This window comes from Kitasatospora sp. NPDC032150 (assembly GCF_055579945.1).
In genome coordinates this window covers 1-53,721 of the sequence record NZ_JBVIMH010000023.1, presented here as the reverse complement: position 1 = coordinate 53,721, position 53,721 = coordinate 1, and the positions used below count along the sequence as shown (strand labels likewise).

The 53,721-nt window shown below is 71.0% G+C and carries 61 protein-coding genes, 1 tRNA gene and 2 pseudogenes (1 of these 64 only partly in view); 43 read left to right on the top strand and 21 right to left on the bottom strand.

Annotation, left to right across the window (positions count from 1 at the left end):
- From ACZ5ON_RS24890 to ACZ5ON_RS24875, 4 genes are all read left to right on the top strand, one after another.
- Nucleotides 1-296: the final stretch of a sensor histidine kinase gene (locus ACZ5ON_RS24890; protein WP_465596736.1), read on the top strand. Its footprint begins 610 nt before the window's first position; the window shows 296 of its 906 coding nt (coding positions 611-906); the start codon falls outside the window, past its left edge; it ends in the stop codon at nt 294-296.
- Between the two features lie 120 nt (nt 297-416).
- The gene (locus ACZ5ON_RS24885; RefSeq protein ID WP_465596733.1) at nt 417-1,070 is read left to right on the top strand and encodes a response regulator transcription factor; all 654 of its coding nucleotides are present in this window, start codon (nt 417-419) and stop codon (nt 1,068-1,070) included.
- A 421-nt stretch (nt 1,071-1,491) separates the two neighbouring features.
- A complete protein-coding gene (locus ACZ5ON_RS24880) occupies nt 1,492-2,142 on the top strand; it encodes an IclR family transcriptional regulator (RefSeq protein WP_465596730.1) in 651 nt (216 codons plus the stop codon).
- A 168-nt stretch (nt 2,143-2,310) separates the two neighbouring features.
- Entirely contained in the window at nt 2,311-3,117 is an 807-nt protein-coding gene (locus ACZ5ON_RS24875) for a hypothetical protein (protein WP_465596727.1), read from the top strand.
- 14 nt (nt 3,118-3,131) lie between these two features.
- Here the strand turns inward: ACZ5ON_RS24875 and ACZ5ON_RS24870 are convergent, their stop codons facing one another.
- Together ACZ5ON_RS24870 and ACZ5ON_RS24865 are read right to left on the bottom strand one after the other, a co-directional pair.
- Nucleotides 3,132-3,614 carry an Lrp/AsnC family transcriptional regulator gene (locus ACZ5ON_RS24870; protein WP_344636315.1) on the bottom strand — a complete coding sequence of 161 codons (483 nt, stop codon included), beginning with the start codon at nt 3,612-3,614 and terminating at the stop codon, nt 3,132-3,134.
- Nucleotides 3,615-3,993: 379 nt separating this feature from the next.
- Nucleotides 3,994-4,521: a hypothetical protein gene (locus ACZ5ON_RS24865; protein WP_465596723.1), complete on the bottom strand. Its 528-nt coding sequence runs from the start codon at nt 4,519-4,521 to the stop codon at nt 3,994-3,996.
- A gap of 157 nt (nt 4,522-4,678) precedes the next feature.
- Here ACZ5ON_RS24865 and ACZ5ON_RS24860 point away from each other — a divergent pair, with 157 nt between their 5' ends.
- From ACZ5ON_RS24860 to ACZ5ON_RS24845, 4 genes are all read left to right on the top strand, one after another.
- Nucleotides 4,679-5,374: a response regulator transcription factor gene (locus ACZ5ON_RS24860; protein WP_465596720.1), complete on the top strand. Its 696-nt coding sequence runs from the start codon at nt 4,679-4,681 to the stop codon at nt 5,372-5,374.
- A 38-nt stretch (nt 5,375-5,412) separates the two neighbouring features.
- Nucleotides 5,413-6,819: a sensor histidine kinase gene (locus ACZ5ON_RS24855; RefSeq protein ID WP_465596872.1), complete on the top strand. Its 1,407-nt coding sequence runs from the start codon at nt 5,413-5,415 to the stop codon at nt 6,817-6,819.
- A gap of 221 nt (nt 6,820-7,040) precedes the next feature.
- The gene (locus ACZ5ON_RS24850; RefSeq protein ID WP_465596717.1) at nt 7,041-8,573 is read left to right on the top strand and encodes a glycoside hydrolase family 18 protein; all 1,533 of its coding nucleotides are present in this window, start codon (nt 7,041-7,043) and stop codon (nt 8,571-8,573) included.
- Nucleotides 8,574-8,692: 119 nt separating this feature from the next.
- The gene (locus ACZ5ON_RS24845) at nt 8,693-10,099 is read left to right on the top strand and encodes a glycosyltransferase 87 family protein (protein ID WP_465596714.1); all 1,407 of its coding nucleotides are present in this window, start codon (nt 8,693-8,695) and stop codon (nt 10,097-10,099) included.
- 228 nt (nt 10,100-10,327) lie between these two features.
- On the opposite strand, the gene ACZ5ON_RS24840 is transcribed toward ACZ5ON_RS24845, so the two are convergent.
- Nucleotides 10,328-10,744 (bottom strand): SsgA family sporulation/cell division regulator, encoded by a 417-nt coding sequence (locus tag ACZ5ON_RS24840; protein WP_465596711.1) that lies wholly within the window; start codon nt 10,742-10,744, stop codon nt 10,328-10,330.
- 337 nt (nt 10,745-11,081) lie between these two features.
- Here ACZ5ON_RS24840 and ACZ5ON_RS24835 point away from each other — a divergent pair, with 337 nt between their 5' ends.
- Both ACZ5ON_RS24835 and ACZ5ON_RS24830 read left to right on the top strand, forming a co-directional pair.
- Complete coding sequence (locus ACZ5ON_RS24835; RefSeq protein ID WP_465596708.1) at nt 11,082-12,470, top strand: RDD family protein; 1,389 nt, start codon at nt 11,082-11,084, stop codon at nt 12,468-12,470.
- An 83-nt stretch (nt 12,471-12,553) separates the two neighbouring features.
- Complete coding sequence (locus ACZ5ON_RS24830) at nt 12,554-13,264, top strand: RDD family protein (protein ID WP_465596705.1); 711 nt, start codon at nt 12,554-12,556, stop codon at nt 13,262-13,264.
- Between the two features lie 134 nt (nt 13,265-13,398).
- Here ACZ5ON_RS24830 and ACZ5ON_RS24825 read toward each other — a convergent pair whose 3' ends face one another.
- From ACZ5ON_RS24825 to ACZ5ON_RS24810, 4 genes are all read right to left on the bottom strand, one after another.
- A complete protein-coding gene (locus ACZ5ON_RS24825) occupies nt 13,399-13,671 on the bottom strand; it encodes a hypothetical protein (protein ID WP_465596702.1) in 273 nt (90 codons plus the stop codon).
- Nucleotides 13,672-13,829: 158 nt separating this feature from the next.
- Nucleotides 13,830-14,579 carry a hypothetical protein gene (locus tag ACZ5ON_RS24820; RefSeq protein WP_465596699.1) on the bottom strand — a complete coding sequence of 250 codons (750 nt, stop codon included), beginning with the start codon at nt 14,577-14,579 and terminating at the stop codon, nt 13,830-13,832.
- On the bottom strand, nt 14,576-16,303 hold the full coding sequence (locus ACZ5ON_RS24815) for an alpha/beta hydrolase (protein WP_465596696.1): 1,728 nt from the start codon (nt 16,301-16,303) through the stop codon (nt 14,576-14,578). The genes ACZ5ON_RS24820 and ACZ5ON_RS24815 overlap by 4 nt, the downstream gene beginning before the upstream one ends.
- Entirely contained in the window at nt 16,303-16,623 is a 321-nt protein-coding gene (locus ACZ5ON_RS24810) for a hypothetical protein (RefSeq protein ID WP_465596693.1), read from the bottom strand. Before ACZ5ON_RS24810 ends, ACZ5ON_RS24815 begins: the two co-directional genes overlap by 1 nt.
- Nucleotides 16,624-16,791: 168 nt before the next feature.
- Here ACZ5ON_RS24810 and ACZ5ON_RS24805 point away from each other — a divergent pair, with 168 nt between their 5' ends.
- The 4 genes from ACZ5ON_RS24805 (at nt 16,792) to ACZ5ON_RS24790 (ending at nt 21,231) form a co-directional block, all read left to right on the top strand.
- On the top strand, nt 16,792-17,499 hold the full coding sequence (locus ACZ5ON_RS24805; RefSeq protein ID WP_465596690.1) for an endonuclease V: 708 nt from the start codon (nt 16,792-16,794) through the stop codon (nt 17,497-17,499).
- Nucleotides 17,500-17,785: 286 nt separating this feature from the next.
- Entirely contained in the window at nt 17,786-18,271 is a 486-nt protein-coding gene (locus tag ACZ5ON_RS24800; protein ID WP_465596688.1) for a hypothetical protein, read from the top strand.
- A 73-nt stretch (nt 18,272-18,344) separates the two neighbouring features.
- Nucleotides 18,345-19,736: a WXG100 family type VII secretion target gene (locus ACZ5ON_RS24795; protein WP_465596685.1), complete on the top strand. Its 1,392-nt coding sequence runs from the start codon at nt 18,345-18,347 to the stop codon at nt 19,734-19,736.
- Nucleotides 19,737-19,824: 88 nt separating this feature from the next.
- On the top strand, nt 19,825-21,231 hold the full coding sequence (locus ACZ5ON_RS24790; protein WP_465596683.1) for a S8 family serine peptidase: 1,407 nt from the start codon (nt 19,825-19,827) through the stop codon (nt 21,229-21,231).
- 216 nt (nt 21,232-21,447) lie between these two features.
- Here the strand turns inward: ACZ5ON_RS24790 and ACZ5ON_RS24785 are convergent, their stop codons facing one another.
- Together ACZ5ON_RS24785 and ACZ5ON_RS24780 are read right to left on the bottom strand one after the other, a co-directional pair.
- Complete coding sequence (locus ACZ5ON_RS24785) at nt 21,448-21,645, bottom strand: DUF397 domain-containing protein (RefSeq protein WP_465596869.1); 198 nt, start codon at nt 21,643-21,645, stop codon at nt 21,448-21,450.
- A gap of 8 nt (nt 21,646-21,653) precedes the next feature.
- Nucleotides 21,654-22,505 (bottom strand): helix-turn-helix domain-containing protein, encoded by an 852-nt coding sequence (locus ACZ5ON_RS24780; RefSeq protein ID WP_465596680.1) that lies wholly within the window; start codon nt 22,503-22,505, stop codon nt 21,654-21,656.
- A gap of 269 nt (nt 22,506-22,774) precedes the next feature.
- Here ACZ5ON_RS24780 and ACZ5ON_RS24775 point away from each other — a divergent pair, with 269 nt between their 5' ends.
- The 6 genes from ACZ5ON_RS24775 (at nt 22,775) to ACZ5ON_RS24750 (ending at nt 26,553) form a co-directional block, all read left to right on the top strand.
- Nucleotides 22,775-23,215: an ATP-binding protein gene (locus tag ACZ5ON_RS24775; RefSeq protein ID WP_465596677.1), complete on the top strand. Its 441-nt coding sequence runs from the start codon at nt 22,775-22,777 to the stop codon at nt 23,213-23,215.
- On the top strand, nt 23,212-23,496 hold the full coding sequence (locus ACZ5ON_RS24770; protein WP_465596674.1) for a hypothetical protein: 285 nt from the start codon (nt 23,212-23,214) through the stop codon (nt 23,494-23,496). Before ACZ5ON_RS24775 ends, ACZ5ON_RS24770 begins: the two co-directional genes overlap by 4 nt.
- Before the next feature lie 241 nt (nt 23,497-23,737).
- A complete protein-coding gene (locus ACZ5ON_RS24765; protein WP_465596671.1) occupies nt 23,738-24,061 on the top strand; it encodes a WXG100 family type VII secretion target in 324 nt (107 codons plus the stop codon).
- 2 nt (nt 24,062-24,063) lie between these two features.
- Nucleotides 24,064-25,311: an amidase domain-containing protein gene (locus ACZ5ON_RS24760; RefSeq protein WP_465596668.1), complete on the top strand. Its 1,248-nt coding sequence runs from the start codon at nt 24,064-24,066 to the stop codon at nt 25,309-25,311.
- A 428-nt stretch (nt 25,312-25,739) separates the two neighbouring features.
- Nucleotides 25,740-26,159 (top strand): hypothetical protein, encoded by a 420-nt coding sequence (locus tag ACZ5ON_RS24755; RefSeq protein ID WP_465596665.1) that lies wholly within the window; start codon nt 25,740-25,742, stop codon nt 26,157-26,159.
- Nucleotides 26,160-26,295: 136 nt separating this feature from the next.
- The gene (locus ACZ5ON_RS24750; RefSeq protein WP_465596662.1) at nt 26,296-26,553 is read left to right on the top strand and encodes a hypothetical protein; all 258 of its coding nucleotides are present in this window, start codon (nt 26,296-26,298) and stop codon (nt 26,551-26,553) included.
- 25 nt (nt 26,554-26,578) lie between these two features.
- Here ACZ5ON_RS24750 and ACZ5ON_RS24745 read toward each other — a convergent pair whose 3' ends face one another.
- On the bottom strand, nt 26,579-27,142 hold the full coding sequence (locus ACZ5ON_RS24745) for a GNAT family N-acetyltransferase (protein WP_465596659.1): 564 nt from the start codon (nt 27,140-27,142) through the stop codon (nt 26,579-26,581).
- A gap of 362 nt (nt 27,143-27,504) precedes the next feature.
- On the opposite strand from ACZ5ON_RS24745, the gene ACZ5ON_RS24740 reads away from it, so the two are divergent.
- The 3 genes from ACZ5ON_RS24740 (at nt 27,505) to ACZ5ON_RS24730 (ending at nt 29,031) form a co-directional block, all read left to right on the top strand.
- On the top strand, nt 27,505-28,200 hold the full coding sequence (locus ACZ5ON_RS24740; RefSeq protein WP_465596656.1) for a hypothetical protein: 696 nt from the start codon (nt 27,505-27,507) through the stop codon (nt 28,198-28,200).
- A 61-nt stretch (nt 28,201-28,261) separates the two neighbouring features.
- On the top strand, nt 28,262-28,411 hold the full coding sequence (locus ACZ5ON_RS24735) for a hypothetical protein (RefSeq protein ID WP_465596653.1): 150 nt from the start codon (nt 28,262-28,264) through the stop codon (nt 28,409-28,411).
- Between the two features lie 86 nt (nt 28,412-28,497).
- Nucleotides 28,498-29,031, top strand: coding sequence for a DinB family protein (locus ACZ5ON_RS24730; protein WP_465596650.1), 534 nt, complete (start codon nt 28,498-28,500; stop codon nt 29,029-29,031).
- 100 nt (nt 29,032-29,131) lie between these two features.
- Here ACZ5ON_RS24730 and ACZ5ON_RS24725 read toward each other — a convergent pair whose 3' ends face one another.
- Both ACZ5ON_RS24725 and ACZ5ON_RS24720 read right to left on the bottom strand, forming a co-directional pair.
- The gene (locus ACZ5ON_RS24725) at nt 29,132-30,199 is read right to left on the bottom strand and encodes a DUF2332 domain-containing protein (protein ID WP_465596647.1); all 1,068 of its coding nucleotides are present in this window, start codon (nt 30,197-30,199) and stop codon (nt 29,132-29,134) included.
- A gap of 112 nt (nt 30,200-30,311) precedes the next feature.
- Nucleotides 30,312-30,824 (bottom strand): RNA polymerase sigma factor, encoded by a 513-nt coding sequence (locus ACZ5ON_RS24720; protein ID WP_465596643.1) that lies wholly within the window; start codon nt 30,822-30,824, stop codon nt 30,312-30,314.
- Between the two features lie 238 nt (nt 30,825-31,062).
- Between ACZ5ON_RS24720 and ACZ5ON_RS24715 the strand changes: the two genes are divergently transcribed.
- Complete coding sequence (locus tag ACZ5ON_RS24715; RefSeq protein WP_465596640.1) at nt 31,063-32,265, top strand: cation diffusion facilitator family transporter; 1,203 nt, start codon at nt 31,063-31,065, stop codon at nt 32,263-32,265.
- An 82-nt stretch (nt 32,266-32,347) separates the two neighbouring features.
- Nucleotides 32,348-32,527: a hypothetical protein gene (locus ACZ5ON_RS24710; protein WP_465596637.1), complete on the top strand. Its 180-nt coding sequence runs from the start codon at nt 32,348-32,350 to the stop codon at nt 32,525-32,527.
- Nucleotides 32,528-32,574: 47 nt separating this feature from the next.
- On the opposite strand, the gene ACZ5ON_RS24705 is transcribed toward ACZ5ON_RS24710, so the two are convergent.
- On the bottom strand, nt 32,575-33,150 hold the full coding sequence (locus ACZ5ON_RS24705; protein WP_465596634.1) for a hypothetical protein: 576 nt from the start codon (nt 33,148-33,150) through the stop codon (nt 32,575-32,577).
- Nucleotides 33,151-33,466: 316 nt separating this feature from the next.
- On the opposite strand from ACZ5ON_RS24705, the gene ACZ5ON_RS24700 reads away from it, so the two are divergent.
- Nucleotides 33,467-34,522 carry a hypothetical protein gene (locus ACZ5ON_RS24700; protein ID WP_465596631.1) on the top strand — a complete coding sequence of 352 codons (1,056 nt, stop codon included), beginning with the start codon at nt 33,467-33,469 and terminating at the stop codon, nt 34,520-34,522.
- 272 nt (nt 34,523-34,794) lie between these two features.
- Here the strand turns inward: ACZ5ON_RS24700 and ACZ5ON_RS24695 are convergent, their stop codons facing one another.
- Nucleotides 34,795-35,385, bottom strand: coding sequence for an isochorismatase family protein (locus tag ACZ5ON_RS24695; RefSeq protein ID WP_465596628.1), 591 nt, complete (start codon nt 35,383-35,385; stop codon nt 34,795-34,797).
- 205 nt (nt 35,386-35,590) lie between these two features.
- Nucleotides 35,591-36,904 (bottom strand): nicotinate phosphoribosyltransferase, encoded by a 1,314-nt coding sequence (locus tag ACZ5ON_RS24690; RefSeq protein WP_465596625.1) that lies wholly within the window; start codon nt 36,902-36,904, stop codon nt 35,591-35,593.
- Between the two features lie 146 nt (nt 36,905-37,050).
- On the opposite strand from ACZ5ON_RS24690, the gene clpS reads away from it, so the two are divergent.
- The 9 genes from clpS to ACZ5ON_RS24645 all read left to right on the top strand — a co-directional run bounded on the left by clpS (nt 37,051) and on the right by ACZ5ON_RS24645 (nt 43,248).
- Nucleotides 37,051-37,344 carry an ATP-dependent Clp protease adapter ClpS gene (gene clpS / locus ACZ5ON_RS24685; RefSeq protein ID WP_344636277.1) on the top strand — a complete coding sequence of 98 codons (294 nt, stop codon included), beginning with the start codon at nt 37,051-37,053 and terminating at the stop codon, nt 37,342-37,344.
- A 215-nt stretch (nt 37,345-37,559) separates the two neighbouring features.
- Nucleotides 37,560-38,132, top strand: coding sequence for a DUF2017 domain-containing protein (locus tag ACZ5ON_RS24680; protein ID WP_465596622.1), 573 nt, complete (start codon nt 37,560-37,562; stop codon nt 38,130-38,132).
- A gap of 172 nt (nt 38,133-38,304) precedes the next feature.
- The gene (locus tag ACZ5ON_RS24675; protein WP_465596619.1) at nt 38,305-39,747 is read left to right on the top strand and encodes an amino acid permease; all 1,443 of its coding nucleotides are present in this window, start codon (nt 38,305-38,307) and stop codon (nt 39,745-39,747) included.
- A 44-nt stretch (nt 39,748-39,791) separates the two neighbouring features.
- The gene (locus ACZ5ON_RS24670) at nt 39,792-40,214 is read left to right on the top strand and encodes a M67 family metallopeptidase (RefSeq protein ID WP_465596616.1); all 423 of its coding nucleotides are present in this window, start codon (nt 39,792-39,794) and stop codon (nt 40,212-40,214) included.
- A gap of 149 nt (nt 40,215-40,363) precedes the next feature.
- Nucleotides 40,364-40,504, top strand: a complete 141-nt coding sequence (locus tag ACZ5ON_RS24665) for a putative leader peptide (protein ID WP_465596613.1) — start codon at nt 40,364-40,366, stop codon at nt 40,502-40,504.
- 88 nt (nt 40,505-40,592) lie between these two features.
- Entirely contained in the window at nt 40,593-40,874 is a 282-nt protein-coding gene (locus tag ACZ5ON_RS24660) for a MoaD/ThiS family protein (protein ID WP_465596610.1), read from the top strand.
- Nucleotides 40,875-40,913: 39 nt separating this feature from the next.
- A complete protein-coding gene (locus tag ACZ5ON_RS24655; RefSeq protein WP_465596607.1) occupies nt 40,914-41,882 on the top strand; it encodes a PLP-dependent cysteine synthase family protein in 969 nt (322 codons plus the stop codon).
- A gap of 221 nt (nt 41,883-42,103) precedes the next feature.
- Nucleotides 42,104-42,298: a MarR family transcriptional regulator gene (locus ACZ5ON_RS24650; RefSeq protein WP_465596604.1), complete on the top strand. Its 195-nt coding sequence runs from the start codon at nt 42,104-42,106 to the stop codon at nt 42,296-42,298.
- 203 nt (nt 42,299-42,501) lie between these two features.
- On the top strand, nt 42,502-43,248 hold the full coding sequence (locus ACZ5ON_RS24645) for an MBL fold metallo-hydrolase (protein ID WP_465596601.1): 747 nt from the start codon (nt 42,502-42,504) through the stop codon (nt 43,246-43,248).
- Nucleotides 43,249-43,450: 202 nt separating this feature from the next.
- Here the strand turns inward: ACZ5ON_RS24645 and ACZ5ON_RS24640 are convergent, their stop codons facing one another.
- On the bottom strand, nt 43,451-44,725 hold the full coding sequence (locus ACZ5ON_RS24640) for a PTS transporter subunit EIIC (RefSeq protein ID WP_465596598.1): 1,275 nt from the start codon (nt 44,723-44,725) through the stop codon (nt 43,451-43,453).
- Between the two features lie 311 nt (nt 44,726-45,036).
- Nucleotides 45,037-45,177 (bottom strand): annotated as a pseudogene (locus tag ACZ5ON_RS24635) (PTS transporter subunit EIIC); the annotation flags it as partial.
- Between the two features lie 430 nt (nt 45,178-45,607).
- Between ACZ5ON_RS24635 and ACZ5ON_RS24630 the strand changes: the two are divergent.
- From ACZ5ON_RS24630 to rdgB, 4 genes are all read left to right on the top strand, one after another.
- Nucleotides 45,608-45,841, top strand: a complete 234-nt coding sequence (locus tag ACZ5ON_RS24630) for a PTS sugar transporter subunit IIB (protein ID WP_465596595.1) — start codon at nt 45,608-45,610, stop codon at nt 45,839-45,841.
- A gap of 95 nt (nt 45,842-45,936) precedes the next feature.
- Nucleotides 45,937-46,671, top strand: coding sequence for a ribonuclease PH (rph, locus tag ACZ5ON_RS24625; protein WP_465596593.1), 735 nt, complete (start codon nt 45,937-45,939; stop codon nt 46,669-46,671).
- 176 nt (nt 46,672-46,847) lie between these two features.
- Nucleotides 46,848-47,237, top strand: a complete 390-nt coding sequence (locus tag ACZ5ON_RS24620; RefSeq protein ID WP_427394314.1) for a hypothetical protein — start codon at nt 46,848-46,850, stop codon at nt 47,235-47,237.
- A gap of 75 nt (nt 47,238-47,312) precedes the next feature.
- A complete protein-coding gene (rdgB, locus tag ACZ5ON_RS24615) occupies nt 47,313-47,921 on the top strand; it encodes an RdgB/HAM1 family non-canonical purine NTP pyrophosphatase (RefSeq protein WP_465596591.1) in 609 nt (202 codons plus the stop codon).
- A 69-nt stretch (nt 47,922-47,990) separates the two neighbouring features.
- Here the strand turns inward: rdgB and ACZ5ON_RS24610 are convergent.
- The 3 genes from ACZ5ON_RS24610 to bcp form a co-directional block, all read right to left on the bottom strand.
- Nucleotides 47,991-48,075, bottom strand: a tRNA-Leu gene (locus ACZ5ON_RS24610).
- 15 nt (nt 48,076-48,090) lie between these two features.
- Nucleotides 48,091-49,137, bottom strand: a complete 1,047-nt coding sequence (locus ACZ5ON_RS24605) for an HNH endonuclease signature motif containing protein (RefSeq protein WP_465596588.1) — start codon at nt 49,135-49,137, stop codon at nt 48,091-48,093.
- A gap of 298 nt (nt 49,138-49,435) precedes the next feature.
- Nucleotides 49,436-49,912 carry a thioredoxin-dependent thiol peroxidase gene (bcp, locus tag ACZ5ON_RS24600; protein WP_465596585.1) on the bottom strand — a complete coding sequence of 159 codons (477 nt, stop codon included), beginning with the start codon at nt 49,910-49,912 and terminating at the stop codon, nt 49,436-49,438.
- Nucleotides 49,913-50,056: 144 nt separating this feature from the next.
- On the opposite strand from bcp, the gene ACZ5ON_RS24595 reads away from it, so the two are divergent.
- The 4 genes from ACZ5ON_RS24595 to ACZ5ON_RS24580 all read left to right on the top strand — a co-directional run bounded on the left by ACZ5ON_RS24595 (nt 50,057) and on the right by ACZ5ON_RS24580 (nt 53,332).
- Nucleotides 50,057-50,401 carry a DUF3618 domain-containing protein gene (locus tag ACZ5ON_RS24595; RefSeq protein ID WP_465596582.1) on the top strand — a complete coding sequence of 115 codons (345 nt, stop codon included), beginning with the start codon at nt 50,057-50,059 and terminating at the stop codon, nt 50,399-50,401.
- Between the two features lie 196 nt (nt 50,402-50,597).
- A complete protein-coding gene (locus ACZ5ON_RS24590; RefSeq protein ID WP_145797298.1) occupies nt 50,598-50,900 on the top strand; it encodes a GroES family chaperonin in 303 nt (100 codons plus the stop codon).
- 420 nt (nt 50,901-51,320) lie between these two features.
- Entirely contained in the window at nt 51,321-52,640 is a 1,320-nt protein-coding gene (locus ACZ5ON_RS24585; protein ID WP_465596579.1) for a hypothetical protein, read from the top strand.
- A gap of 395 nt (nt 52,641-53,035) precedes the next feature.
- Nucleotides 53,036-53,332, top strand: coding sequence for an MTH1187 family thiamine-binding protein (locus ACZ5ON_RS24580; RefSeq protein ID WP_465596576.1), 297 nt, complete (start codon nt 53,036-53,038; stop codon nt 53,330-53,332).
- Nucleotides 53,333-53,505: 173 nt separating this feature from the next.
- On the opposite strand, the pseudogene ACZ5ON_RS24575 reads toward ACZ5ON_RS24580, so the two are convergent.
- Nucleotides 53,506-53,721: pseudogene (locus ACZ5ON_RS24575) on the bottom strand (IS1380 family transposase); the annotation flags it as partial.

The window sequence follows — 53,721 nt, the reverse complement described above, 5'->3', positions numbered from 1 at the left end:
GGCACGCCGGCGCGGACACCGTCACCGTCGAACTCCACCACCTGCCCGACCGGGTGCGGCTCCTGGTGCGGGACGACGGGGTCGGGCTGTCGGCGGAGCGGAGGCCGGGGCCGGGCCTGGGGCTCGCCGGGCTCGAGGAGCGGATCGGGCGGCTCGGCGGGCGGCTGGCCCTGGACTCGGTGCCCGGCGGCGGAACCACCGTGGCGGTGGAGTTCCCCGACCGGGAGGCGGGCGATGCCGCCCGGGGGCGCCGGCTCCGGGCGGTCCGGCCGTGGTGGCGGCGTACTGCCGGGTAGTCAACTCCCCCTGTCATACTGGGGCTCCGGCGAGGTGGTTCGTCTGATCGCGCCCCGTTAAGACCGGTCGGTCTAAGCCGAGCAGTGCGGCGCGGCGGCGTCAGGACGGGGGGCGGACTGGTGTCCGGAGGGGTGGTCCGCGTACTGGTGGTAGACGACCACCCGGCGCTGCGGCTCGGGGTCCGGGTGATGCTGGAGGACCAGCCCGACCTGCGGGTGGTCGGCGAGGCCGACGGGGTCGACCGGGCGCTGCGGCTGCTGGCCCAGTCGCCCGCCGAGGACGCCCCCGACGTGGTGCTGCTCGACCTCAACCTCGGAGCGGGGCAGCCGCAGGGCGTGGACTTGGTGCAGCGGCTGGCCGGGCGGGCGGACGCGCCGGCCGTCCTGGTGTTCAGCGCGTACGGCGCCGCCCAGGAGGCCTTCGCGGCGCTGGACGCCGGGGCGATGGGCGTCATCGGCAAGGAGGCCGGGGCCGAGGCCCTGGTGTCCGCGGTCCGCGCGGCCGCGCGCGGCGAGTCCGTGCTCGGGCCGGCGGCGGTCGGCCGGCTGCTGCAGCGGATGCGCGGTGCGGTCCCGGTGCTCTCCCGACGGGAGACCGAGGTGCTCCGGCTGCTGGTGGACGGGCTCTCCAACCGGCAGATCTCGGCCCGGCTGTTCATCAGCGAGGCGACCGCGAAGAGCCATCTCACCAACATCTACGCCAAGTTGGGCGTCGAGAGCCGGGGCGCCGCGGTCGCGGTGGCGCTGCGGGAAGGGCTGTTGCGGGTCGGCTGAACGCACCCGGAGGGGCTGTCGCGGGTCGGTCGGGGGCTGTCGCGGGTCGGTCGGGGGCTGTCACGGGTCCGGGAGCGTCCGGAGTGCGGTGAGGTCTCGAACTGGTGATCGATATGGCTGGGGAAAATGCCTGGATATGTCCCGATCTGAAGTGGGGGATACCCAGAAAACCTCCCGGATTTTGGACAAACTCTTCCGCACCGGGCCCGCCTTCACTACGTTCTGCCCATCGCTCGCCGACGGTCCACCCAACCGAGGCGGGCGCCGCACGGTCGTGCGCTCGTCGATGATGCCGGCGCACCGCTCAAGCGCGGACACCCATTCCTGCGCGCTACACCTCCCACCTCCCTCCCGGCGCTCCGTCCGGTGCACCCCTCCCGCCGGGGCACCGTCGGTCACCGTCGCAGAAAGGAATGTGCGCGTGACCACCGAGACCTCCCAGACACTGGACCGCGGCGTGCGGGTCCTCAAGCTCCTGGCAGACGCGGAACGCGGGCTGACCGTCACCGAACTGTCCACCCGGCTCGCGGTCAACCGGACCGTGGTCTACCGGCTGCTGGCCACCCTGGAACAGCACGGCCTGGTCCGCCGGGACATCGGTGGTCGGGCCAGGGTCGGCCTCGGCGTGCTCAGGCTCGCCCACCGGGTCCACCCGCTGCTGCGCGAGGCCGCCCTGCCCGCGCTGCGCGGCCTCGCCGAGGACCTGGGCGCCACCGCCCACCTCACGCTGGTGGACGGGAACGAGGCGCTGGCCGTCGCGGTCGTCGAACCGAGCTGGACGGACTTCCACGTCGCGTACCGGACCGGCCTGCGGGTCCCGCTGACCGAGAACGCGGCCGGTCGGGCGATCCTGGAGGCGCGTGCCTTCCCGGGGCAGCGCCGCCTTGAGCAGGGCCTCGCCGTCACCCAGGCGGACGAGCAGTCCGGTGCGAGCGGGGTGGCCGCCGCACTGCTCGGACTGAGCGGGATCGAGGGCAGCGTCGGGGTGGTGATGCTCAGCGGGCTGGTGCCCGAACGGGTCGGACCCCGGGTGGTGGAGGCGGCGACGGAAGTCGCGGACGCGCTCCGGTAGACGCTCCGGACGGGCCGTCCGGGGGCCATCGGCCCCGGCACCCGGTGCGGTGGCGCGGCCGATCCCGCGCCGGCCCCGGCGGCGAAGGGGCACTCCGTCGGCCAAGTCCGAAGGCCCCGGCGGCCCACCCGTCTGCGGGGAGGGGAGCGGGTGTGTTTGGATGCCTGTGTGCCTGATGTGAAGCTGCCTGCGGCGCTGACCGCTCCGAGGACCCGCGCCCTCACCCTCTGCGGTGTGCTGGTCGGCGCGCTGCTGGGGACGGCCGCGTTCGCGCCGCTGCCGTTCACCCGGACCATGCCCGGCTCCACCGCGGACGTCCTCGGCGACTTCCAGGACCAGCCGGTCCTGAGCATCACCGGCGCACCGGTCCGCCCGACCCAGGGCCAGCTGCGGATGGTGACCATCACGGCGACCAGCCCGGGTGAGCGGATCAGCCTCCGGGAGGCGCTCAGCTCCTGGGTGAGCCCCAAGGAGGCGGTGCTGCCGTCCGAGGCGGTCTACCCGCAGCAGAACCCGGCCAAGGCCAACCAGGCGACCCAGCAGGAAATGGCCCAGTCCCAGGACAGCGCGACCGTCGCGGCGCTCGGCTACCTGCACCTGTCACCGGAGAAGGTCAAGGTCAAGGTGGACCTCGGCGACATCGGCGGCCCGAGCGCCGGTCAGCTGCTCGCACTCGGGATCATCGACAAGCTGGCCGGTGACGGCGGCGGCGGCGACCTGTCCGGCGGCAAGGTGATCGCGGGCACCGGCACCATCGACGACCAGGGCAACGTCGGCGCGGTCGGCGGCGTGCCGCTGAAGACCCAGGCCGCGGCCAGGGACGGCGCCACGGTGTTCCTGCTGCCGACGGCCGAGTGCTCGGACGCCAAGGTGAACACCCCGTCCGGTCTGCGGCTGGTCCCGGTCAAGACGCTCTCCGGCGCGGTGGACGCCCTGAAGGCGCTGAAGACCGGCGGGTCCGTCCCCAGCTGCTGAGACGGAGGGCCCGGCTACTCCCGGGCGGCCTGCTCGACCAGCGGCAGGATCCGGTACGGCACCGGGTTCTCCAGCGCGATCGCCGTGGACGCCCGGACGATCCCCTCGAAGTCGACCACCCGGTCGATCACCCGCTGCAGATCGCCGTTGGACCGCGCCACGATCCGGACCAGCATGTCCCCCTGGCCGGTGATGGTGTGCAGTTCCAGCACCTCGGGCACCGAGGCCAGGTGCGCCCGGACGTCCACCCCCTGGCCCTGCGAGATCTCCAGTGTGGCGAAGGCCGTCACCGGATAGCCCAGCGCCGCGGGGTCGACCTGCGGGCCGAAACCGCCGATCACCCCGCGTGCCTGCAGCCGGTCGAGCCGGGCCTGGACCGTCCCCCGGGCCACCTGCAGGCGGCGTGAGCACTCCAGCACCCCGATTCTGGGTTCCTCGCTGAGGAGTCTGATCAACTTTCCGTCGAGCGCGTCGATGGCGTCGTGGGGGGTGTGCACGGCGGGCTCCGTCCGGTGGGCAACCTGTCCAGCTGGGGCTGTCATTCTCCGGCGCGGCCGCGCAGCTTGCCCAGGATCAATCGGAACAGTTGCGCGTCGGTGTGATGGGCGCCACGCTCCCTGCACAGCCCCGTGGCGCGGGCCCCCCACACCGCGCCACGGGGCCGGGGATGCCGGCGGCCCGGGGACGAGGGGGAGGCGCTCTTGACCGACGTCTCCGTCCCGGCCCGGCGGACCGACGCCGTCGGACTCGCCGTCGGACTCGCCGTCGGCGACGCCCGCAGGACCGCCCACCACCACCGCGTCGCGCCGGCCACGCGGTGCACCGCCCGCTCCGGGCCGCTCGGCGTACGCCCGACGACCCGGCCCCCGGGGCGTCCTAGCGCACCACGGTCTGGACGTTCGGCGGGTGCCCGTTCCAGGTGGCGAAGACCGAGTTGACCCTGCCGCCCTGGGCGAAGTCCACCCGCAGCCAGCCCTCCTGGCGCCAGACCTGCATCTGCCAGCCCGGTTCCGGAGCGGCCGAGACCAGGTCCGCCCGGTCCTGCCGCATGTCCAGCGCCACCCGCCCGCCCGGGACCAGGTAGCTGCGCACCGAGGTGTCCGCCGGCTGCGAGCTGCGCGCGACACCCGGAGCGGGGGAGGACGGCGGCGGGGACGCGGACGGCGTCGGCGAAGCGGAGTCCGGGCCGGCGGAGCCGGACGCGGCGGCCGTGGGCTCGCCGATGACCGGCGAGGGAGTCGACGGATCGTCAACAGGCCGTCCGCTGGGCGACGGCAGCGGTACGGCCCGGGGCTCCTCGAAGGCGGCGTCCGCCAGAACGGCGTGCACACCGAGCCAGGACAGCGCCACCGCCGCCGACGTGGCCGCCACCCAGGCGGTGAGTTGCACCAGTCCGTTCCGCATCGCGAGCACATCCTGCCGCATTCCGCCGCCCGGTGGCCCGCCGGCCCGCGAACTCGCCCGGCGCTCCCCGGAAGTGGGCCGGTGAACCGGCCCCAAGGGCCCCGCCCGGCCGCCGAGGTACAGACCACCACACCCGAATGGCGTACCGTGCAGGCCCATGGCAACAGTGCTCGTGGTCGAGGACGACCCCTTCGTACGCTCCGCCCTGATCCGGCACCTGGCCGACTCCGGCCACGCCGTCCGCAGCGTCGGCACCGCGCTGGAGGCACTCCGCGAGGTCGCCCAGGTCGGTTGCGACCTGGTCATCCTCGATCTCGGCCTGCCCGACCTGGACGGCAGCGAGGCCCTGAAGATGATCCGCGGGCTCACCGACGTCCCGGTGATCATCTCCACCGCCCGCGACGACGAGGCCGAGATCGTCCGGCTGCTCAACGACGGCGCCGACGACTACCTCGTCAAGCCGTTCTCCGTCGAACACCTGACGGCCCGGATGGCCGCCGTGCTGCGCCGGTTCGGCAGCGGCAGCGCACCGGTGGCGCAAGTCCTGCGGGTCGGTGGCCTGGTGGTGGACGTCCAGCGCCGCGAGGCCGCACTCGACGGGCGGCTGCTCGACCTCACCCGCCGCGAGTTCGACCTGCTCGCCTTCCTCGCCGCCAAGCCCGGCGTGGTCGTCCCGCGCAAGGAGATCCTGGCCGAGGTCTGGCGCCAGACGTACGGCGGCGACCAGACCATCGACGTCCACCTCTCCTGGCTGCGCCGCAAGCTCGGCGAGACCGCCTCCCAGCCGCGCTACCTGCACACCGTGCGCGGGGTCGGGGTCCGCCTCGAAGCACCGTCAGGTGACCCCACGTGACACGGAGCGCCGGCCGGCCGGAGCGCCGCGGGCACTCGCTGCGCTGGGCACTGGTCAAGGCGGCCGTCGCCGGGACCACCATGGTCGCCCTCGCCTTCCTGATCCCGCTCGGCCTGATGGTCCAACAGACCGCCAGGGAACGGGCGTTCACCTCCGCCGAGCGCCAGGCCGCCGCCCTCGCCCCCGCGCTGGCCATCACCACCGGCCAGGACGCCATCGCCCGCGCGCTCGCCAGCACCGACGCCGGAGCCCGCGGCCGGGTCGCGGTCCACCTGCCCACCGAGAGCGGCACCGAAGCCGTGGTCGGCACCGCCCGGGCCGACGCCCTCGACGTCTCCACCGCCGCCGGCCGGGCCGACCCCGCGGGCCGGACCTCCGCCGGCGGGCCGGCCCGCTCCTTCACCGTCCACGTCACCGGCGGCTTCGCACTGCTGCAGGCCGTCGCCGTGGAGGGCGGCCGGATCGCGGTGGTCGAGGTGTACGTCGCCGACGGCGACCTCACCCGGGGCGTCGGCACCGCCTGGCTGGTGCTCTCCCTGGTCGCCCTCGCCCTGGTCGCCCTCTCGGTCCTGGTCGCCGACCGGATGGGCGCCCGGATCGTCGCCTCCGCCCGCCGGCTGGCCGCCGCGGCCCGCTCGCTCGGCGGCGGGAACCTCGCGGTGCGCGTCCCCGTCGAGGGCGACCGGGTCGAGGGCACGCCCGAGGAACTCCGCGAGGCCGCCCACGCCTTCAACGCCATGGCCGACCGGGTCGTCCACCTGCTCGTCGCCGAACGCGAGCTCGCCGCCGACCTCTCGCACCGGCTGCGCACCCCGCTCACCGTGCTCCGGCTGAACGCCGCCGGGCTGGGCGAGGGCGACGCCGCCGACGCCACCCGGCACGCGGTGGCCCAACTGGAGCGCGAGGTCGACCAGATCATCCGCTCGGCGCGGCGGGCGCCCGACGACGCACCCGCGGTCGCGGTGGGCTGCGACGCCGCCGAGGTGATCCGCGAGCGGGTCGGGTTCTGGTCCGCGCTCGCCGAGGACGAGGGACGCCGCTGGCAGCTGGCCGGGGCCGAGGGGGCGGCGCCGGTACCCGTCCAACGCGGCGACCTCGCCGCAGCCGTGGACGCGATGCTCGGCAACGTGTTCCGGCACACCGCGGTCGGCACCGCCTTCTCGGTGGACGTCCTGGTGACCGAGGCCTCCGTCATCGTCCTGGTCGGGGACGCCGGAGGGGGCTTCGCCGACCCGGTCGCCGCCCTCCGCAGGGGCGAGGGCCAGGGCGGTGAGGGCTCCACCGGCCTCGGCCTCGACATCGTCCGCAAGCTCGCCGAGGGCACCGGCGGCGATCTCGCCCTCGGCCGCTCGGCGGTCCTCGGGGGTGCCGAACTCCGCCTCCGCCTCCGCACCCGCCCGGGCGGTGACCCGCCGCGGGCCTCCCGCCGCCGCAGACGCGCCTGACGCCGCTTCAGGATCGCCGGGTCGTACCGCTCCCGAGCGCCCCCGCGGCCCTGACGAACCGTCGATTGGCCGGATGGCGGGGCGGGTTCCTTAAAGGCGTCCTAACGGAGGCGTTGGAGCGGCTGAGGTGGGCCGATCCGGTGGGAACGCGCCGTTAGCGTCGGCGGGGCCGGGGCCGGGGAGCTCCGGCCGATCTGTCGTCAAGCGGAGGTAAACGGGTCATGACGTCCCAGCGGAACCGGCGTTCAGGCAGCCACCGGAGAAGTCGGAAGGGAACGGTCATCGGGGCGTCGGCGCTCGCCGCCGTGGTCGTCGCGGGCGGTGCGATGGCCCTCGCCTCCTCCGCGAGCGCGGCCTCGGTCGGCGCCGCCTACAGCCGGACCAGCACCTGGGAGAGCGGCTACACCGGCCGGTACCTGGTGACCAACCCCGGCGACAAGGCGCTGGAGGACTGGACGCTCAGCTTCGACCTGCCGTCCGGAGCGAAGATCGACTCGCTCTGGAACGCCACCTTCACGGCGTCCGGGCAGCACATCACCGTGAAGCCCCAGTCCTGGAGCAGGCGGATCGACCCCGGCAGGACGGTCGAGGTGGGCTTCGTCGTCCAGGGCTCCGGTGCGGCGCAGGTCGAGCCGGCCAACTGCCTGATCGACGACACCTCGTGCACGGCGGGCACCGGCCCGACCCCGGTGCCCTCCGGCCGCCCGACCACCACCACGCCGACGCCCAGCGCCACCCCGAGCACGGCCGGGCCCACCCCGACGACCCCGACGCCCACGTCCACACCGACGTCCACACCGACGTCCACGCCCACCGCCACGCCCGCGCCGGCCGGCGGTGCCCGCTTCGCCCCGTACGTGGACACCTCGCTATACCCGCCCTACGACCTGGTCGCCGCGGCCAAGGCCGGCGGGGTGAAGAACTTCAACCTCGCCTTCCTGGTATCCGGCGGCGGCTGCACCCCCAAGTGGGGAGGGGTCAGCGACCTGTCGGCCGACGCCGTCGCGGCGCAGATCGGCGCGCTGCGCGGGATCGGCGGCGACGTCAGGGCCTCCTTCGGCGGTGCCAACGGCAGTGAACTCGCCACCGTCTGCTCCTCCCCGGCCGAGCTGGCCGCCGCGTACCAGCGGGCGGTGGACGCGTACGGTCTCACCAAGGTGGACTTCGACATCGAGGGCGGCGCGCTCGCCGACACCGCCGCCAACACCCGACGCGCCCAGGCCGTCGCCCAGCTGCAGCGGACCGCCGCCGCCAAGGGCCGCACCCTGGACGTGTCCTTCACACTGCCCGCGCTGCCCACCGGCCTGACCCAGGACGGCATCAACCTGGTGGCCGACGCGAAGCGCAACGGGGTCGCGATCGGCGCCGTCAACATCATGGCGATGGACTTCGGCGACGGGGTCGCCCCCAACCCGACCGGGAAGATGGGCACGTACGCGATCGCCGCCGCCACCGCCACCCAGGCACAGGTCAAGGGCGTGCTCGGCCTCGACGACGGCGCCGCCTGGGCGAAGGTCGCCGTCACCCCGATGATCGGCGTCAACGACGTCGCCACCGAGGTGTTCACCGTCGCCGACGCCAAGCAGCTCGCCGACTTCGCCGCGGGCAAGCACCTGGCCTGGCTCTCGATGTGGTCCGGCACCCGCGACAAGGCGTGCCCGGGCGGCGCGAAGCCGTACGCCGACGCGACCTGCAGCAGCATCGCCCAGCAGCCGCTGGACTTCGCCCGGACCCTCGGCGGCCACACCGGCTGAGCCCGCCGCCCGCTCGCCCGTCCGCCGGCCGTCCGGACCGGGGTGTTCCCGCAGCCCGGGGCACCCCGGGCTCGGTCAGGTAGTGTCGCTAGCTGGTCAACCGGCGGACGGAGCGGAACGTGACAACGGTGCAGGAGCAGCAGCGGGCGCCCCAGCGGCAGCTCGGCCAGAACGGCGCTGCCCCGACGGGACGGCCGCGCGCCCGTACGGTCGGCGCCGTCCTCTCCGCGCCCGTCGACGCCCTGCGCGCGGCCCCGCGGCAGGCGCTGGTCCGGGCGGGCGGTGTGGCGCTGTTCTCACTGCTCGCTTACGCGATCGTCCGGCACTTCGTCGGCACCTCGATGGTGGACATGATCGTCTACCGGGCCGAGGGCTCCGCCGTCGCCCACGGCCAGGACCTGTACGCGCTGCGGGTCACGAAGTGGAACCTGCCCGCGACCTACCCGCCGTTCGCCGCGATGCTCTTCGTGCCGACCGCCTACCTCGGCGTCGGCCTGCTGCGGGTCGCGGTCACCGGCGGCAACCTGGTCCTGCTCGCGCTGCTGGCGCACCTGTCCTTCAAGCTGGCCGGCTGGCCGCGCCGTGAGCTGCGGCCGGTCGGGATCGTCCTGGTCACCGGCCTCGGAGTCTGGCTGGAGCCGGTCTTCACCAACCTGCGCTACGGCCAGATCAACCTGGCCCTCGCCTGCCTGATCCTCTGGGACCTGACCCGGCCCGACGAGCGCCGCAGCAAGGGCGTCGCCATCGGCATCGCCGCCGGGATCAAGCTCACCCCCGGCCTGTTCGCCGTCTACCTGCTGATCACCGGCCGGATCCGGGCCGCCTTCGTGGCCGGCCTCACCTTCCTCGGCACCTTCGCGATCGGCGCGGCCGTCCTGCCCGACGCCACCCACGGGTTCTGGACCAAGTACCTCTACGACTCCTCCCGGGTCGGCAAGACCGAGATCGTCGACAACCAGTCGCTCCGCGGCGCCGTGGCCCGGCTGATGCACACCGCCGACCCCGGCACCACCGCCACCGTGATCGCCGGCCTGGCAGGACTGGCCGGACTCGCCATCGCCACCTGGGCGTACCGCAGCGACCGCTGGCTGCCCCGCTCCGAGGCCTGGGGCGTGTGCACCGCCGCCGTCACCGCGGTCCTGGTCTCGCCGATCAGCTGGACCCACCACTGGGTCTGGTGCGTCCCGATGCTGGTGCTGCTCGCCGCGGAGGCGGCGCACGAGCGGTCCCGGCCGGCCGCGATCCGGCGCGCCCGCTGGCGGTGGATCTTCGGTGCGACGCTGTTCGGCTTCCTCTCCTTCGCGATGTGGATCATCCCGCACAAGGGCGACCGGGACCGGCTCATGCCGTACGTCTTCCAGATCCCGGCCGACGTCTACCCGCTGATCGGGCTCGGGTTCCTGGCGCTGTCCGCGCTGCGGGTGCGCTCCCGCCGCAGGGCCGCGGGGGCACCGCTGGTGCCGCTGCAGCGGGCCGACAGCGCGCCGGCGCACCGGCCGGTGAAGGTCGGCGCGGAAGGCCGCTAGGCGCAGCCCCGCGGCGGCACGGGGCAGCGCACGGCGGACCCGCCCTGCCCGGGAGCGCGGGAACCGTGCGAGCGGGCCACCACCGACCCGGGGCGGACGACTGCGTCCGGCTCGCTCCGCCGGAGGCCGAGTACGGCCGGCCGTGCGTCCCGTACTGCCCTGACGGCTCTCAGCGGGCCCCCGCGGCCCGCTGAGGCCCCCGGGGGCGCGCGTACCAGCCACGGCTGATCACGCGAGCAGCTCGGCGAGCGAGTTGTCAAGGTCGAGGGCCGCGAGTTCGGCGCCCGGCGGGACAAGCCGGTGCGCCCGCTCCAGCCACCCCGCCACTATCGGGAGGGGGGCCTCCAGCAGGGCGTCGCCGGCCGGGGAGCTGAGCGCCAGGCACAGCACGCTCTGCCGGCCCGACCGCGTGGGCCACACCCGGACGTCCCCCTGCCCGCACGCCCTGAAGGTCCCCTCCACCAGCAGCTCGCGGGCGAACACCCAGGTCACGGGCGCGCCGCTGTCCAGGTGGAAGGTGATGTGCACGGCGAACGGGTCGTGACTGCTGTACGACAGCCGGGTCGGGACGGGGATGCTGTGTTCCGCGGAGAGCACCAGGCTGAGCTCGAGCTCCTGCTCGACGACGGTGGCGGATCTGTCCATGACCGGCTTCCTCTCGGGTACGTGGAGCCGCTTCCGGGCCCCTTCACCTGGAGAGAGCACGCCGGGCGTCAGGTCTTACACACTTTTCGCGGATCTCCCGGGATTTTCCAACTGCCCGCCGTCACGGCGCGAAGGTACTACCCTTTGTGACTGCCTGACGACTGTCCGCCGCAAGCGCGGCGGCTCGTCCGCGCCCGCCTGCGCTGCTGCGCCGGTGCCCCAGCGGCACCACCCTGCTCCGCTGTGCTCCCGCCCGCGGCCTGCTCGCCCCGTAACGCTCCTGCCCGCAGTCCTCTGCTTTGCCGTCCCCCCGGCGCTGCAACGAAAGAAGAACCACATGACGGACCGGCCCTTCGACGGCGGCGCGGACACCGCCGTCGACCCGACGCCGGGCTACTACCCCGACCCCTCCGTTCCGGGATTCGTCCGCTACTGGGGTGGAACGGCCTGGGTACCCGGCACCAGCAGACCCGCACCCGAACCGGGCGAGGTCCTGGAGCCCCCGCGCTTCACCGTCCGCCAGACCGCGCCGTCCGCGGCCCGCTACGCACCGCCGCCGGCGCCCGCCCGGGCACCCGCCCCGGCTCCGGCGGCGCCCGCCGCTCCGGCCTCGCCCGCTGCCGGCTCGGCGGGTGCCGTCTCGTCCGCTGCCGCTCCGTCCGCTGCCGCTCCGTCCGCTGCCGCTTCGGTGAGTGAGACGGGGCCGCTGTTCTTCGACCAGACCTCCGGCGGGGCCTCGTTCGTGCTGGCGCCCGAGGCGGAGCGGGAGCTCGAGTCGTGGACGCGGTCGACGGCCGGACCCGTGCCGCCCGCGCCCACCGCGGCCGCCGCCCCGGAGCCGGTGGCGCCGCCAGAGCCAGAGCGAGAGCCGGAGCCGGTCGGTGCGCCGGTCGTGCGGCCCGAGCCGGTCCCACGGAGCGAGAGCACCGGGGCCGAGGACCGCCAGGCGGATTCCGAGGCCCGGCGTGACGCGGCGGAACCCGGTGCGGCGCCGCGTCGGGTGTCCTGGGACGCCCTCCCCGCGTGGTCGAAGCCGAGCGAGATTCGCGTCCCCGTGGCCGCTCCGGCCGTGGCACCCAAATCCGCCGCGGCACCCAAATCCGCCGCGGCACCGAAGTCGGCATCGGCAGCGAGGGTGACAGCCCCCGTCCCCGCCCCGGCCCGGAAACCGAAGCCGACGCTCGCCGCGTCGCGCGGTGCCGGCGCCCGCAGGCCGGCCGAGCGGCAGGCACGCCCGCCCGCTCCGGCGGGCCTGGGCCGCAGGCTCGCCGCCCGGCTGTTCGACAGCGCGGTGATCGCGCTGGTCGCGGTGGCCGCCGGGGTGCCGCTGGTCTCCTCGGCCGTCGCCCACGTCCAGGACCGGTTGCAGCACGCCCAGATCGTCGCCACGATGACGCACCGCGCGGTGGACGTCTGGCTGCTCGATGCGGTGGTGCTCGGCAAGGCCGGGGTGCTGCTGGGCCTGCTGGCGCTGGCGGGCCTGCTGTACGAGGTGGTCCCGACGGCCCGGAACGGGCAGACCCTGGGCAAGCGGCTGCTGGGGATCAGGGTGGTCCGCGCGGCGGGGCCGTCCGGTCCGCCCGCGCTCGGGCGGTCGCTGCTCCGATGGGCCGTCAGGCAGCTCTCGGTGGTCACGGTGGTCGGCATGCTGTCGCCGCTCCTCGACCCGGCCGCGCGGCGCGGCTGGCAGGACCGTGCCGCCCGGACCAGGGTGGTGCGCTCCTGAGGGGTGGTCACCGCTCGAGCCGATGCCGCAAAACGGTCTAAATATCCCAACATCATAGGAATGCTGATGTTCTACTCGAATCCATGAGCAGCCACGACCCCGCAGGCCAGGAGCCGGAGGGCGGCGGCAAGCCCTCCTTCGACAAGCAGCAGCCCCCGGCGGAGGGTACGCCGGGAGCCCCGTCAGAACCGCCGTACGGCGCGCCCCCGCAGCCGCCGACCGGTGCGGGGCCGACCGGCGCGCCCCCGCCGTCGGGCAGCCCGTACGACACCCCGCCGGGCTACGGCGCGCACTACGGCGCCCCGCCGCCAGGGTACGGAGCGCCGTACCCGCCGGGCGGCCCCGGCGCCGCTCCGGGCCCGGTGCCCGGGATGCCGCCGCTCGGCAGCTGGCCCAACCGGATCGCCGCCAAGCTGATCGACTACATCGGGATCCAGATCATCGCCGCGCTGATCGTGTTGCCGTTCGCCAGCCTGGGCAGGCAGGACGGCTATGTCGGCGCGACCTGGCTCGGGTACGCGCTGTACCTGGTCTACGAGGGCGTCATGCTGAGCCGTGACGGTCAGACGGTCGGCAAGAAGCTGATGAAGCTGCGGGTCGCGATGCTCATCGACGGGAGCGGCCCGACCGGCGCGGCCGCGTGGACCCGGGCGGCGGTCTTCGTGGTGCCGGCGCTGGTCTGCTGCGGGCTGCTCTGGTGGCCGATCAATGGTCTGTTCGGGGTGTTCGACAAGCCCTACCGGCAGTGCATCCACGACAAGGCGGCCAAGACGGTGGTCGTCTCGACCGCCTGACGCCTGACGCCTGACGCCTGACGCCTGACGCGTGACGCCTGACGCCTGACGCCGGGACGCCGGGACGTCGGACGGACGGGCCGTGGCCACCGGGACCGGGTTCCGCTGGCCCCGGCCCGTCCGTCCAGGGGGCGTCAGCGCTGGCGGGCGTACTCCGGGGCGGCGGGCCGGGCGGCGGGCCGGGGCTCGGGGCGGGGCTGGTCGGACGCCGGGCGGACGGGCGGGCGCCGCCGTCGGTCGGCGGTCATCAGCAGGGCCGTGACCAGTACGCCGAGCGCCACGGCGACGGCGACCAGAGCCACGATGCCCGCCACCCCCGTCGCCCCCGACACCGCGAGCAGCCCCACGGTGGTGGTGACGATGATCAGGGTGCCGAGGCAGAACTGGGCGAGTGTGGGGCGCGGCATGGCGTCAGTCCTTCGCGCGGATTCGGCTTCCGACGGTCGTGCAGAAGGTCTACCCCGGGTCTCGGCCCGGTAAGTAGAGCCTAATAAGGCATGTGCGGGGCATGCGAGGGCGCATGGGTTCACCGCCGGCTGCGGGCCGTGCTGCCCGAGCTGACGGTTCACCCGGACCAGTACGGGTCCGTCGCCGAGGCGCAGCTGCGGCCGCCGTCACCGCCGCGTCCGAACGGGTGGCTCTCGAAGCCGTCCGCCCCGCCGGTGTCCTCGACGTCGGCGACCGAGCTCTCCAGCCGGACGCAACCGGTGGCGGCGTCCAGCCACCACAGCCGCGCCGTGTGGCCGGCGGCCCGCACGACCACCTCCTGGGCGCGGCGCTCGACCGGGTAGCCGTGTTCGGTCCAGCGCCGGGCCACCTGGTCGAGCAGGGCGGAGTACCGGGCGGCCGAGACCCGGGTCCTGACCCAGCGGACGCCCTGGAGCTCGGCCCGGCCGGTGCGGTGGCAGCCCTGGGTGCCGCAGAGCCCCGAGAGCACGGGAAAGCCGGTGTACGCCGGGTCGGTCCACTGGACCGGGGGCCGCACGGCCGCCGAGGCCTCGCCGAAGAGGTCCTCCAGCCGGCCGTGTGCGACGGCCAGCGGCACCACCGGCACCGGGGCGGACGAGCAGGCGCCGCAGAGCAGCAGCACGCAGACGGCGAGCAGCACGCTGAGGACGGGCGGCCGAGGCACCCCGCCGGCCGGTGCGCCGGTGCGGGTGCCGCCCGTCCGGGCACGGGGAGAGCGGCGGACCGTCACCGGGCTGGCGCGGGGAGAACGGCGGATCGTCACCGGCTGGGCGCGGGGCAGCCGTTGGAGCGTCACCGGACGGGTACGGGGAAGCCGGGGAAGCCGGGGGAGCCGGGGCACCGTCACCGGCCGGGCTCCCGGGTGATCTGGTCGGGGTGGCCGCCGACGATCCGGCCGATGTTGGGCAGTGAGTCGCCGCCCTTCCCGTCCTTGCCGAAGTAGTTGCTGTGGGAGTCGGTCGGTGTGCCGTCGTCGACCTTGAACCGCCGGGCGCCGAACTCCGCGCTCGCCGGGTCCTGGCCGAACCACAGCCCGTGCGGGTCCACCTGGTGCCCCGTCACGGCGGCGAAGGGGCTGGTCACCACGGCGCCGCCGATGGCGAGACCGGTGGCGGCGGCATCGGTCCTGGACGGCAGGTGGCTCACCGGGTCCGCCGCCGCGGAGCCGACGTAGACGTGGTCGGCGCCGACGCTCAGCTGCGAGGCGTGGTCAGCACCGACACCGGGACTGCCGACCAGGACCACGTCGTCGGCGGGGACGCCGCCGGGGCGCTGCGCCGCCTGGCCGACCAGGAGCGAGCCGTAGCTGTGCCCGATCGCGGTGACATGGGCGGGGGCGTCCCCCTGGTGCGTACTGCGCAGGCCGGACAGGAACCGGTCGTACCCGGCGGCTCCCTCCACCGCGCGGTCCTTGGTGAGGACGGAGCCGCCGTCCCACAGCGGCGCGTCGTAACCGAGCCAGATCATCGAGGCGGTTCCGGTGGCCTCCTCGCCCGCGGCCTGGCGGATCCGCAGGGCGGTGGTCGTGTCGCCGCCGGCCGCACCGGCGAGGGTGCTGTCGAGGCCGGGGACGAGGGCCGAGACGTGCCGGGCGGTGTCGGGGTCTCCCCAGCTCAGGACGGCCCGGCCCTGGCCCTGGTCGCCGAGGCCGATCAGCAGCAGCGGCGGATCGCCGCCCGGCCCGCCGCCGTCCGGGAGCTCGCCGGCCAGTCGCTTGCGGATGGCCTCGAAGCCGTCGAGCTTCCGCTGGTCCGCCGCGGAGAGCGGGGACGGCTTGCGCCGGTACTCGTCGAGGAGCCGGGGCAGCACGATCCGGTTGGCCTGGTCGCGGGCGGCGCTGGGGATGCCGTCGCGGTTGCCGAGCAGCTCGGGGTGGTCCTTGACCAGCTTCTGCTGCTCGGCCGGGGTGAGGCCGTGCCACCAGTCGTGCACCTGGGCGGGCGAGGCGTCGTCGGGCGGCCAGGCCGCGGCGATGAGCTTCCGGCCGAGGTCGTTGATGCTGTCGAGGCGGGTGGTGGCCGCGTCCCGGTTGATGCCGTAGCCGGAACGCGCGCTCTGAGCCAACTGGTCCAGTAGCGCGGCGACCTGCTGGTCGGCGGCGTCGGCCTCGGCGACGGCGCCGCCGATCCGCGCCGCCAGGGCGTGCGCCCGGGCCTGCTGCGGGGCGCCGAGCGCGGCGTAGTCGGGGTCGTGCCGGTCGGCCTCGGTCGGCGGCGGGCAGTCGACCGATCCGTCGGGGCCGACGGGGAATCCGGCCTGGGCCGCCTCGTCGACGGCCTCCAGCAGCTTGGCCTGGGCGAGTTCGAAGGCCTCGGCGGCGTCGCGCAGCAGGATTCCCATCCCCTGCATCGCGGTGTGGGAGCCGTCGAGGCGCTTGTCGGTCCGCTCCAGCGCCTTCGTCGCCGCCTCGGCCGCCGAACCGGTCCAGTTGCCGCCGTGGACGATCCAGCGGACGGCCTCCTTGATGACCTCGTGGTGGGCCGCGTTCGCCCGGCCGAGCTCGTCGTACGCGTCCGCCGCGGGTCCGAGCCCGGACGGGCGGGCGTCGCGCAGGGCGGTGAAGTCGACCATCAGCGCGCTCCGTTGGCGGCCGTGGCGTAGGACAGGCCGCCGTGCACGGCGGCGTCGGCGGCGCTGTAGTTGTCGGCCGTGGCGATCAGGTTGGCGCCGTTGGCGTCGACCTCGGCGGCCAGCGCGCGGAGGCACTCCTCCCACGCCTGGGTGCAGCGGGTGAGGGCCTCCTGGGTACGCCAGCCGCGAAGCCCGGCGGCCGCCTCATCGGACGGCCCCTGAATACGGACGATCTCGGCGGGCATGGCGGCCGCGACCTCCCGGCTCTGCCGGCCGACCTGGGCCAGGCCGTGCGGGTCCACGCTGATGGCGGCGGTCATCGCTCTCCCTCGTGGCCCACCGCCGGTCCGGCAGGCCGCAGTTGGGTCATTTGGCCACCACTTTACTGAGCGTTGATGGACTGTCGCTCTCGGTTGCCGACGGTGAGGGGGGTGGTTCGATACGGTGGGTTCGAGTCGTGTTCAGGTGTTCGTCGGGGGAGTCGAGCCGTGTCCAACAGTGTTGATCCGCCCGCTGGGTGGCCCGCTACCGAGGCTGAGGCGCTGGCCGAGCAGGAACGGCTGCGGGGGCTGGTCGACGCCGGGCCGTGCGGGCCCGACCTCGCCGAACTCTCGCTGGTGGCCGGCGTCGACGTCGCGTACGACGACGAACGGGACGTGGTGGCCGCGGCCGCGGTCCTGCTCGACCGCGACAGCCTGGAGGTGGTGGAGGAGTCCACCGCGATCGGGCGGATCAGCTTCCCGTACCTCCCCGGGCTGCTGGCCTTCCGCGAACTGCCCACCGTGCTCGCCGCCCTGGCGGGCCTCGGACGTACCCCCGACCTGGTCGTCTGCGACGGCTACGGCCTGGCGCACCCACGCCGCCTGGGCCTGGCCAGCCACCTCGGGGTGCTCAGCGGCCTGCGCACGATCGGCGTCGCCAAGACCCCGTTCACCTTCACCTACGAGCAGCCCGGCCCCGAGCGGGGCGCGTGGACGCCGCTGCACGACGCCGGGAACGGCGAGGAGGTCGGCCGGGCACTCCGCACCCGTCGCGGCGTGAAGCCGGTCTTCGTCTCGGTCGGCCACCGCATCGGCCTCGCCGAAGCCGTCGATCTGACCCTCGAGTTGGCACCCGTGTACCGCCTGCCGGAAACCACCCGGAAGGCTGACTCGCTGTGCCGCAGGGCGCTGTCCGAGGCCGTGGAACGGTGTTGACGGGTCCATTGACGGACCTGCTGACCCTTCGTTGACGGCATCCTGTAGGCCGGGGCGGGGTATGGGAGTCTGCGGCGGCTGACGGTTGGCGCCGGGGCGGTGGTAGAGGTCTCAGGTCCCGGTCGCACGGCGGCGTTCTGACGGTCTCTGGCATGTGTTAGACATGAGGGTCAGCGTCGGGGCGCGGTATGTGACGGACAGGCGTCCGGTCGATGCGAGGGTCGATGATGCTGGCGGTACGGAAGTTGCCGAGGGTGCACAGGGTGTACGGGGGAGGTACGAGGTCGTGAGCACAGGGACCGGTTCGAGCGGGGGCGCCGGAGCCGGCTACCGCGTGGAGGTGGACGGCCTGCGGGCGTTCGCCACGCAGGTGCGTGGGCTGCTGAGCGAGTTCGAGACGAACGCGGGTGGCAACCGGGCGCACGGGCAGAGTGGTGTCGGGGCTGGTGCGTTCGGGGACTTCGCGGAGGCTCAGGCGCTGCACGCGAAGTACGAGGTGATGCGTGAGCGTCTGCGCGATGTCCTCAATTTTCTCCAGGATGCGATCGATGACGCTCAGCGGAAGGCTGACCTCACCGCCACCAACTACGAGGAGCAGGAGCAGGAGACCTCCCGCAGCCTCAGGGTGAACACCGACGGTTGGTCGGTCGGCAGCACCTCTACGCCTGCCAGTCCGGCTGGGTACACCTCCAAAGCTGCTTCGACCGGTGCGTCCAAGGCTCCTGCGGGCGGCCCCTCGGCGGGCAGTAGCCAGCCGCACCCGACGTGGTAGGCGAGGGCGTTGTTGAGAGCGGCCGAGGCGGCGCAGTGATGAGGATCAGGACGGGGACAGGAGGCGTCCGAGCATGAGTGACGCGAACACGAACTTCAGCGGATACAGCCACGGCGACCTGCGGCGCATGGTCCAGTCCATGGACTCTGGTGCGGTCATGGCCGCCAGTGATCCCTGGCGCAAGGCTGCCACCACTCTCAAGCAGATCCGAACCGCCCTCAACACTGCTGCGGGCGATGCCACGCATTCTTGGGAGGGCACCACCAGTGATGCCTTCTACAGCAAGATGACGAATCTGGCCAACAGCGTCAACAATGCTGCCGCTTACGCCAATGACGCTGCGGTCGGGCTTCAGGGGGTCTCCGAGGCAATCGACCAGGCCAAGCGCGACATGCCCGAGGAGCCCGACTTCCTGGACAAGGTCGGCGACTCCATTGGCGACGCAGCCAAGTCGATGGTGGGCGAGAAGACTACGCCCATCGCTGACGAGCGGAAGGCGCAGGCTGTCGCAGTCATGGATACGCTGGCGCTCAAGTACCGTGCGAGCACGGCGGCATTGAAGCCGCCACCTCCCGCTGGTGGGGTCGACGATGTCATAAACCTTCCCGCACCTGATGATTCGAGTGGAGCTGAGGCTATCAGCGGCCTGATTGTCGGCGCTGGTCTGGGTCTCGCGAGTGCGGGCAGCACCGCCGAAACCACCCGCCCGAGCAGCCGCGAGTCGGGCTCATGGTCTTCCGGTCAAACTGCAACTCCTCCGAAGCCAGTTGTGGCTCCGCCTACCGATCCCGGCGTCTGGGGAGGTACGGCCAATCCGGCTCCTCGTCCGCAACAGCCTGGAAACCCCGGACCTGGCACCGGGATTGACGGTGGTGTAGTCACGCCCAAGCCGGGAAAGGTCGGGGGCGGACCGATCGTTACTGGCGGAGGCGGAACCGGTACTCCTGGCACCGGCACTCTCCCGGGCACGGGGGCTTGTCCTCCCGTAGTTGGCGGTGGAGGCATTACCGGCAGTTCCAAGGGGGGCTTGCCCGGCGGCGGCTCTTCGTTGGGCCGGGGTGGTCTTGGTGCCGGTGGCGGTCGTGGCTCGGTCCGTGCGGGTGGCGCGTTCGGGGCCGAAGGTATGGGCGGCGCCGAAGGCGGAGCCGGTGGGGCTGCGGGCGGCGGCCGCATGGGCCGGGGACTCGGACAGCGTCCCGGCGGGGTAGCGGGTGAGGCCGGAGCCGGTGGTGCCGGGCGTCGCTCGTTCACCGAGGGCGGCTCGGGCCTTGGTCGGGGCCGTGCACAGGCCGGGCAGTCTGGACAGTCTGGTACCGGTAACGGCAACGGTGCGCACGGGATGCCCGGTGCCGCGGGGAAGGGTGCCAAGAAGGACAAGAAGGGTAAGGATCGTCCCTCCTACCTGGTGGAGGACGAGGAAACGTGGAAGTCGGGGGAGAAGGCCAACCCGAACGTGGTGGAATGATTTCCGCCAGCAGGACAGTCTGACCTGACCGGCCGTCCCGCAGATCGCCTCTGCGGGACGGCCGCTTCGATGAGTGGGGTGACGTGGCTTGACGACCAGCCGACCGATGCGCGGTGTGGCCGCGCTTGCAGCAGGAGCCCTTCTCTGGGGCCTGACTGTGGAACCTGCCAGTGCGGATAGTACCCGTGACGGACAGTGGGCCCTTACGAACTACGCTGCCGCCAGTTCGGTCTGGCCGATCAGCGAGGGCGACGGTGTAAGGGTTGCTGTTATCGACAGTGGTGTAGCAGATCACCAGGATCTGTCGGGGCAGGTTCTGGCTGGTGCAGACTTCTCGGGTGACCATACGGACGGGCGTGTAGACAAGTCAGGTCATGGGACCGGCATGGCTAGTGTGATTGCTGGCCATGGCCACGGAGACCAGGCCGGAATTATGGGCCTAGCGCCGAAGGCAAAAATTCTTCCGGTTAGGGTTGCCTTGAATGACCATGGCGAGTTCAACAATGCAACCGAAACCAGGATCGGTGACGCCATTCGTTTCGCTGTGGACCATGGCGCCAAAGTAATCAATATGTCGATCGCTGGCGATGATCGCACTGACACGGCCACGCGCGGAGCCGTAAAGTATGCGGTTGACAAGGACGTTGTTCTCGTGGCCGGTGCCGGAAATCTTGCAAACGTCGATAGCCCAGTACAGTACCCGGCGGCGTTCCCGGGTGTAGTCGCGGTCGGCGCTATCGATAAGAGTGGGAAAGTCTGGGAGAAATCGAACCGCGGTCCGGAGATCACCCTCGTAGCACCTGGCGTCGACATCTACCGGGCAACCGCGGATTCGCCTACCAGCTATGGCTCGGGAACTGGCACCTCAGACTCCACCGCCTATGTCTCCGCCATTGCGGCGCTTATCCGCTCCAAATACCCCAATCTTTCCGCCGGTCAGGTCATCAATCGGATGATCAAGGCGGCGGTCGCGCCGCCCGACGGCTCGAAGGTTCCCAACAACAGCTACGGTTATGGGATTGCGTCGCCCTCGAAGGCGTTGGCGCCTAACGCGGATGTCGACAACGGGCCGAAGGAGAACCCGCTGCTTGGGCGGGTCGAATCACAGGGTGGGGACGGCGGAGCGTCGGCAGCCCCTTCGTCCGGGGCGAGCAAGGACAGCGGGCAGCCTCAGGCCGCGCCTGAGAAGAAGGACAGCAAGAAGAACTCGATGGCGCTCTACGCGGGCATCGGTGTTGTCGCGCTGCTGGTGATCGGTGGCGTGGTGCTGCTCGTGGTGCGCCGTGGGCGCGGATCTGGTGGATCCGGCGGCCCTGGGGGCTCGGGTGGACCGGGTGGGCCCGGGGGTTACGCGCCGGCGGGTGGCCAGCCGCCGTACGGGGCCGGTGGGCAGCAGTACCCGCCGCACCAGCAGGTGCCGCCCACGGGTGGTGGTGCGCAGCCGCCGCAGTACTACCAGCCGCAGCCGCCGGCCTCGGAGAACCCGTACCGCTGACACGCTCGCGGATCACGAAGCACTCCGTAGATGCGAACGGCCCTTCGGGCAGGGATGGCTCGTTCATCACCCGTCCGAAGGGCCGACACGTTTTCTGCAGCGTCGGACTGGGTGGATTCACCGTTCCACAGACCAACGGGCGTGCAGCTACTGGGCAATACGGCAGCCCCGGCCGGCTATTCGGTCGGGGCCGCCGCTGAGCCAGGGATCAGCTCATCAGCAGCTACTTGGGAACTCTCCCGCTTTGACCCCGGCGATGAACGCCGACCATGCCTCGGCCGGGAAGACCAGCGCGGGCCCGTCGGGGTCCTTGGAGTCGCGGACTGGCATCACACCGGGAAGGCCATCGGCCACCTCGACGCAGTCACCCTGTCCGTTGCTGTATGAACTCTTGCGCCACCTGACGGCTGGCATCTGGTGCTTCACTGGCACTCCTCTGCGACTTCCCTCAGCCACGAGACCGACTTCTCAGGTTGAACCGATGACGCCATGAGACGAAGGAAAGTCTCCTGATGGCGGGCGACTTCGGATGGCCGCTCGGTGTAGATGCTGCTCGTCGTGACCTCGGAATAGGCCACGCTTCCAGGGAGGTCGCTGAACGACAGAACGGAGAAGGACGCTCCCATGGCGGCGTGAGCGCCAGCCGAGAACGGGAGCACCTGGATGGTGATGTTGGGTCTCGTCTCGGCCATGTCGGCCAGGTGCCCGAGTTGGGTACGCATGGTGGAAGCGTCGCCGACGTGCCTCCTTATGACGGCCTCTCCGATGATGGCCCAGAGCTGCGGCGGTTCTGGCCGGTCGAGGATCTGCTGCCGTTCCATGCGAAGTGCTACGCGGCGTTCGATGTCGTCTGCCGACTCCGTGGGGTTCATAGCCCGGATGACCTGCCGGGCGTAGCTTTCCGTCTGGAGAAGTCCCGGCACCAACTCGCACTGGAACGTCACGATCTTTGTTGCGTCGGCCTCAAGTCCGATGTACGCGCGGAACCAGTCCGGCAGCGCATCGCCATAGGCGTGCCACCAGCCTTGCTGGCGACTCTGCCGAGTGAGGCTGATGAACTGTTTCACTTCGGTGTGATCGTCAACGCCGTAGTGTGCCAGCAGCTTCGCCGCATCACGGTCCTGTAGCGGCACGCTCCCACTCTCGATGCGGCTCAGCTTGGACGCGGACCAGCCCAGTGCAGCGGCAACGTCCTTGGCGCTCGCGCCGCGCGACATGCGCAACTTTCCCAGCTCTGCGCCGAGCCTACGCCGCAGCACGGTTGGGCTGTCCACCCGTCACTCTCCCCGGTAGGTCACGTCGGTACACAGTCTGCCACTCCCGTTGAGGTGCTCAACCGTCACCCGTTCGTGCAATTGCATGGTTCATGCACTTGCACGGCGACTCTATGGCAGAGCATGCTGCTGAACGTAGTCAACTGCCAACACAGCGTGATGGCAGCGGCTTGCTGCCGGGCATCCCCATGCCCGATTCCGTTTGCCGCCACGGCCGTTGACCGGCCCAGGCTCACGTCCACCCGACCATGTCCAGGAGGGGAATCGCCATGCCCGAAGCGCTGGAGAGGCCACCCACCGCGCCCGACGAGTACGCGTTCTGGCTGCCGCGCCACCGAAAGTCGGGAAGCGCCGCCCGAAGACTGCTCCGAGGCTTCCTGGCCGACCTCGCCGACGGCGAACGGTACGTGGACGTCGGCGAGTTGGTTCTGACCGAGCTGGTCAACAACGCCGTCCAGCACGCCCGCACGCCACCAGGCCGACTGCTCATGGTCCGCTTCGAGCTGTGGCTGCAAGAGCTGCGGGTTGAAGTGCATGACGCGGGCACCACGTACCCCGTGGTGCAGGCGGCGGGTCCCGACGACGAGTACGGCCGAGGGCTTTGGCTGGTCGAGCAGTTGACGACCGGCTGGGGTTGCCGCCCGCGCGAGGGCGGGATCGGCAAGCTCGTCTGGGCTGTCATCGCACCGGCGGCCGGGGATGCGGAGTGAGCGCGGTCGATCGGGTGGTGGTCGAGATCGAGGACGTGTGCGGCCCGGCGACCTTCGAGCGCCTTCCGGACGCCCTGTCGGCGCTCTGGGGCTCGCTCCGGTTGCTTCCGCTGGGTGCGGCGCAGGCCGACGCGTTCCGATACTTCCTCACCCGCCCGCAAGCGGTCGAGCGCGTGCAGGAGTTCATCCAGCGCGATGGCCGGCTCGACCTCGCGTTCGCCATGAACGGCCGCTCGCACTACGTGCGGATCCGCCCGGCGAACAAGGCCACACCCCACTGACCCGACGCGTTCCGAACCGGCCACGCCCGGCGGGCGGGTGCGGGGAAGTGCAGTCGCTCCGACCGGTCCACGCCCGGGAGCGACCGAGCCACCTCAGCATCCGCCCGGACCAGCCCACCCGCAAGGCCGTAGGGAAGCGGCGGCGATCTCGTACACGCGCCCGCAATCCGTTCGATCACGTAGAGTTCCTGGTCATAAGTCCAGGAGGGGGTCCTGGCTTGTGAACATCGAGGGGGGATCGATGGCGGACATCCACGTGCTGCCGTCCGCGCTCCGGCAGTCCGCATCCGGAGTGCAGACCGCGGCCGGACAGGTCGGTCCGGCCGCTGGGCACTGGCTTGACAGCAGTTTCACCGCTGCCGCTTCGCTGACCGGCTGGGAATCGGGGCCAGCGCTACAGGAATGTGCGCAGGCATGGCAGACGCACATGACCACCGTGGTGCAGAACCTCCACAACCTCGGAGACCAGTTGCACCAGTCGGCGCAGACGTACGAGCTGGCCGAACAAGAAGCTCAGCAACGCATCGTGGAAGCGCTCCGCGACCTCCACTCCACGGAGCGGTGACCATGGACCTGGCACATCTGAAGTCCGCGAGGAGCACCGACCTCGACTCCGCCGCGAGCGACTGGGTCGAGCTGGCGAAGGAGTCGTGGTCAGCTGTCAATGACATCCACGCCAACGGGCTGAACCCACTCAAGGAGAACTGGCAGGACCGGGTTGGGGAGGCGGCGGGCCGAAAGCTCGCCGAGCAGGCTCAGATCCTGGAGGCCGGGGCCAACATCATCCGCGGCGTCAGCATGATCCTCGACGGCTTGTCCACCTTCATCACCCGTGCGAAGCTCACCATGCAGGGCGCGTTGGACATGGCACAGGCCCACGGCCTGACCGTCGACGAGACGCAAGGCATCGTCACCGAGGCTGCAGGTGGCGCGCCCGTGGACGCCTCCGTCGTCCAGGAGGTCAACGCCCTGCTGCAGGAGGCACTGCGCGAGGCCGAGAAGGCGGACGGTCAGGCGGCGAAAGAGCTACGGAAGCTGGGTGCCGCCATCGGCGAGACCAGCCCGGGCAGAGCGCTCAGCGACCTGCAGGACACAGCGTCCCAGACGGAACTGGACATGTACGCCGGTGGCATTCCCGACGGTAAGGACCCGCGCCTGGTCGCGGACTGGTGGAACTCCCTGTCCGACTCGCAGCGCAAGCAGCTCGAACTCTCCAACCCGGTGGCCTTGGCCAACCTGCCCGGCATCCCCGAGAGCGTGAAGCAGGACCTGCGCGGCGGGCCCGGGGCGAAGTACGACCGTGTGAAGGCCGTCCAGTGGGCACTTGAACACTGGAACACCAAGGACGGCGACCTGGACGACGAAAAGGTCGGCAACTGCACCAACTTCGTCTCCGAGGCCCTGCACCAGGCCGGCATGAAGTTCACCGACGACAACACCTGGGGAGACGGTTGGTCCCGCACGGATAATCGCTGGTACGACTGGGCGCAGCCGGACCACACCGATGCCTGGGGTGGGGCGCAGAACCAGCACGATTTCATGATGGCCCACGGGGGACAGGAGGTTTCGGCGGATCAGGTTCGGCCGGGCGACCTCGTCTACTTCGAGGAGGACTCCGACAAGGACAGCACCCCCAAGGGGAACATCCACCACACCGCCATCGTCACCGCGGTCACCCCGGACGGCGACATCCGGTACACCCAGCACACGTCCCAGAGGGGGAACACCAGCATGGCGGGCCGCATCGACCTGTGGAACCGACGCGACGGTCATCAGAAAGTGCACTACGTTCGCGTCAACCCGACCTGGTACTGAGCGATGGTTGAGAAGAATCGCAACTCCGCGGGCATACCGGTGTCACCGACGCGGTGGCGTTGGACAGCCGCCGCCGTGCTCATCGCCGTCCCTGCCGCGATGGTCTGCAGCTCCTACGCGTACGAGACGAACTCCGATTGGCATTGGATCTCCTGGTCGATCTGTACCGGTCGGGCGGCAGCCCCAATGCTCACGCAGGCCGCGGCGTGGGCCGGCCTGCTCCTCGGCACGTCGGCCGCGATAGTTGCTCAAGTGCTGCTATGGACAGCGAGTCGTGGGCGGCAACCCGTCAGTTCCTGGGTCATTGCACTCCTGAGGGCAGTATCCGTCATCAGCCTGCTCTGCGTCGCCGTGGAGGTTTCCGATCTCAACAGGCTGCTTCCGGACTTTCCGGCCCGTCCTGCGGTGACCAGCGGATGTGGTGCCTGATGGTGCGTGAGTTTGCAGGACCGGCTTTCCTCCGCGCTCCGGCACGGTGGCGCTGGCTGGCCATCGCCGCGCTCGTGAGCAGCCCGGTCGCCCTGGTCTGCGTGCTCTTCGCGCGATGGTCGGACGTCGTTCACGTGGTCGTTCTGGACGACGCCTGCCTGAACAGCCCCGGCCTGCCCGGTCTCGCTCAGGTAGCAGCCTGCGCTGGTTCCCTCCTCGGCTTCGGGGCCGTGGTCCTGACGTCCATGCTGCTCTGGACGGCGACTCGTGGCCCGCAACCAGTCCAGTCGCTGCTGGTTCCCGCACTGAAGGCCATGCTCTTCGTCAGCCTGGTGTTCCTCCTGGTAGAGGTGTACGACCTGTCCGAACTCCTCGGGCACTTCCACCCCGTGCATCGACGTCGGGACTGCGACCTCTGACGTGGGACTCCGCGACCCCGCAGGTGGCACAACCGCCGTACCGCCGCTGACACGCTCACGGATGGCGCAGGATCCGCGGAAGCGAACGGCCCTTCGGGTAGGGATGGCTCGTCCATCGCCTATCCGAAGGGCCGACATGTTCTCTGCGTCGTCGACGTCGAAGTCGAACTCGAAGCTGAAGAAGTTCGCCACCCGCGCGCTGTGCTCCGCCGTACTGCTGGCGACGCCGTTGCTGGCGGCGCAGCCGGCGGCGGCCGAAGGGCCCAGGACTCCGCGGGAGGCCGCGGTCTGCAAGGGGCTGCTGAAGGCGTTCTTCGGAGGGACTCACGGATTCAACCAGCAGGACGTCGATGCGGTCTGCGCGATTCAGTCGGACGCCGACGCGGACAATTGACGGAGCGTCGGACGGCGGGCCCCGCTCACCGGACGGGTGCCCGCCATTCGCTGCGCAGGGCGGCCATGCAGAGCACGTCGTAGCGCCGGCCCTCCCACATGTGGGCGTCGCGCAGGCGGCCTTCGAGGACGAATCCGGCCTTCTGGTAGGCGCGGATGGCGCGCAGGTTGAAGGAGTAGACCTCCAACTGGACGCGGTGCAGCTGGACTTGGTCGAAGGCGTAGCCGAGCAGGAGGCGCGCTGCCTCGGTGCCGTAGCCGCGGCCGGCGAGACCGGGGCCGAGGGCGATGCGGAAGGCGGCGGACTCGCTGTCGTGGTCGATGTCGATCAGGGCGAGTTCGCCGAGGTAGTCGCCGGTGGTGCGGTCCTCGATCGCGAGGTCGAGCCGGCCGGGCTGGGTGGCGCGGTCAGCGCACCAGTCTCGGACGAAGTCGAGGGTGAACTCCCGGCGGGTGCCGGTGAGTCGGCGGTTCTCCGGGTCAAGGGTGGCCTGCCAGAAGGGTTCCGCGTGCTGAGGGCCCAGGGGTACCAGGCGTACTCGTTCGCCGATCACGGTGGGTTTGTCGTTCAGGGCGTGGTCGTTGATCACTCGGTAGTTCTACTCGGGCGGTCACCGGTCGGCCAAACCGTCTCCGGACGCCGGTGACGCGTGACACCATTTCAGAAATGGACCAGCGGAAGTGATCACCGCCGCACCGCTCGGGCGTCCGCAGCCCGCCGACTGTCCATCCGGTGGTGCGGCGCTCACGACCGTGCCGAGCCGTCCGGCTCGGAGGGGCCTCAACCGACCACTTTCCCCGGTGCGGTGCGGTGCGGTGCCCCGGCCCGACCTGCGCCCGCCGAAGGGCCCGAGCGGTGGTGCCCGCCGGACAACCCGCCGATGTGCCGGCCGGTAACCGTGCGTCCCCCATCCGCGCGGTCCGGCGCGACAACAGTGCGACCGGGCCGGTGGTGCTCGATCTCAAACCCGGTTGCACCTACGGTCTGACCAGCCCGTTGCCGGACATCCAGGCCAAGCTGACCATCAACGCACGCAACAGCACGATCACACGCACGGCTGCGACGCCGTTCCGCATCCTCACGGTCAGGAACTCCCTCGTCCTCCGTGACGCCACCATCAGCAACGGCGACGCCGGCGGGGACTTCGGCGGGGGCATCGCCAACTTCGGCACGCTCACCGTCACCAGCAGCCGGATCCGCGACAACCGCGGCAACTTCTCCGGAGGCATCGGCGGGTTCACCGGCACCACGACCACGATCACCGACAGCATGCTCACCGGTAACCACGCAGTTCACAACGGCGGCGCCGTGGCCAACGACGGCGACATGACCATCAGCCGCAGCCGGATCATCGGCAACTCCGCCGACCAGCTGGGCGGCGGCGTCGCCAACGACGGCATGCTGGTCATCGACGACAGCAACCTCAACGACAACCAGGCCGGTACCGGCGGCGGCGGGCTCGCGACCTTCAACGATGTGGCGGTCACGGTGGCCCGGAGCAACATCAACGGCAACCGGTCCGCCGTCGCCCCGGGCGGCGTCTACAACGACGGCAGTACCTTGACCCTCGCCATGAGCCGGGTCAACGGCAACAGCCCCACCAACTGCGTCGGCAGCCCGACCGCGGTGCCCGGCTGCTCGGGCTGACGGCACATCGAGGCTCCGGTGCAGGGCGACTGAGCAAGTCGCCCCTCCAACCGGAGCCTCGTTGCGTCGGCAACCGCCCGACGAGCTGACGCCGCTCGGCCGCTCGCTGTTCGCGCCGATGGACGCGGCCTGCGCCTGGGGCCGCGAGCACCTGGCCGACCTGCTGGCGGCCCGTGAGGCGTACGAGCAGGGGGAGCGGGAGGTGGCGTAGGACGCGGCGGCGGTTGGCAGGATCTTGGCGTTGTGCGGCGGTCCGACCGCTGGTGGAGCCGGGGGCGGCCGGGCCACCCTGGACGCATGATCACTCCTGACACCAAGGACTGGACCTGGGTCCTCCAGCGCCCGTGCGCCGACTGCGGACTGGACACCCCGTCGGTGGTCCGCGAGGACGTCCCCGCGATGATCGGCGCCAACGCCACCGCCTGGGTGGCCAGGCTCGCCGAGCTCCCCGACGAGCGGCTGCGCCGCCGCCCGAGCCCCGACGTCTGGTCGGACCTGGAGTACGCCTGCCACGTCCGGGACGTGTTCCGGCTCTTCGCCGTCCGGCTCGACCTGATGCTCACCGAGGACGACCCGCTGTTCGCCAACTGGGACCAGGACGAGACCGCCGTCGCCGGGCAGTACGGCAGCCAGGATCCGGGGCTGGTCGCGGTGCAGCTGGCCGAGGCCGCGGAGCGGCTGGCGCAGGCCTTCGAGGCGGTCACCGGCGAGCAGTGGCAGCGCACCGGCAACCGCAGCGACGGCGCACGGTTCACCGTGGAGTCCTTCGCGCGCTACCTGATCCACGACCCGGTGCACCACCTCTTCGACGTCACCGGGACCCGGGTCTGACGCCTGCTCAGGCGGCCTCGGGCGGTCTCGGGCAATCCCCGGCGGTCCCGGGAAGTCCCCGGCGGTCTCGGGCGGCGGTCCCGGGAAGTCCCCGGCGGTCTCAGACGGTCCAGGCGGGGAGCCCGTGCGGCACGGCCTCGGCGAGCACCCGCTCCACCGCGAAGTCGGACCCGTCGCGCACGACGAGCAGGAAGCGGTGCCCGACCTCGGCCCGGCGCGGCTCGAAGGCGATGTGGGCGAACGGGGCGGTGGCGGTGCTCGCCGCGGCCAGCCGCTGCAACTCGCCCTCCACCCGGGCCCATTCCTCGGCCGGGACGTACTGGCGCATGACGGAGTGCCAGACCACCGTCAACGTGCCCTCCTGGGGCTCGACGTCCGCGAGGAACGCGGCGGCGCCGACCGGGTCGACCCGCGTCTCAGTCGTGGCGGCGAGCCGGAGCGCCCCGTTCAGCCGGGCGGCGCGGGCGGGCTGGTCGGCCCAGACGTAGGCGCGCAGCGCGAGCGCGCCCTCGGCGGAGACGGGGTCGATCGGGGTCGGGTCGCAGCCCCGCCGCTCGGCGACGACGACGGGCGGCCGCTCCTCGTCGAGCCAGGCCGGCGGGGCGCCGCGCCAGGCGTCCTGGAGCAGGACGGGCGAGTCCTCGGGGCCGTACCCGAAGCCGGCGGACTCGTAGCGGAAGCGGTCGGCGAGGAGGTTGAGTCCGGCGCTGGAACCGAGTTCGAAGAGCCGTACGGGGAGCGGGCGCCCGGCGAGGGTGTGCAGCAGGCCGGTGATCAGCAGGTTGGCGCGGCCGACCTCGTTGGTCTGCGGGGGCCTGGTCATCCAGTCCCTGATCCACGGGAGCTCGGCCGCCACGGTGGTGCGGAAGGCGTCCCAGGCCCGGTCGGCCGCGGCCGGGTCGAAGGCGCCGCCGGCGCTCGGGAAGTGCACCGCGAGCTCCGGGGCCCGCCCGGTGAGCACCAGCGCGTGGACGCCGCCGATCAGGCGCAGCGCGATCGCGTCGGGGCCGGGGGCGCCCTCGTACCCGGCGATGGCCTCGGCACACGGGCCGCCGTCCCGGACGTCCTGGGCGGCCCGTGTGAGCAGCGCGGCGTACAGCGGGGAGCCCAACTCCTCGCAGGCGTCGGCCTGGAGTCCGATCATCGCGACGGCGTGGTCGATGGACATGCGAAGGTGACTCCTGCCTGCTCGGGACCCGGACGGAGACCATCCTTCGCCTGGCGGGGACCGGTGAGTAGTGACTCGGCAGGTGATAACGATCACGGCCGCGGGGGCCGGCTCACCAGTCGGCCGCCTCGTGCCGGAAGGCGTGCCGCAGCTGGCTGGCGATGCTCGCGCTGTCGCTGCCGACCACGTCGGCGATCTCGGGGGTGGCCAGGCCGACCACGTAGTGCAGGATGGCGAGATCCTCGTCCATGGTCGCGCTCCGCTGCTCCGGGAGGTCCGGCCGCTCGGAGGCGGTGCGGCCGGCCGGGCCGTCGCGGTGCGCGATCTGCTCGGCGACGGTGGTGCGGAGGATCTGCCAGGCCGCCGCGGCGGGATTGGGGCTGCCCAGCACCTCGCGCCACACTCCGGCCAGGGCGCGGAAGGCCTGTTCGACGATCGCCGCCGCCTGGGCCGGCTCGTGGAACCAGACCCGGGCGTAGCTCAGGTACCGCGGGTGGTGCAGCTCCCGGAACGCGGTGAACTCCAGTGGCATGGCGGAGAGTTCGGTGGAGTCGAGCCCGGTGGCGTCGCCTCCGGAGCCGTCCGGACTGCCCAGGCCGGTGGAAGGGACATGACGGTCGGTCACATCGGCCTCGCGATCTGGTCTCGGCGGCAAGGGAGCACCCTGCGCTCACTCTAGGCCCTTGGGTGGCTGCTTTGAGTGACAAGTCCCATCAGATTCCCGGAATGGGCTTGATTGAGCCGCTATTTGACGCTTCGTCAGCCGAGGTGTCGGACGAGTGTACCTGCAAGCGTGTCGCAGCTGGTTGGTGTAGGTACAACGGCAGTGGCTGCAAGGGAGTTGGTGTGCCACCGTGGGTCTCATGGAGGCACACGCGGACCACCACCACGGCCCTGGCACCGGCCGAAGCCACACCCACGCAGCCGCCGATCCGCTCACCGGCGGGCCCGCAGGCGGGCGCACCCGCAGGCTTGATCACGTCGGCCGTGGCGACGGCCACGGTCACGGTGGACACGGTCACGACCACGGTCATGGCGAGCACGGTCACGACCACAGTCACAGCCACAGCCACGGCCGCGGCGACGATCACGGCCATGCGGCGGAGCGCTCCTGGCGCGGTGCCGTCCACCGGCTGGCGCACCTGGTCGGGCCGCACTCGCACGAGGCCGCCGATCGGGTCGACAGCGCCCTGGAGTCCTCCGCCCGGGGCCTGCGTACGCTCTGGGTCTCGCTGCTGGTCCTCGGGCTGACCGCCGCCGCGCAGGCGGTGATCGTCGGGCTCTCGGGCTCGGTCGCCCTGCTCGGCGACACGGTGCACAACTTCGCCGACGCCCTGACCGCGGTGCCGATCGGACTCGCCTTCCTGCTCGGCCGCCGGGCCGCCAACCGCCGCTACACCTACGGCTACGGTCGGGCCGAGGACCTCGCCGGGGTGGCCGTGGTGCTCGCGGTGCTGGCCTCCTCGGTGCTGGCCGCGGCCACGGCCGTGGACCGGCTGCTGCACCCGCAGCCGGTCACCCACCTGTGGGCGGTCGCCGGGGCGGCGCTGGTCGGCTGCCTGGGAAATGAGTGGGTCGCCCACTACCGGATCCGCACCGGGCGGGCGATCGGCTCGGCCGCCCTGGTCGCGGACGGTGTGCACGCCCGTACGGACGGGCTGACCTCGCTGGCCGTGCTGCTCGGTGCGGCGGGCACCGCGGTGGGTTGGCACGCCGCCGACCCGATCGTCGGCCTGGTGATCACCGGTGCGATCCTGCTGGTGCTGCGGACCTCCGTGCGCGAGGTCGGCCGGCGGCTGATGGACGCGGTCGATCCGGCCCTGGTGGACGCGGCGGAGCGGGAACTGCGGACGGTCGCGGGTGTGCAGGGGGTCGGGGCGCTGCGGATGCGCTGGATCGGGCATTCGCTGCGGGCGGAGGCCGAGGTCGTGGTGGACGGCGGGCTCACGGTGGTCGCCGGACACCAGGTGGCGGAGGCGGCCGAACGGGCGCTGATCAGGGCGGTTCCCCGGCTGTTGGCCGCCACCGTGCACATCGACCATCCGCCGGTCGGGGTGAAGCCCTGACGGTCGATCATGGTCGGCTCAGGGGACGGGCAGGGGTGTCACCGATGGCCGCGGCGGTGTGCCGGACGGCAGGCTGACGATCATGAAGATCACCACCGCCGCCACCGAAGCCGAAGCCGCCGCGACCGGAGCCGAGGCCGCCGGGGCCCGGGCCGTCGGCGCCCGTACCTCCCTCGCCCGCAGGGCGGCGAACGCGCTCGCCGGTGCGGCCGTCACGGTCGCGATCGTGGCGGCTTACGCGCCCGGCTTCGCCCACCCGTAGCCGCCGGCACCCTGGCAACCCGATGACCTATGACGCCGAGTGCGCCGTCAGGACGTACGACCGGCTGCCGGCCCGTTGACCTGAGGCTCCGCGGTCCGGTCGGCTTCCGCCGCCTGGCGGGCCCGCACTGCGGCCGCCGCTGCGGCAGCCGAGGCCGCGGCCGCGGCGGTCGAGGCGGCACCGGTGCGGTGCTCGCGTTCGGTGCGGCCCCGCTCGCCGCGGCTCCGGTCGGCGCCTCTGCGCTGGGCCTGAGTGCGCTGGGCCGACTCGGCCCGGCACTGCTCGGTGGCGCGCGGCGCACCGCCCCTGGTGCGGGCCGAGCCCTCGATCGCCTCGCGCGCCGCGAGGTAGGCCTGGACGGCGGCGATGCCGTAGACGGGCTGGATCAGCTGGTGCCCCTTGAAGAAGGGGCGGGCGGGGGCGAAGCCCGCGGCGACCACCAGATCGCGGATCTCGGCTATCTCCTCCTCGGTGCGGGCGGTGAAGCGCACCTCCCAGCCCTTCTTGTACGTGCGGCCGTCCTCGCCGTTGCGGCGGGCCAGGTCTGGCTGGCGGACGTAACCGGGCAGACGGCCGAGACGAAGTTGGGCGGCACGCAGGCCGGCGGACTCATCGCGTGGCATGAGCTGATGGTAGGCAATCCCGGAGGGCGGTCATGACCTCGGGGTGGTGCTCCACCGTATGTCCTTCGTCACTGTCGGTCAGTCGCCGCAGCTCAGCACGGGGTGTCAGGCGAGCGTCACTGAAGGTCGTAGGCGACGAAAAACCGGATGGCACATGTCAACTGCGGTCGAAACCGGCAAGGCGATGAACGTCCGTTACGCCGAATGAGTGAGGGTATGGGGACTTTAGTGCAGGGCAGTCCCGATTTCGCGACGGTTGGGTAACAGTGCGTCAGGTCGTGGGTGCAGCGGGCGAGCTGTTGGGGAGGGTGTCGGCATGAGCTACCAGACTCCTCCTTCGCATCCATCACTCGAAGAGTTGGCACGCCGTCAGCAGAACGTCATCACGGCCAGTCAGCTGCGCGCCCGGGGAGTGCCGACCAGGTTGGTCAGCGAGCACTGCCGGCGGGGCGGTCCGTGGCAGCGGGTGCTGCCCCGGGTCTACCTGCTGCAGGACGGTGAGCCCACACCCGAGCAGCGGATGTGGGCGGCGCTGCTCTACGCGGCGCAGAACGGCCGTGAGGAGGGCCGCCGCGAGGGTGCGGTGATCACCGGCGCGGCGGCGCTCGCCCTGTACGGCTTCGCCTCGGCGCCCCGGCTGCCCGCGGTCACCGAGGTGGACGTCCTGGTGCCCAGGCAGCGGCGGTTGCGGGACGTCGGGGAGGTGCGGATCAGGCGCACCGGAAGGGAGTTGGAGGCGCGTTCGGTGCACGGCCTGGCCTGCGCCCCGGTGGCGCGGGCGGTCGCGGACGCCGTGCGCGAGTGGACGGACGAGGGCGTGTTCGACCGCGGCGAGGCCCGGCCCGAGCTGCTGCGAGACGTGCTCAGGGAGGCCGTCTTGCCGGGCCCGGCGGCGCCGGGGCTGGTGAGCGGCGAATTCCGCTGCACGCTGCGGGAGTTGGTGGCCGAACTGCGGGAGGCGGATCTGCTGGGGGAGGTCCGGGTGCGGGCGGCGCTGGACGAACTCCTGGCCGTGGAGCGGGAGTCGGTGCTCGACCGGATCGGCGAGCTGGTGGACGAGTGGCTGCTCCCGGTGCCACTGGCCGGCCCCGAGCTGCGGATGCGCGGCGGCACCTACGTCGCGGTGCCCGACCTGTACTGGCCGGCGGTGGGTGTGGCGGTCGAGGTGGATTCCGAGCTGCGCTGCGTCAGCGAGGGCGAGTCCGCCTGGGTCAGGGGCGGGCAGCACCGGATGGAGTACCTGGGGGTGCGGGTGGTCTACGTCTCGGGGGAGCGGGTCCTGCGGGAGCCGGACGCGGTCGGGGCCGAGCTCCGGGAGGCGTTCGTGGCGGGTGGGGTCGATGTGGTGGAACTGGTCGCCATCGAGCACTGAGGCTGCCGCCGGTGCGAGACCGGCCGGGCGGGGGCCTCAGGTGCGCGACCCCGCGGCCGACCGCCGGAGCGGCCGGCTCCCGTGGGGTACGGGCTCCTCGCCCGAGGTTCCCGCACCCACTCCCGCTGAGGCGGACATCCTCCCGCTGAGGCGGACATCCCCGCCTCCGGCCGGGGCGGGCCCGGCGGGCGCCGAGCGCTGGAGCGGCACCGGGCCGCGGGCCGAGCCGTCAGGCCGCCGGGCCGAGCCCGGCTCCCCGCGCCGCCGGTGGCTCACGCCACGACGATGGGGGTCCCGGTCAGTTCGACGCCGGCGCTGCGGAGTTCGGTGAGGGCGGCCTCGGTGGTGGCGGGGGCGACCCCGGCGGTGAGGTCCAGCAGGACGCGGGTGGCGAAGCCCTCCCGGGCGGCGTCCAGGGCGGTGGCCCGGACGCAGTGGTCGGTGGCGATGCCCACCACGTCCACCTCGGTGACGCCCCGCTCGCGCAGCCAGCCGGCCAGCGTCTCCCCGTTCTCGTTGCTGCCCTCGAAGCCGCTGTAGGCAGCAGAGTGGGCACCCTTGTCGAAGACCGCCTCGATCGCACCCGAGGTGACCGAGGGCGCGAAGTTGGGGTGGAAGCCGACGCCCTCGGTGCCCGCGACGCAGTGCGCGGGCCAGGAGTCGACGTAGTCGGGCTCGGCGGAGAAGTGCGGGCCCGGGTCGATGTGGCAGTCCCGGGTGGCGACGATGTGCGCGTACCCGGGGGAGGCCTCGGCGATCAGGTCGGTGATCGCGGCGGCCACCTCGGCGCCGCCGGCGACGGCCAGGCTGCCGCCCTCGCAGAAGTCGTTCTGCACATCGACGACGATCAGTGCCCGGTGCATGGGGTGCTTCCTTGGGTGGATTCGGTGGTTCGGCGGCTCGGTGCGGCGGCCCCGGTGGTGTGGCCACTCTAGGGAGTGACGCGCGTAGGCGGAAGCCCGGCGGCAGAGGCCCGGCAAGGCGGTGACCCGGGGGCGCGGGGAGCGGCGCGGCCGCCACGGCTTCGGCGGCGGCCGCGCAGGCTCGCACCCGCGCCCCCCAGGGGTGTCAGGAGGTGAGCAGTTCGGTGGCCAGTACCGGTTCGCCCTTGGAGAGCTGGGTGGCCGACAGCGGGAGGGCGGCGCGGGCGCGCTTGTGGCGCTCCCTGGCGGCGGTGAGCGGCTCGCGGCCCACCACCTCGCCGCCGGTCACCAGCGGGACGTGCAGCAGGTGCGGCGCCAGCGACTCGGGCACCGGCCCCGTCCCGACCACCTCGGCCTCGGCCACTCCGTCCGCGTCGGGCCGCCGGGCGGCCCACTTGCGGCCGCCGACGCTGGTCTTGCCGCCGGCCGAGCGCTTGGCGACCGAGACCAGCGGACCGTCCGGCGTGGTGGCCCGGGCGACCAGCTTGTACACCATCGCGCAGGTCGGGTGCCCGCTGCCGGTGACCAGGCTGGTGCCGACGCCGTAGCCGTCGACGGGGGCGGCGGTGAGTGCGGCGATGGCGTACTCGTCCAGGTCCGAGGTGACGATGATCCGGGTCTTCTCGGCACCCAGCTCGTCCAGTTGGCGGCGGACCCGGTGGGCGAGCAGGGTGAGGTCGCCGGAGTCGATCCGGACGGCGCCGAGGGTCGGCCCGGCCACCTCGACGGCGGTGCGGACCGCCTCGGCCAGGTCGTAGGTGTCCACCAGCAGGGTGGTGCCCCGGCCCATCGACTCGACCTGGGCGGTGAAGGCGTCCCGCTCGCTGTCGTGCAGCAGGGTGAAGGCGTGGGCGGCGGTGCCGGCGGTCGGGATGCCGTAGCTGTAGCCGGCCTCCAGGTCGGAGGTGGCGGTGAAACCGGCGATGTACGCGGCACGGGCGGCGGCCACGGCGCCGCTCTCGTGGGCCCGGCGGGCGCCCATCTCGATGCAGGGGCGGTCCCCGGCGGCGCTGGTCATCCGGGACGCGGCGGCGGCGATCGCCGAGTCGTGGTTGAGGACCGAGAGGATGACGGTCTCCAGGATGACCGCCTCGGCGAAGCTGCCCTCGACGGTGAGGATCGGCGAGCCGGGGAAGTAGACCTCGCCCTCGGGGTAGCCGTGCACATCGCCGGTGAACCGGTAGTTCGCCAGGTACGCCAGGGTGTCCTCCTCCACGACGCCCTGGTCGCCGAGCCAGTCCAGCTGGGCGCCGGTGAAGCGGAAGTTCTCGATCGCGTCCAGCAGCCGTCCGGTCCCGGCCACCACGCCGTAGCGGCGGCCGTTGGGCAGCCGCCGGGTGAACACCTCGAAGACCGAGCGGCGGTGTGCCGCTCCGCTGCGCAGGGCGGCCTGCAGCATGGTCAGCTCGTAACGGTCGGTGAGCAGCGCGGTGGAGCGGTGCGCGGTGATGGCGTCCATGAGGATGATGCTACTACCACTTAGCGTCAAAGTGACGATTTCTGCTCGGGCGGAGTGACTCGGGCGGAGTGACCCGGATTCGCCGGGACCTTCCCCGGATGGAAGCATGAGAGGCGGAAACCGTGTCCTGATGAGGAGTGTCCGCCGTGAGTGTCGCGCCCGTGGAGATCGAGCGCCCGGAGGTAGAAGGCATTCCGGCGGTGGAGCCGGACACCCCTTGGGTGACGATCGTCCACAACGACCCGGTCAACCTGATGAGCTACGTCCAGTACGTCTTCCAGGCCTACTTCGGCTTTCCCAAGGACAAGGCCAGGAAGCTGATGATGGAGGTGCACACCAGGGGCAGGGCGGTGGTCTCCAGTGGCAGCCGCGAGGAGATGGAGCGGGACGTGCAGGCGATGCACGGCTACGGACTGTGGGCAACTCTCCAGCACGACTGACCGCACGCTCCGCCTGTCGAGGCCTGCGGGTCGCAGGGCCTGCCGACGTCGGCGGGCGAAGGGGTGCTCCCGGCCATGGCCGTGAGCACGCCGGAGCGGGGCCCCACGACCCCCGCCCGGTGGCCGGGAGGTGAGTGGGCGTGCGCACCGGACAGGATCGCCCGGAGTCGAACGGGCGGTGACGACATACGACGAAGACGGGCTGATAGGGACTCATGGCTGGGTTGTTCGAGAGTGCCGGCGACGGCGGCGCGGTGATCGTGCTGGACGAGCTGGAGGTGTCCATCCTGCGCTCGCTCGAGGTGCAGATGCTGGAACTGATCGGGCCCGGTCCGGGTGAGGGCGGCGGTGACCCGCTGGCGGCGCTGTTCGCCGAGGGGCCGACCGAGGCGCCCGCCGATCCGGCGCTGGCCCGGCTGTTCCCGGACGCGTACGGCGAGCCGGGGGCGGCGGCCGACCTGGAGACCAGGGCGATGGCCGGCGAGTTCCGCCGGTACACCGAGCCGGACCTGCGGACCCGCAAGCGGGACGACGCACTGAACGTGATCAAGGCGCTGGACGGGCTCGGCGGCGAGGGCGGCACGGTGAAGGTCGAGGCGGCCGACTACCGGCACTGGCTGGGCGCGCTGAACGACCTGCGGCTGACCCTGGGCGCCCGGCTGGAAGTCACCCAGGACGACGAGGACTTCTACGGGCTGCCGGACAGCGATCCGCACAAGCCGCTGGTGATGGCCTACCTCTGGTTGGGCGGCATCCAGGAGTCGCTGCTCGCCGCGATGGCCGACTGAACGTTAACGACCGGTAACCCCCTGTCCACCTTTTGGACAGGGGGTTATCTTATTTCCGGCTAATTATCGCAAAACCGGACATGCCATGCTCAAATAACGCTCAGATGGGCTCGGTGTCCGGGCATACCGTGGTATCTCTCCTTCTTTCCCTCACGAACCAAGGACGGTGGCCATGGCCGATCAGGCGTACGACGAAGTCGTCGATACCGAGCCGGATGAGGAGGGCTACGCCCGCGGGTTGGGCAGCCGCCAGATCCAGATGATCGCCATAGGCGGCGCCATCGGTACCGGCCTCTTCCTCGGCGCGGGCACCGCCATCTCCAAGGCGGGCCCCAGCCTGATCCTGAGCTACGCGGTGGCAGGCCTGGTGATCTTCGCGATCATGCGGGCGCTGGGGGAGCTGCTGACCTACCGTCCGGTCTCCGGCAGCTTCGCCGAGTACGCCCGGGAGTTCCTCGGCCCGTTCGCCGGGTACGTCACCGGCTGGACGTACTGGCTGTTCTGGGTGGTCACCGGCATGGCCGAGACCACCGCCGCCGCCGTCTACGTGAAGTACTGGCAGCCCGCCGTCCCGCAGTGGGTCAGCGCACTGGGCTTCCTGGTGGTCCTCTACGCCGCCAACCTGATCTCGGTGAAGGTCTTCGGGGAGATCGAGTTCTGGTTCTCGATGATCAAGGTGACGGCGATCATTGGCATGATCCTGATCGGTATCGGGGTGCTCACCCTCGGCTTCAGCAAGGCGGGTGACACGGCGTCGGTCACCCACCTGTGGCACGACGGCGGCTTCTTCCCCAAGGGCGTCGGCTCGACCGTGATGACCCTGCAGATCGTCATGTTCGCCTACCTCGGCGTCGAACTGGTCGGCGTCACCGCGGGGGAGAGCGAGAATCCCGAGAAGACCCTGCCCCGGGCGATCAACACGCTGCCCTGGCGGATCGCGCTGTTCTACATCGGCGCGCTGGTCGTCATCCTGGCCCTGGTCCCGTGGACCGAGTTCCAGCCCGGCGTCAGCCCGTTCGTGGCCGCCTTCGGAAAGATCGGGATCCCGGCCGCGGCCGGCATCATCAACTTCGTGGTGCTCACCGCGGCGCTCTCCTCCTGCAACTCCGGCATGTACTCCACCGGCCGGATGCTGCGCGACCTCGCCCTGCGCGGCCAGGCCCCCGCGCGGCTGACCCCGCTCAACTCCCGCAAGACCCCGGCCGCCGCGATCACCGTCTCCTGCGCGCTGATGGGCCTGGGCGTGGTGCTCAACTACGTGACCCCGGCCAACGCGTTCGAGTACATCACCTCGGTCGCGACCGTCTGCGGCGTCTGGACCTGGGCGATGATCCTGATCTGCCAGATCCGCTACCGCCGGGCCTGGAAGAACGGGCACCTGCCGCCGCCCGGCTTCAAGGCGCCCGGCGGTGCGGTGGCCAGCTGGGCCGCGCTGCTCTTCCTGGCCCTGGTCGTCGTGCTGATCGGCTTCGACCCGGACAACCGGATCTCGCTCTACGTCTTCCCGGTCTGGGCGGTGCTGCTGGTGGTCGGCTACCAGGTGCTCAAGCGCACCCGCCCGGAGGCCGTCCACGCCGAGGCGCACGACCACCTGCACGTCGGGTCCGGCAGCTGAGACGGGGCTCAGATCCGGCGAGGGGGCGTGGCTATCCTGACCGCATGCTGACCATCACCCGAGAGCTGCACGACGCGATACTGGCCCACGCCCGCGCCGACCACCCGGACGAGGCCTGCGGCGTGATCGCCGGACCGGCCGGCAGCGACCGCCCCGAGCGCTTCATCCCGATGCTCAACGCGGCCCGCTCGCCCACGTTCTACGAGTTCGACTCCGGTGACCTGCTGAAGCTCTACCGGGAGATGGACGACCGGGACGAGGAGCCGGTGGTGGTCTACCACTCGCACACCGCCACCGAGGCCTACCCCTCGCGCACCGACGTCAGCTACGCCTCCGAGCCGAACGCCCACTACGTCCTGGTCTCCACGGCCGAGGGCAACGGCGAGGGCGACCCCTTCGAGTTCCGCTCGTTCCGCATCGTGGACGGTGTGATCACGGAGGAGGACGTCCAGGTCGTCGACGCCTGACGACCTGCCTCAACAGGGGCCCGTCGCACTGCCCACGGACGGTGCGGCGGGCCCTTCCGTTCGGGGCGCGTCTCAAGTGGAGGAACGGAAACATCCGTATCGCAAGACGGAGATGCCGCTGCGGGGCCGGGAATCTATACGATGAGCCCATGCGTTCCGTCGATGTGAGCAACCAGGCCCCGGGCATCCGCCTCGTGGCGCGCCTGCACATCGACCTGTGCCGGCTCGCCAGTTCGATCTGTCGCTCCGCGGCGGAGCCGCTCACCGACACGACCGCCGACGTCAACTGACCTCGGCACCGAACCGCCGCCCCGCCCCGGGGCCACCTCCCTGCCGCGAGCCCTGCGGCACCCCGACCGACTCCACAGGAGCGCAGCCATGGCCATCGAGGTCCGCATCCCGACCATCCTCCGCACCTACACCGACGGCGCCAAGGCCGTCGAGGGCACCGGCAGCAACCTCGGTGAGCTCTTCGCCGACCTGGACACCCGCCACGCGGGCATCGCCGCACGCCTGCTGGAGGAGACCGGCGAGCTGCGCCGCTTCGTCAACGTCTACCTGAACGACGAGGACGTCCGCTTCCTCAGCGGTGTCACCACGGAGCTCTCCGACGGCGACAGCATCACCATCCTCCCCGCCGTGGCCGGCGGAGCCCGCTGACCTTCCCCGCCCGCCCGACTCACCGCCGCCGGAGGCACCGTGCGCTACGACAGTCCGCTCGAAGCCGTCGGCAACACGCCGCTGGTCCGCCTGCCCAGGCTCTCCGCCGCAATCCCCGGCAACACGGAAGGCCTGGTCAGCCTCTGGGCCAAGCTGGAGGACCGCAACCCGACCGGCTCGATCAAGGACCGCCCGGCCCTGCACATGATCGAGCGGGCCGAGGCGGCCGGCCGGCTCACCCCCGGCTGCACCATCCTGGAGCCCACCAGCGGCAACACCGGGATCTCGCTCGCCATGGCGGCCAGGCTCAAGGGCTACCGCATGGTCTGCGTGATGCCGGAGAACACCAGCGAGGAGCGCCGCGAGCTGCTGCGGATGTGGGGCGCCGAGATCATCTCCTCGCCCGCGGCCGGCGGTTCCAACACCGCCGTGCGGATCGCCAAGGAGATAGCGGCCGAACACCCCGACTGGGTGATGCTCTACCAGTACGGCAACCCGGACAACGCCGGTGCGCACTACGCCACCACCGGCCCCGAGATCCTCGCCGACCTGCCGACCGTCACCCACTTCGTCGCCGGACTCGGCACCACCGGCACGCTGATGGGCGTCGGCCGCTACCTGCGGGAGAAGGTCCCCGGCATCCGGATCGTCGCCGCCGAACCGCGCTACGACGACCTGGTGTACGGGCTGCGCAACCTCGACGAGGGCTTCGTCCCCGAGCTGTACGACGCCGAGGTGCTCTCCACCCGGTTCAGCGTCGGCTCGGCCGATGCGGTGCGCCGCACCCGTGAACTCCTGCAGCAGGAGGGCATCTTCGCGGGCGTCTCCACCGGCGCGATCCTGCACGCCGCGATCGGCGTCGGCCGCAGGGCGGCGCAGGCGGGCGAACAGGCGGACGTGGTCTTCGTGGTCGCCGACGGCGGCTGGAAGTACCTGTCCACCGGCATCTACACCGCCGCCACCACCGAGGAGGCCGTCGAGGCGCTCCAGGGGCAACTCTGGGCCTGATGCCCCGTCAGTCCCGTTGGAGGGCGCGGTACCCGCCGGGTGCCGCGCCCTCTGGTGTGCGGATCCGTGACAATCCGGAAATTGTCCGCATCCGACCTCCGGTCGGTCACGGTACGGTGACGGGGCGCGGGTGGTGCGCCGGAGCGCGCGGGCGGGCCGGGAAGGCTGGTCTCCACCCCCCGAGATCGGCCTCGGAGAACCTCGCCCGAAGGTGGTCCACGATGAGCCCGCGCAGCTGTGAACTGTGGTCCTACGCGGAGATCGCCCGGCACATCAACATCCGGCCCGACAGCGTCCGCAACCTCCGCCGGCACGGCCTGCTCCCCGAACCGGACCTCGTCGACGCGGGCGGCCGTCCGCGCTGGTACCCGGAGGGCATCCGGGCCTGGGCCCGCAACCGGCCGGGCCGTCGCTGAACGAGCGTGTGTGCGACCCGGGTCGAGGGTCTGTGCGGGCGGCGGCGCGGGCCCGGCCCGTTCTGGTGATTCCAGCCACAGCCCGGCACGGGGACGGGGACAGAGTGCCTCCGCGCCCGTACTCTCGACAGGCGAACACAGCGCTACCGGCAGGTAGTGGCAGCGGATGCGGACCATGACCCAGTGGGGCGGAGGGGCTCGGCATGAAACTGACCGTGGTGGGGTGCTCGGGGAGCTTCCCGTCCGTCGACTCGCCCTGCTCCAGCTACCTGGTCGAGGCCGACGGCTACCGCGCCGTCCTGGATCTCGGCAACGGCGCCCTCGGTGCCCTGCAGAACTACTGCGGACTGTACGAGGTCGACGCGGTCCTGCTCACCCATCTGCACGCGGACCACTGCATCGACCTGTGCGCGTACTGGGTCGCCCGCAACTACCGGGCGGAGGGGTGCCCCGCCGCCATCCCGGTGTACGGCCCGCACGGTACCGCCGAGCGGCTCGCCCGGGCGTACGACATGCCCGAGGAGCCGGGGATGAAGGAGGTCTTCGACTTCCACACCCTGAACTCGGGCAGTTTCCAGCTGGGCCCGCTGAGGGTCACCGCCGTACCCGTGAACCACCCGGTCGAGGCGTACGCCTTCCGGATCGAGCACAACGGCCGCAGCCTGGTCTACTCGGGCGACACCGGGGAGAGCCCCGAACTGGTCGAACTCGCCCGAGGGGCCGACCTCTTCCTCTGCGAGGCCGCGTTCACCCACGGCAAGGAGGAGATCGAGGCCGTCCACCTCAACGGCCGCCAGGCCGGCGAGCACGCCGCGGCCGCCGGGGTGGGACGCCTGGTGCTCACCCACATCCCGCCCTGGACGGACGCCGAGGGCAACCGGAGGGACGCGGCCAAGGAGTACCACGGCCCGATCGAACTGGCCCACGCCGGCGCGGCGTACGAGGTCTGAGCCCCCGCCGGTGCGGGGCTGTTACTCTCGCCCGCTCGCCTCCGGGCCCTCTGACCCGGCGCCGACGCTCTTCGCTCTGGCACTCCCTCGTTCCTCGGTCGCTTGTCGCTCATCGCTTTCTGCACCGGTGGGCCGCCCCCAGCCTCCGGCCGGGGGGACCCCCTCGGCTCGGGGCTGTTGCTCGCCCGCTCGCCTCCGGGCGTCAGGCCTTGGTGACGTCCTCGATCTCCTCCTCGGGCTCGCGGCCCGGGGTGGGGAGGTTGAACTTGGTGATCGCGAAGCGGAACAGCACGTAGTACAGCGCCGCGAAGACCAGGCCGATCGGGATGATCAGCCAGGGCTCGGTGGCCTTGCTCCAGGACAGGCCGTAGTCGATCAGGCCGCCGGAGAAGGTGAACCCGTCGTGGACGCCCAGCGCCCAGGTGATGCCCATCGACAGGGCGGTCAGCACGGCGTGGATCGCGTACAGGACCGGGGCGATGAACATGAAGGAGAACTCGATCGGCTCGGTGACGCCGGTGGCGAACGAGGTCAGCGCGAGCGAGATCATCATGCCCAGTACGGCAGGTCGGCGCTCGGGACGGGCGCAGTGCGCGATGGCGATGGCGGCGGCCGGGAGCGCGAACATCATGATCGGGTAGAAGCCCGACATGAACTGTCCGGCGCTCGGGTCGCCGGCGAAGAAGCGGGTCAGGTCGCCGTGGACGACGGTGCCGTCCGCCTTGGTGTAGTCACCGGCCTGGAACCAGGCGTAGGAGTTGACGAACTGGTGCATGCCGACCGGGATCAGGGCGCGGTTGATCAGGCCGAACGCACCGGCGCCGAAGGCCCCGGCACCGATCAGGGTGTTGTTCATGCTCCCGATGGCGTCGCCGACCGGCCCCCAGCAGAGGGCGAAGAGCACACCGACGGCGGTGCCGACGAAGGACATGATGATCGGGACCAGTCGGCGGCCGTTGAAGAAGCCGAGCCAGTCGACCAGCCTGACGCGGTGGCACCGTTGCCAGATGACCGCGCTGAGCAGGCCGATGACGATACCGCCGAGCACACCGGGGTTCTGGTAGGTCGCGGCGACCCACTTGCCGCCTGCGATGTGGCCTTCGGTGATCGGGAAGGCGGTCAGCACGTTCTTGTAGGTCAGGAAGCCGACCAGGGCGGCGAGCGCGGTGGAGCCGTCCGCCTTCTTGGCGAAGCCGATCGCGATGCCCACGGCGAACAGCAGCGGGAGGTTGTCGAAGACGGCACCGCCGGCGGTGGAGAACACCGCGGCGACCTTGTTCCAGCCGAGGCCGTCCTTGCCGAAGACGTCATCCTGGCCCAGCCGCAGCAGCAGGCCGGCTGCGGGCAGGACAGCGATGGGGAGCTGGAGGCTGCGCCCCATCTTCTGCAGGCCCTGCAGCAGGTTCTGGCCGAACTGCTTGGCGGGGGAGGGGGCCGGTGCCGCGGCGGGCGACGATGCCTGCGCAGTCGTACTCATGGGGGATGGTTCCTAACGACAGGGCGGATCGGACAGGGGGACGTCCATTGGGGACCGAACCGCGAACTGGTCTACACCACTAGTGGTGTAGACCAGCTTTGTAGCACGTGCGGACGAGGGGGGAAAGGGTCGAAAGCCGCACCGCTGGGAAGCGCTATGAAATCGAAACCTTGTTGCGGATTAATGATCGCGACCACCCGGGACGGCCGTGATTTTGGAGAGTCGCGCAACAAAAGCGGCGCCCCCGGTCGAACGATTCGGGCCGGGAATTTCCCCGACCGCTTCCCGGGGCCGGTCGGTCCGAGTTCCGCTCAGGCCTTGGTGACGTCCTCGACGTCTGCCTCGCCCTCGCGTCCCGGGGTCTTCAGGTCGAACCCGACGATGACGAGGCGGAATGCCGCGTAGTACGCGACCGCGAAGCAGAGCCCGATCGGGATGATCGGCCAAGGCCTGAGTCCAGCAGCGCACCGCCGGCCGCGGCGACGTCTTCGGCCGGTCCGGTCTGGACTGGGAGAACGTCGCCAAGGCCTGGAGCGGTGGCGGTCGCGGAACCCTGGGGTCCGGTCCCGCGTTGTGCGAAGTGCACCTAAGATTGGTGTAGACCACTATCAACGGGGTCGACGCGCCGGGCCGCAGGCCCCACTGATCGTTCATTCTTGGATGAAGATCAGTACCGTGCGCGCCGGAGTGCTCCATAAGTGGCCTGACATGGCACACCGGACAGTCCCGGGTGATGCTGGTCGCGCTGCCTCACGGCGCAACACAGCTGAGCCCGCATCAACTCCGGCAGCCACCCGCCCCGGCCCCCGCCGGGAAACCCCAGCACCGAGCAGGACGGCACCCGGCAGAGCAGCCGACGCGCCGAGACAGAGGGAGAAAGACATGGCCAGCAAGGCTGAGAAGATCGTCGCCGGCCTCGGCGGGATCGACAACATCGAAGAGGTCGAGGGCTGCATCACCCGCCTGCGCACCGAGGTCGTCAACCCCGAGCTCGTCGACGAAGCCGCGCTCAAGGCCGCCGGCGCCCACGGCGTCGTGAAGATGGGCACCGCGATCCAGGTCGTCGTCGGCACCGACGCCGACCCGATCGCCGGCGAGATCGAAGACATGATGTAACCCGGCTCACCGGCTCCAGCCACAAGGCCCGCCGCCCCCACGGCGGGCCTTCGCACGTTCTTCGCACAGACCGGGAACGACTACGCTCGGAGGCTATGTCACGCATCGACGGCCGCACCCCCGACCAGCTCCGCCCCATCACCATCGAACGAGGCTGGAGCAAGCACGCCGAAGGCTCCGTCCTCATCACCTACGGCGACACCAAAGTGCTCTGCACCGCCAGCGTCACCGAAGGCGTCCCCCGCTGGCGCAAGGGCAGCGGCGAAGGCTGGGTCACCGCCGAGTACTCCATGCTCCCCCGCGCCACCAACACCCGCGGCGACCGCGAATCCGTCCGCGGCAAGATCGGCGGCCGCACCCACGAAATCAGCCGCCTGATCGGCCGCTCGCTGCGCGCCGTCGTCGACCACCGCGCCCTCGCCGAGAACACCATCGTCCTCGACTGCGACGTCCTCCAGGCCGACGGCGGCACCCGCACCGCCGCCATCACCGGCGCCTACGTCGCCCTCGTCGACGCCGTCTCCTGGGCCCGCGACCGCAAGCTCCTGCGCGCCAAGAGCCAACCCATCACCGGCGGCGTCTCCGCCGTCAGCGTCGGCATCGTCGGCGGCATCCCCATGCTCGACCTCCAGTACGAGGAAGACGTCCGCGCCGAGACCGACATGAACATCGTCTGCACCGCCGACGGCCGCTTCGTCGAAGTCCAGGGCACCGCCGAAGGCGCCCCCTTCGACCGAGACCTCCTCAACCAGCTCCTCGACCTCGGCACCCTCGGCTGCGCCGAACTCGACCAGATCCAGCGCAAGGCCCTGGAGACCCTGGAGAGCTGATCCACCGGCAGAACCGCCACGGGTTCCGGGAACCGCCGCCGTACCGGCCCACGCTGTACAGGCCCACCCGGAACCCGTAGCGTTCCGCACAGTGATCCGGACCCGGGAACCGGCCGCACCCCGCCGACCGTCCTCCCCTACCGGACCGACCCAGCGCCACCACCGGAGGACCAGCGATGCAGCACAGCATCAACCGCTCCACCACCCTCGCCGCAGCCGCACTCATCCTCCTCCTGCCACTCAGCGCCATCAGCTGCTCCGCAGCCCAGAAAGCACTCGACTGCGGCAACACCGCTGTGAAGATCACCAGCGACGTCGCCGACGCGGGCAGCGCCTACAACAACGCCGACAAGGACCCGCAGGCCGCCGGCAAGGCCCTGCAGAAGCTCAAGCAGGACCTCGACCAGATCGGCCGCAACTCCAGCGACACCGACCTCGCCAAGGCCGTCGACGACCTCCGCACCCAGGCCGACAAGGCCCAGCAGGCCATCGACAACAAGCAGACACCCGACCTCAAACCGCTCGGCGACGCAGCCGCCCAGCTCACCAAGGTCTGCACCAAGTAAGACCGACCTTTGCCCCCGGCCACACGGCGACCAGAGCGAACGGGCAGGCCAGACCAGGTCAGTAGGGTGGACGGCATGACTACCCGACGCCTCGTCCTCGCCACCCGAAACCAGCACAAGGTCGCCGAACTGCACGCCATCCTCGGCGACGCCGGCCTGGACGTCGAACTCGTCGGCGCCGACGCCTACCCCGAGATCCCCGACGTACCCGAAACCGGCACCACCTTCGCCGAGAACGCCCTCCTCAAGGCACGCGCCCTCGCCCAGGCCACCGGACTGCCCGCCGTCGCCGACGACTCCGGCCTCTGCGTGGACATCCTCAACGGCGCCCCCGGCATCTTCTCCGCCCGCTGGGCCGGAAAGCACGGCGACGACCGCGCCAACCTGGAACTGCTGCTCGCCCAGCTCTCCGACATCACCGACCCGCACCGCGGCGCCCACTTCGCCTGCGCCGCCGCACTCGCCCTCCCCGACGGCACCGAGCGCGTGGTCGAAGGACGGCTGCTCGGCACGCTGCGCACCGCCCCGGCCGGCGACGGCGGCTTCGGCTACGACCCGATCCTCCAGCCCCTCGGCGGGACCCGCACCTGCGCGGAGCTCACCGCCGAGGAGAAGAACGCCATCAGTCACCGCGGCCAGGCCTTCCGGGCGCTGGCGCCGGTGGTCCGCGAGCTGCTGGGCTGACGGGGCGTCGACACGTCGAAGGCCCACCCCCGAGATCACTCGGGGGTGGGCCTTCGATTCTAAGGTTTGTACGGCCGGAGGGATTCGAACCCTCATGGGGAATACCCCACTGGGACCTAAACCCAGCGCGTCTAACCAGCTCCGCCACGGCCGCCCGTGCTGCTGACCATCATGCTACTTGGCTCGCAGAACGGATGGCACCTCCATTCCCCTGGAATCGGACCTTGCCCCGGTTTCCGCCGCACCAGGTCTCCGTGCGGGCATGGCAGTTGGGGCAGAGAAAACGGAGGTTCTCCGGGCGGTTGTCGAGCCAGTCGCCGTTGACGTGATCGATCTGGAGCGTGATCGGCCCGCCCATCCACTTGCCGGGATTGCCACAGGAGTTGCACCTGTAGGGCATGCCGATCGATTCCATCGCTCGCCGTAGCCGGGGATGGTTGAGCCGGGTGGACCCGGGTGGCAGCAACCGGAGGACGTTGCTGGGCTGCCGCTGTGTCGGAATCCGGGGCGGAAGGTCGGTCGACCGCCGGGTGAAGTGGGAGGTGTCCAGCCCCAGTTTGTGTACGTGAGTGCGGACTTTGCGATGGTTCGCAGGGTTCGTGACGAGCCCGAACCGGCGCATGACCTGCGCGAAACTGGTGGATTCGGCGACAGCCGTGCGCAGCGTCGCCTCGTCGAAGTTTGCGCTGGTGCGGAGTGAGAAATGAGCGGTGTCGAGCTTCAGTTGCGCGATCGCCTGGCCGAGTAGGCGACGAGTGGCGCTGTCCTCGTTGGCAACCCCGAGCAGCCTTGCCACTTCACGCACGCTGCGTGCTGTGCGGACCGCCTGCTCGATCTCTTCTTGGGTGAATGGGAGATCGGTGCTGGCGATTCGGTTCATCTGTGGGAAGTGGCTGACGTCGATGCCCGCCCGGGCAATGCGCCGCCGCAGGTGGGAGAGGGTTCCACTGGCCGGGACGGCGCCCAGCTTCTGCGCGGTCTCGCGCAGGTTGGTCGACTCGGCCACTGCGGTGGCGATAGCCGAGTCGGAGTACTTCAACCAGGGGCTGGCCTGCTTGAAGTGGTTGGTGTCGAGATCGAGCGCCTTGACGACCTTTTGCAGCTGCTTTCGCCTGCCGCCGCTGATCTCGACGCCGAGGTTGCGCATCAGGTCGTTCCAGTTCCGCGAACGCGCGACCTGGGTAGCAAGGTTGGTCGGCTCGTAGGTGTTATTCATCGGGTGCCTCCGTGAGTGGATTGGGCGCCCGTCCCCCGCACGTACAAACGAGCGGCGGGCGAACGGGTCACGGGTGTCCCGAGGTTGGAGTGGTGAGAGGCAGCGCGGGTACGCGACAACAGCCCGCCTGGCGGTCGCTGGTGCCGGGTGCCTCGGTGGACATCGCCAGGTGGCGACTTCGGGGGTGCGGGTACGTGTGAGGGGAACCGTGTGCCGCCGTACCGCTCCCCGTAGCCCTGAGCCGCTGCCCGGCCGGACTGCGCTCCCGCGCCGCCCGGCCGTGCGGCGCGCAGCCCGGTCAGGCCGCGGCGATCTTCAGGTCGCGGAGCAGCTTGGCGACGTGGCCGGTGGCCTTGACGTTGTACAGGGCGTGTTCGACCTTGCCCTGTTCGTCGACGATCACGGTGGAGCGGATCACGCCGACCACGGTCCTGCCGTACATCTGCTTCTCGCCGAACGCGCCGTAGGTCTCCAGCACCGACTTGTCCGGGTCGGAGAGCAGGGTGACCTTGAGGTCCTCGGCCTCGCGGAACTTGCCGAGCTTCTCCGGCTTGTCGGGCGAGATGCCGATGACGTCGTAGCCGGCGCCCGCGAAGACCTCCAGGTTGTCGGTGAAGTCGCAGGCCTGCTTGGTGCAGCCGGGGGTGAGAGCGGCGGGGTAGAAGTAGACGATCACCTTGCGGCCGAGGTGGTCGGCGAGGGACACCTGCTTGCCGTCGGCGTCGGGCAGGGTGAAGGCGGGGGCGGTGTCGCCGGCCTTGAGGCGCTCGCTCACGATGGGGATCTCCTCGTGGATGGACTGGTGGTCGTACCACGGTCAACTTACCTTCCGATGGTGGGTGGGCCGCGCGGATGGCGGGGGCAGCTGACAGACTGGCCTTGACGGACAGGACGAGTGATCAGATGAGGGGTGGCCCGAGTGGGCAAGGCCGGCACTGAGGGCAAGGCGGCGCGGACGACCGCCCAGATCGAGGCCGACATCGAGCGGACCCGCAAGCAGCTCGCGGTGAACCTTGATGAGCTCGCGATGCGTGTTCACCCGAGCACGGTGGCCGCGCAGACCAAGGCGAAGATGCTGGCCTCGGTCGAGCAGAAGGCCGGTCGCGCGTATGTGGCGGCGAGCGGTGCCGTGGAGCAGCTGAAGGCGCACTTCACGGACGCGAACGGCCGTCCGCGGCAGGAGCGGATCGTGCCGGCCGCGCTGGTGGGTGCCGGGGTGCTGCTGCTGATCGCCTCCGCGCGCAGCAGGCGCAGGCAGGGCTGAACCCCGGTTCCGGGGTCGGCGTGACCGAGGGGGCCGGAGGTTCCGGCCCCTTCTCGTTGCCCGCTCGCTCACCGGGTCAGCGTCACGGCCGCGCCACGCGCCGGGTACCGTCGGGGGCGTGAGCACGAATGCAGAGCAGAACCAGCAGTACGAGGAGCCCCGTCACGACCGGCTGGGCGAGAAGCTGCCGATCAAGATGTTGCACGACCGGGTGCTGGTGAAGACCGAGGCGGGCGAGGGCGAACGCCGTTCGACCGGTGGAATCCTCATCCCGGCGACCGCCGAGCTGAGCAAGCGGTGCGCGTGGGCGGAGGCCGTCGCCGTCGGCCAGAGCGTCCGCTCCGTGGAGCCCGGTGACCGGGTGCTCTACGACCCGGAGGACAAGCTGGAGGTCGAGGTGCGCGGTGCCACCTACGTGCTGCTGCGCGAGCGCGACCTGCACGCGGTCGCGGCCACCCGTTTCGGCGACACGGAGGGCTCGACCGGCCTCTACCTGTGATCGGTCGGCAGCTTGCTCGGGCCCTTCCCCGCTGACCGGGGGAGGGCCCGAGCTCGCTATGGCTCGGTCAGCAACGTGAGGTGGGCGGCGGCGCTTCGGGACAGACTGTCGAGGACGGCCTTGCCCTCGGCGGCCGTGTCAGCGGGGGCTGTCCGATGATCCCGTTCTTGGTTCCGTAATACAAAGCAAGATCATCTGGAGTGACTCGCATGCTCCACCTCCAGGCGGGCAGCTGGGCTTCGAGCGTATTCGGGTCCGCGCCTGTCGTGTGCACCAGGCGGGCGGTCGCGTCGGAGCTTCCGGGAATCTGCGGTGAGGCACGGCGCAGCAAGCTTTGGATTCTCGTTGATGCAGGGCGGTGTAACGCTCGTTTGCCTCGCCCTGGTGGTGGGGGCCTGAACGACCTGCCTGACTGATGTCATGACTGCTCAGAGTTCTTCGCCGAACCCTATGCCGGAAGAGGGGCAGAGGACTGAAGGCGCAAAGCGTGCCCCTTGGTTCGAGCCGACATTAATGATCTTGGGTCTGGTGGCCAATGGCGGCTTGCTCAGTTGGCTCGGGTTCGAGGTCGTGAGCGGAGCGCTGACCTACGCTGGCCGCCTGAGCGGCTTCATCGCGCTTGCCGTGGCCCTGGTCTCATTCATGGCCGCAGTTGCGGTTCCGGACTACTGGAAAAATAAAAACGTCAAAATTTCCGGAATCGTCGTCCTGCTCGGCGTCCTGATCGTGCTGGCCGTCAACTTGATGCTTTTGGCCGTGCAGATCCAGGGGCGCGAGTACACGCCCTACGTGTTTGCCTGGATCGGCCTGGCGTCCTGGTCGGCCTGGGCTTTATGGATGCTGTTGTGTCGGAAGAAGGTATGGAAGGATGTCAGGGCTCCGCGCACGTTTGCGATCGGGGTTTTGGTTACGGCACTTATCGCGGTCGGGAACTTTTCTTACGTGGAGATCTATGAGCCTTACGCCGAGCCTGTTCTCCTTTCCGTCAGTGCCGATTTCGAACAGCTGGCAGCGAATTCAGCTACTGGTGGGACACAAGTCCCGTTGCGGCTGACCGTGAAGAATAGCGGGAAGGTTGGCATTTATATCATCGAAAGCGTTTTTTTGGTGGAAGGGGAGACATTTAGCCCGTCCCCGAAGGCGAGGCTCGGGCCTGAATGGCTGAAGGACTTCGAGGACGGCGGGCAGGATCTCCTGCAAAATTTTCAGGACCACAAGCTCTTTTTGATCGATTCAGGACGAGTCGTTGAGGGCGGCCAAGGTGATACCTGGCTCGAGCCCGGGCAGAACTGGGTCACCCGGAAAATTATCCAGCTTCCGGCGCATCACAACTATCAGGACCTGCTGGCTGGCGCGGAGTTACTAACGCTCAGGATGGATCGTGTGACAATTGAGCAGGCTCGGCAGACGGTTTCGTGGGATGTGAATTCCCTTGAGCATCGAAGGAGCGCGCCAGCATGGGTGGCTGCGCCTGAGAGAAATTTCGTAAGGCGCGATATTTACTTTCGAGAAAGTAACTCTCTGTTGGCGTCCACAAGAAAGCCCAGGCATGCCACTACGTGGTTCGTTATGCCTGATCCGCGGGTTGGTCCCACAATCCAGGCAACCATTGCTGCGGAAGGGGAGGAGGGTAAGGCCTTGGGTGGTAGTCGGCAAAGTATTATGCGCACTCGATACGGCTTGTCAAGTGTGGGTAGCGGGTATACTCGGTTGCCGGTAGGGGCGGCCAAGAATCCGTGAAGACCGTTCTGTTGGCGGATTGTTCGCCCTGCCCCTCGATCGGGTGTGCGACGGGCTGTATTTGCTTGTCATTCGCGATGGCGGGCAGGTGTGAATCGAACTACATGCGCCGACGGGTCTATGGTTCACATGGGCGCTGTGCGAGCGCGACCTGCACGCGGTCGCGGCCACCCGTTTCGGCGACACGGAGGGCTCGACCGGCCTCTACCTGTGATCGGTCGGCAGCTTGCTCTGGCCCTTCCCCGCTGACCGGGGGAGGGCCCGATCTGCTGCCGACTGCGGCCCGGCCGGAGTGCGGGGGCGGCTGTCGTGGACGGCTCTTCCGGGGCCTGAGTCGTACGGTCGACCGGTGCCGTGCGGTCGGTGTGCGGCCCGGACTGCGAGGAGGAACGATCGTGATCGTCGCATTCAGCGTCACGCCGTTGGGCATCGGGGAGGACGTCGGGGAGGCGGTCGCCGCGGCGGTCAGGGTGGTGCGGGAGAGCGGTCTGCCGAACCGGACCGATGCCATGTTCACCAGCATCGAGGGGGAGTGGGACGAGGTGATGGGCGTGGTCAAGCGGGCGGTGGACGCCGTGCGCGAGAGGTCGAACCGGGTCAGCGTGGTTCTCAAGGCGGACATCCGCGAGGGTGTGACGGATGGTTTGACGTCCAAGGTCGAGAGCCTGGAGCGGTATCTGAGTGACAGTTAGCCTCGATTCGTCAGCGGGGTTTGGTCGCTGAGAGGCTCGGCGGTTCGCCCGTTATGTCCCCAGGCAGTTCGGGGTGGGCCGTCGCGTGACGCTGCGGGGTGCGCCGGGTTCCACGGACCCGGAGTGCTGCCGTTCTCCTCCTTCCTGGTCCTTATCGAATGGGTGTCGGGCCGTCAGGTGACGGCCGCGATGGCGGTGAGCCGGTGCCAGCAGGTGGTGAACGCGGTGGCCCAGGGCCAGGTCGCGTCGATCCGCAGCCAGCGACGGCGGGCGTGGTCGGCGAGACGGGCGGGTAGGTGGTAGAGGCGGAAGCGCATGGTGTCCGGCTCCGCGTCGGCCAGGCCGTCGACGTCGTGCAGGGCCAGCAGCCGCACCCAGGCGTCGAGGTC

Bases quoted from the DNA above. Each gene is read 5' to 3' on its own strand.
- ACZ5ON_RS24750 (WP_465596662.1), top strand. From the start codon at position 26,296: ATGTTCTCTGCGTCGTCGACGTCGAAGTCGAACTCGAAGCTGAAGAAG.
- ACZ5ON_RS24660 (WP_465596610.1), top strand. From the start codon at position 40,593: ATGGCCATCGAGGTCCGCATCCCGACCATCCTCCGCACCTACACCGAC.
- ACZ5ON_RS24620 (WP_427394314.1), top strand. From the start codon at position 46,848: ATGCAGCACAGCATCAACCGCTCCACCACCCTCGCCGCAGCCGCACTC.
- ACZ5ON_RS24645 (WP_465596601.1), top strand. From the start codon at position 42,502: ATGAAACTGACCGTGGTGGGGTGCTCGGGGAGCTTCCCGTCCGTCGAC.
- ACZ5ON_RS24690 (WP_465596625.1), bottom strand. From the start codon at position 36,904: ATGGACGCCATCACCGCGCACCGCTCCACCGCGCTGCTCACCGACCGT.
- ACZ5ON_RS24730 (WP_465596650.1), top strand. From the start codon at position 28,498: ATGATCACTCCTGACACCAAGGACTGGACCTGGGTCCTCCAGCGCCCG.
- ACZ5ON_RS24795 (WP_465596685.1), top strand. From the start codon at position 18,345: ATGAGTGACGCGAACACGAACTTCAGCGGATACAGCCACGGCGACCTG.
- ACZ5ON_RS24675 (WP_465596619.1), top strand. From the start codon at position 38,305: ATGGCCGATCAGGCGTACGACGAAGTCGTCGATACCGAGCCGGATGAG.
- ACZ5ON_RS24630 (WP_465596595.1), top strand. From the start codon at position 45,608: ATGGCCAGCAAGGCTGAGAAGATCGTCGCCGGCCTCGGCGGGATCGAC.
- ACZ5ON_RS24860 (WP_465596720.1), top strand. From the start codon at position 4,679: ATGGCAACAGTGCTCGTGGTCGAGGACGACCCCTTCGTACGCTCCGCC.
- ACZ5ON_RS24785 (WP_465596869.1), bottom strand. From the start codon at position 21,645: ATGCCAGCCGTCAGGTGGCGCAAGAGTTCATACAGCAACGGACAGGGT.
- ACZ5ON_RS24835 (WP_465596708.1), top strand. From the start codon at position 11,082: ATGACGGACCGGCCCTTCGACGGCGGCGCGGACACCGCCGTCGACCCG.
- ACZ5ON_RS24850 (WP_465596717.1), top strand. From the start codon at position 7,041: ATGACGTCCCAGCGGAACCGGCGTTCAGGCAGCCACCGGAGAAGTCGG.
- ACZ5ON_RS24670 (WP_465596616.1), top strand. From the start codon at position 39,792: ATGCTGACCATCACCCGAGAGCTGCACGACGCGATACTGGCCCACGCC.
- ACZ5ON_RS24830 (WP_465596705.1), top strand. From the start codon at position 12,554: ATGAGCAGCCACGACCCCGCAGGCCAGGAGCCGGAGGGCGGCGGCAAG.
- ACZ5ON_RS24760 (WP_465596668.1), top strand. From the start codon at position 24,064: ATGGACCTGGCACATCTGAAGTCCGCGAGGAGCACCGACCTCGACTCC.
- ACZ5ON_RS24680 (WP_465596622.1), top strand. From the start codon at position 37,560: ATGGCTGGGTTGTTCGAGAGTGCCGGCGACGGCGGCGCGGTGATCGTG.
- ACZ5ON_RS24640 (WP_465596598.1), bottom strand. From the start codon at position 44,725: ATGAGTACGACTGCGCAGGCATCGTCGCCCGCCGCGGCACCGGCCCCC.
- ACZ5ON_RS24695 (WP_465596628.1), bottom strand. From the start codon at position 35,385: ATGCACCGGGCACTGATCGTCGTCGATGTGCAGAACGACTTCTGCGAG.
- ACZ5ON_RS24715 (WP_465596640.1), top strand. From the start codon at position 31,063: ATGGAGGCACACGCGGACCACCACCACGGCCCTGGCACCGGCCGAAGC.
- ACZ5ON_RS24755 (WP_465596665.1), top strand. From the start codon at position 25,740: ATGGTGCGTGAGTTTGCAGGACCGGCTTTCCTCCGCGCTCCGGCACGG.
- ACZ5ON_RS24705 (WP_465596634.1), bottom strand. From the start codon at position 33,150: ATGCCACGCGATGAGTCCGCCGGCCTGCGTGCCGCCCAACTTCGTCTC.
- ACZ5ON_RS24765 (WP_465596671.1), top strand. From the start codon at position 23,738: ATGGCGGACATCCACGTGCTGCCGTCCGCGCTCCGGCAGTCCGCATCC.
- ACZ5ON_RS24585 (WP_465596579.1), top strand. From the start codon at position 51,321: ATGACTGCTCAGAGTTCTTCGCCGAACCCTATGCCGGAAGAGGGGCAG.
- ACZ5ON_RS24865 (WP_465596723.1), bottom strand. From the start codon at position 4,521: ATGCGGAACGGACTGGTGCAACTCACCGCCTGGGTGGCGGCCACGTCG.
- ACZ5ON_RS24605 (WP_465596588.1), bottom strand. From the start codon at position 49,137: ATGAATAACACCTACGAGCCGACCAACCTTGCTACCCAGGTCGCGCGT.
- ACZ5ON_RS24665 (WP_465596613.1), top strand. From the start codon at position 40,364: ATGCGTTCCGTCGATGTGAGCAACCAGGCCCCGGGCATCCGCCTCGTG.
- ACZ5ON_RS24590 (WP_145797298.1), top strand. From the start codon at position 50,598: ATGTTGCACGACCGGGTGCTGGTGAAGACCGAGGCGGGCGAGGGCGAA.
- ACZ5ON_RS24840 (WP_465596711.1), bottom strand. From the start codon at position 10,744: ATGGACAGATCCGCCACCGTCGTCGAGCAGGAGCTCGAGCTCAGCCTG.
- ACZ5ON_RS24825 (WP_465596702.1), bottom strand. From the start codon at position 13,671: ATGCCGCGCCCCACACTCGCCCAGTTCTGCCTCGGCACCCTGATCATC.
- ACZ5ON_RS24725 (WP_465596647.1), bottom strand. From the start codon at position 30,199: ATGTCCATCGACCACGCCGTCGCGATGATCGGACTCCAGGCCGACGCC.
- rdgB (WP_465596591.1), top strand. From the start codon at position 47,313: ATGACTACCCGACGCCTCGTCCTCGCCACCCGAAACCAGCACAAGGTC.
- ACZ5ON_RS24700 (WP_465596631.1), top strand. From the start codon at position 33,467: ATGAGCTACCAGACTCCTCCTTCGCATCCATCACTCGAAGAGTTGGCA.
- ACZ5ON_RS24810 (WP_465596693.1), bottom strand. From the start codon at position 16,623: ATGACCGCCGCCATCAGCGTGGACCCGCACGGCCTGGCCCAGGTCGGC.
- ACZ5ON_RS24775 (WP_465596677.1), top strand. From the start codon at position 22,775: ATGCCCGAAGCGCTGGAGAGGCCACCCACCGCGCCCGACGAGTACGCG.
- ACZ5ON_RS24815 (WP_465596696.1), bottom strand. From the start codon at position 16,303: ATGGTCGACTTCACCGCCCTGCGCGACGCCCGCCCGTCCGGGCTCGGA.
- ACZ5ON_RS24710 (WP_465596637.1), top strand. From the start codon at position 32,348: ATGAAGATCACCACCGCCGCCACCGAAGCCGAAGCCGCCGCGACCGGA.
- ACZ5ON_RS24650 (WP_465596604.1), top strand. From the start codon at position 42,104: ATGAGCCCGCGCAGCTGTGAACTGTGGTCCTACGCGGAGATCGCCCGG.
- rph (WP_465596593.1), top strand. From the start codon at position 45,937: ATGTCACGCATCGACGGCCGCACCCCCGACCAGCTCCGCCCCATCACC.